Annotated in this window: 51 protein-coding genes and 2 pseudogenes (2 of these 53 cut by a window edge); 36 read left to right on the plus strand and 17 right to left on the minus strand. The window is 69.8% G+C overall.

What is annotated here, in order from left to right:
- Positions 1-25: the 5' end (the start) of a GlxA family transcriptional regulator gene (locus OIE74_RS37415; protein ID WP_329391884.1), read on the minus strand. Its footprint begins 986 nt before the window's first position; only the first 25 of its 1,011 coding nucleotides appear in the window; its start codon is at positions 23-25; its stop codon lies beyond the left edge, outside the window.
- 145 nt (positions 26-170) lie between these two features.
- On the opposite strand from OIE74_RS37415, the gene OIE74_RS37420 reads away from it, so the two are divergent.
- The 8 genes and pseudogenes from OIE74_RS37420 to OIE74_RS37455 all read left to right on the plus strand — a co-directional run bounded on the left by OIE74_RS37420 (position 171) and on the right by OIE74_RS37455 (position 7,413).
- Positions 171-602 (plus strand): Rid family hydrolase, encoded by a 432-nt coding sequence (locus OIE74_RS37420; protein WP_329391887.1) that lies wholly within the window; start codon positions 171-173, stop codon positions 600-602.
- A 49-nt stretch (positions 603-651) separates the two neighbouring features.
- A complete protein-coding gene (locus tag OIE74_RS37425) occupies positions 652-918 on the plus strand; it encodes a hypothetical protein (protein ID WP_329391889.1) in 267 nt (88 codons plus the stop codon).
- Positions 919-1,034: 116 nt separating this feature from the next.
- Positions 1,035-2,492, plus strand: coding sequence for a dihydrolipoyl dehydrogenase family protein (locus tag OIE74_RS37430; protein ID WP_329391891.1), 1,458 nt, complete (start codon positions 1,035-1,037; stop codon positions 2,490-2,492).
- Between the two features lie 8 nt (positions 2,493-2,500).
- A pseudogene (locus OIE74_RS37435) lies at positions 2,501-3,295 on the plus strand (aldo/keto reductase); the annotation flags it as partial.
- A 43-nt stretch (positions 3,296-3,338) separates the two neighbouring features.
- Complete coding sequence (locus OIE74_RS37440; protein WP_329391893.1) at positions 3,339-4,079, plus strand: response regulator transcription factor; 741 nt, start codon at positions 3,339-3,341, stop codon at positions 4,077-4,079.
- A complete protein-coding gene (locus tag OIE74_RS37445) occupies positions 4,066-6,150 on the plus strand; it encodes a sensor histidine kinase (protein ID WP_443076330.1) in 2,085 nt (694 codons plus the stop codon). Before OIE74_RS37440 ends, OIE74_RS37445 begins: the two co-directional genes overlap by 14 nt.
- A gap of 123 nt (positions 6,151-6,273) precedes the next feature.
- Positions 6,274-6,702: a hypothetical protein gene (locus tag OIE74_RS37450; RefSeq protein WP_329391895.1), complete on the plus strand. Its 429-nt coding sequence runs from the start codon at positions 6,274-6,276 to the stop codon at positions 6,700-6,702.
- A gap of 111 nt (positions 6,703-6,813) precedes the next feature.
- A complete protein-coding gene (locus OIE74_RS37455) occupies positions 6,814-7,413 on the plus strand; it encodes a class F sortase (RefSeq protein WP_329391897.1) in 600 nt (199 codons plus the stop codon).
- 58 nt (positions 7,414-7,471) lie between these two features.
- Here the strand turns inward: OIE74_RS37455 and OIE74_RS37460 are convergent, their stop codons facing one another.
- A complete protein-coding gene (locus tag OIE74_RS37460) occupies positions 7,472-8,050 on the minus strand; it encodes a hypothetical protein (protein WP_329391899.1) in 579 nt (192 codons plus the stop codon).
- A 213-nt stretch (positions 8,051-8,263) separates the two neighbouring features.
- On the opposite strand from OIE74_RS37460, the gene OIE74_RS37465 reads away from it, so the two are divergent.
- Positions 8,264-9,133 (plus strand): NAD-dependent epimerase/dehydratase family protein, encoded by an 870-nt coding sequence (locus OIE74_RS37465; RefSeq protein ID WP_329391901.1) that lies wholly within the window; start codon positions 8,264-8,266, stop codon positions 9,131-9,133.
- Positions 9,134-9,159: 26 nt separating this feature from the next.
- Here OIE74_RS37465 and OIE74_RS37470 read toward each other — a convergent pair whose 3' ends face one another.
- The 3 genes from OIE74_RS37470 to OIE74_RS37480 all read right to left on the minus strand — a co-directional run bounded on the left by OIE74_RS37470 (position 9,160) and on the right by OIE74_RS37480 (position 13,191).
- Positions 9,160-10,032 carry a DMT family transporter gene (locus tag OIE74_RS37470; RefSeq protein WP_329391902.1) on the minus strand — a complete coding sequence of 291 codons (873 nt, stop codon included), beginning with the start codon at positions 10,030-10,032 and terminating at the stop codon, positions 9,160-9,162.
- Positions 10,033-10,195: 163 nt separating this feature from the next.
- Positions 10,196-12,259: a neutral/alkaline ceramidase gene (locus tag OIE74_RS37475; protein ID WP_329391904.1), complete on the minus strand. Its 2,064-nt coding sequence runs from the start codon at positions 12,257-12,259 to the stop codon at positions 10,196-10,198.
- A gap of 344 nt (positions 12,260-12,603) precedes the next feature.
- The gene (locus OIE74_RS37480; protein WP_329391906.1) at positions 12,604-13,191 is read right to left on the minus strand and encodes a TetR/AcrR family transcriptional regulator; all 588 of its coding nucleotides are present in this window, start codon (positions 13,189-13,191) and stop codon (positions 12,604-12,606) included.
- Positions 13,192-13,296: 105 nt separating this feature from the next.
- On the opposite strand from OIE74_RS37480, the gene OIE74_RS37485 reads away from it, so the two are divergent.
- The gene (locus tag OIE74_RS37485; protein WP_329391908.1) at positions 13,297-14,316 is read left to right on the plus strand and encodes an NAD-dependent epimerase/dehydratase family protein; all 1,020 of its coding nucleotides are present in this window, start codon (positions 13,297-13,299) and stop codon (positions 14,314-14,316) included.
- A 3-nt stretch (positions 14,317-14,319) separates the two neighbouring features.
- On the opposite strand, the gene OIE74_RS37490 is transcribed toward OIE74_RS37485, so the two are convergent.
- Positions 14,320-14,943, minus strand: coding sequence for a TetR/AcrR family transcriptional regulator (locus OIE74_RS37490; protein WP_329391911.1), 624 nt, complete (start codon positions 14,941-14,943; stop codon positions 14,320-14,322).
- Positions 14,944-15,161: 218 nt separating this feature from the next.
- Between OIE74_RS37490 and OIE74_RS37495 the strand changes: the two genes are divergently transcribed.
- From OIE74_RS37495 to OIE74_RS37505, 3 genes are all read left to right on the plus strand, one after another.
- A complete protein-coding gene (locus OIE74_RS37495; protein WP_329391912.1) occupies positions 15,162-16,262 on the plus strand; it encodes a PP2C family protein-serine/threonine phosphatase in 1,101 nt (366 codons plus the stop codon).
- Positions 16,263-16,392: 130 nt separating this feature from the next.
- On the plus strand, positions 16,393-16,905 hold the full coding sequence (locus tag OIE74_RS37500; protein WP_329391915.1) for an SRPBCC family protein: 513 nt from the start codon (positions 16,393-16,395) through the stop codon (positions 16,903-16,905).
- A 17-nt stretch (positions 16,906-16,922) separates the two neighbouring features.
- A complete protein-coding gene (locus tag OIE74_RS37505) occupies positions 16,923-19,235 on the plus strand; it encodes an FdhF/YdeP family oxidoreductase (RefSeq protein ID WP_329391917.1) in 2,313 nt (770 codons plus the stop codon).
- A 119-nt stretch (positions 19,236-19,354) separates the two neighbouring features.
- On the opposite strand, the pseudogene OIE74_RS38760 reads toward OIE74_RS37505, so the two are convergent.
- The 5 genes and pseudogenes from OIE74_RS38760 to OIE74_RS37525 all read right to left on the minus strand — a co-directional run.
- Positions 19,355-19,462: pseudogene (locus OIE74_RS38760) on the minus strand (IS5/IS1182 family transposase); the annotation flags it as partial.
- A 49-nt stretch (positions 19,463-19,511) separates the two neighbouring features.
- Positions 19,512-19,895 (minus strand): transposase, encoded by a 384-nt coding sequence (locus OIE74_RS37510; protein WP_443076399.1) that lies wholly within the window; start codon positions 19,893-19,895, stop codon positions 19,512-19,514.
- A 272-nt stretch (positions 19,896-20,167) separates the two neighbouring features.
- Entirely contained in the window at positions 20,168-21,511 is a 1,344-nt protein-coding gene (locus OIE74_RS37515) for an MmgE/PrpD family protein (RefSeq protein ID WP_329391921.1), read from the minus strand.
- Between the two features lie 28 nt (positions 21,512-21,539).
- A complete protein-coding gene (locus OIE74_RS37520; protein ID WP_329391925.1) occupies positions 21,540-22,856 on the minus strand; it encodes an anaerobic C4-dicarboxylate transporter family protein in 1,317 nt (438 codons plus the stop codon).
- A gap of 1,147 nt (positions 22,857-24,003) precedes the next feature.
- The gene (locus tag OIE74_RS37525; protein WP_329391928.1) at positions 24,004-25,017 is read right to left on the minus strand and encodes a LacI family DNA-binding transcriptional regulator; all 1,014 of its coding nucleotides are present in this window, start codon (positions 25,015-25,017) and stop codon (positions 24,004-24,006) included.
- A gap of 211 nt (positions 25,018-25,228) precedes the next feature.
- On the opposite strand from OIE74_RS37525, the gene OIE74_RS37530 reads away from it, so the two are divergent.
- The 6 genes from OIE74_RS37530 (at position 25,229) to OIE74_RS37555 (ending at position 30,344) form a co-directional block, all read left to right on the plus strand.
- The gene (locus OIE74_RS37530) at positions 25,229-26,164 is read left to right on the plus strand and encodes an ABC transporter substrate-binding protein (RefSeq protein WP_329391930.1); all 936 of its coding nucleotides are present in this window, start codon (positions 25,229-25,231) and stop codon (positions 26,162-26,164) included.
- Positions 26,165-26,270: 106 nt separating this feature from the next.
- On the plus strand, positions 26,271-27,026 hold the full coding sequence (locus OIE74_RS37535) for an amino acid ABC transporter permease (RefSeq protein WP_329391932.1): 756 nt from the start codon (positions 26,271-26,273) through the stop codon (positions 27,024-27,026).
- Complete coding sequence (locus OIE74_RS37540; protein WP_329391934.1) at positions 27,023-27,823, plus strand: amino acid ABC transporter ATP-binding protein; 801 nt, start codon at positions 27,023-27,025, stop codon at positions 27,821-27,823. The genes OIE74_RS37535 and OIE74_RS37540 overlap by 4 nt, the downstream gene beginning before the upstream one ends.
- Positions 27,820-28,977: an FAD-dependent oxidoreductase gene (locus OIE74_RS37545; protein ID WP_329391936.1), complete on the plus strand. Its 1,158-nt coding sequence runs from the start codon at positions 27,820-27,822 to the stop codon at positions 28,975-28,977. Before OIE74_RS37540 ends, OIE74_RS37545 begins: the two co-directional genes overlap by 4 nt.
- A 48-nt stretch (positions 28,978-29,025) precedes the next feature.
- Positions 29,026-29,439: a Rid family hydrolase gene (locus tag OIE74_RS37550; RefSeq protein WP_329391938.1), complete on the plus strand. Its 414-nt coding sequence runs from the start codon at positions 29,026-29,028 to the stop codon at positions 29,437-29,439.
- Positions 29,440-29,540: 101 nt separating this feature from the next.
- On the plus strand, positions 29,541-30,344 hold the full coding sequence (locus tag OIE74_RS37555; RefSeq protein WP_329391940.1) for an IS481 family transposase: 804 nt from the start codon (positions 29,541-29,543) through the stop codon (positions 30,342-30,344).
- Here OIE74_RS37555 and OIE74_RS37560 read toward each other — a convergent pair.
- Positions 30,341-31,195 (minus strand): alpha/beta fold hydrolase, encoded by an 855-nt coding sequence (locus tag OIE74_RS37560; protein ID WP_329391942.1) that lies wholly within the window; start codon positions 31,193-31,195, stop codon positions 30,341-30,343. The genes OIE74_RS37555 and OIE74_RS37560 overlap by 4 nt on opposite strands.
- Positions 31,196-31,483: 288 nt before the next feature.
- On the opposite strand from OIE74_RS37560, the gene OIE74_RS37565 reads away from it, so the two are divergent.
- From OIE74_RS37565 to OIE74_RS37580, 4 genes are all read left to right on the plus strand, one after another.
- On the plus strand, positions 31,484-32,116 hold the full coding sequence (locus OIE74_RS37565; RefSeq protein ID WP_329391944.1) for a CGNR zinc finger domain-containing protein: 633 nt from the start codon (positions 31,484-31,486) through the stop codon (positions 32,114-32,116).
- A gap of 157 nt (positions 32,117-32,273) precedes the next feature.
- Complete coding sequence (locus OIE74_RS37570) at positions 32,274-32,861, plus strand: SDR family NAD(P)-dependent oxidoreductase (RefSeq protein WP_329391946.1); 588 nt, start codon at positions 32,274-32,276, stop codon at positions 32,859-32,861.
- Positions 32,862-32,953: 92 nt separating this feature from the next.
- Positions 32,954-33,622 carry a DNA-3-methyladenine glycosylase family protein gene (locus tag OIE74_RS37575; protein WP_329391948.1) on the plus strand — a complete coding sequence of 223 codons (669 nt, stop codon included), beginning with the start codon at positions 32,954-32,956 and terminating at the stop codon, positions 33,620-33,622.
- A gap of 27 nt (positions 33,623-33,649) precedes the next feature.
- Entirely contained in the window at positions 33,650-34,438 is a 789-nt protein-coding gene (locus tag OIE74_RS37580; RefSeq protein ID WP_329391951.1) for an SDR family NAD(P)-dependent oxidoreductase, read from the plus strand.
- Between the two features lie 12 nt (positions 34,439-34,450).
- Here the strand turns inward: OIE74_RS37580 and OIE74_RS37585 are convergent, their stop codons facing one another.
- Complete coding sequence (locus OIE74_RS37585; RefSeq protein WP_329391953.1) at positions 34,451-34,879, minus strand: Fur family transcriptional regulator; 429 nt, start codon at positions 34,877-34,879, stop codon at positions 34,451-34,453.
- Positions 34,880-35,088: 209 nt separating this feature from the next.
- On the opposite strand from OIE74_RS37585, the gene katG reads away from it, so the two are divergent.
- Positions 35,089-37,320, plus strand: coding sequence for a catalase/peroxidase HPI (katG, locus tag OIE74_RS37590; protein WP_329391955.1), 2,232 nt, complete (start codon positions 35,089-35,091; stop codon positions 37,318-37,320).
- Between the two features lie 157 nt (positions 37,321-37,477).
- Here the strand turns inward: katG and OIE74_RS37595 are convergent, their stop codons facing one another.
- Together OIE74_RS37595 and OIE74_RS37600 are read right to left on the minus strand one after the other, a co-directional pair.
- On the minus strand, positions 37,478-38,167 hold the full coding sequence (locus OIE74_RS37595; RefSeq protein ID WP_443076331.1) for a recombinase family protein: 690 nt from the start codon (positions 38,165-38,167) through the stop codon (positions 37,478-37,480).
- A 192-nt stretch (positions 38,168-38,359) separates the two neighbouring features.
- Positions 38,360-39,316, minus strand: a complete 957-nt coding sequence (locus OIE74_RS37600) for an AraC family transcriptional regulator (RefSeq protein WP_329391957.1) — start codon at positions 39,314-39,316, stop codon at positions 38,360-38,362.
- A gap of 122 nt (positions 39,317-39,438) precedes the next feature.
- Between OIE74_RS37600 and OIE74_RS37605 the strand changes: the two genes are divergently transcribed.
- Positions 39,439-40,191, plus strand: a complete 753-nt coding sequence (locus OIE74_RS37605) for an SDR family NAD(P)-dependent oxidoreductase (protein WP_329391959.1) — start codon at positions 39,439-39,441, stop codon at positions 40,189-40,191.
- A gap of 393 nt (positions 40,192-40,584) precedes the next feature.
- Here the strand turns inward: OIE74_RS37605 and OIE74_RS37610 are convergent, their stop codons facing one another.
- On the minus strand, positions 40,585-43,620 hold the full coding sequence (locus OIE74_RS37610; RefSeq protein ID WP_329391961.1) for a Tn3 family transposase: 3,036 nt from the start codon (positions 43,618-43,620) through the stop codon (positions 40,585-40,587).
- A 151-nt stretch (positions 43,621-43,771) separates the two neighbouring features.
- Complete coding sequence (locus tag OIE74_RS37615) at positions 43,772-45,025, minus strand: hypothetical protein (RefSeq protein WP_329391963.1); 1,254 nt, start codon at positions 45,023-45,025, stop codon at positions 43,772-43,774.
- A 114-nt stretch (positions 45,026-45,139) separates the two neighbouring features.
- On the opposite strand from OIE74_RS37615, the gene OIE74_RS37620 reads away from it, so the two are divergent.
- The 11 genes from OIE74_RS37620 to OIE74_RS37670 all read left to right on the plus strand — a co-directional run.
- The gene (locus OIE74_RS37620) at positions 45,140-46,123 is read left to right on the plus strand and encodes an ABC transporter substrate-binding protein (RefSeq protein ID WP_329391965.1); all 984 of its coding nucleotides are present in this window, start codon (positions 45,140-45,142) and stop codon (positions 46,121-46,123) included.
- Entirely contained in the window at positions 46,120-47,196 is a 1,077-nt protein-coding gene (locus tag OIE74_RS37625) for a FecCD family ABC transporter permease (RefSeq protein ID WP_329391967.1), read from the plus strand. The genes OIE74_RS37620 and OIE74_RS37625 overlap by 4 nt, the downstream gene beginning before the upstream one ends.
- A complete protein-coding gene (locus OIE74_RS37630; protein ID WP_329391969.1) occupies positions 47,193-48,290 on the plus strand; it encodes a FecCD family ABC transporter permease in 1,098 nt (365 codons plus the stop codon). The genes OIE74_RS37625 and OIE74_RS37630 overlap by 4 nt, the downstream gene beginning before the upstream one ends.
- 68 nt (positions 48,291-48,358) lie before the next feature.
- Positions 48,359-49,192: an ABC transporter ATP-binding protein gene (locus tag OIE74_RS37635; protein ID WP_329391971.1), complete on the plus strand. Its 834-nt coding sequence runs from the start codon at positions 48,359-48,361 to the stop codon at positions 49,190-49,192.
- A gap of 64 nt (positions 49,193-49,256) precedes the next feature.
- Positions 49,257-49,391, plus strand: coding sequence for a streptamidine family RiPP (gene amiA / locus OIE74_RS37640; protein ID WP_329391973.1), 135 nt, complete (start codon positions 49,257-49,259; stop codon positions 49,389-49,391).
- Positions 49,392-49,516: 125 nt separating this feature from the next.
- Positions 49,517-50,392: a hypothetical protein gene (locus OIE74_RS37645; RefSeq protein WP_329391975.1), complete on the plus strand. Its 876-nt coding sequence runs from the start codon at positions 49,517-49,519 to the stop codon at positions 50,390-50,392.
- Positions 50,389-52,047, plus strand: a complete 1,659-nt coding sequence (locus OIE74_RS37650; RefSeq protein ID WP_329391978.1) for a CocE/NonD family hydrolase — start codon at positions 50,389-50,391, stop codon at positions 52,045-52,047. The genes OIE74_RS37645 and OIE74_RS37650 overlap by 4 nt, the downstream gene beginning before the upstream one ends.
- A complete protein-coding gene (locus OIE74_RS37655) occupies positions 52,044-53,411 on the plus strand; it encodes a YcaO-like family protein (RefSeq protein ID WP_329392576.1) in 1,368 nt (455 codons plus the stop codon). The genes OIE74_RS37650 and OIE74_RS37655 overlap by 4 nt, the downstream gene beginning before the upstream one ends.
- 13 nt (positions 53,412-53,424) lie before the next feature.
- Positions 53,425-54,912, plus strand: a complete 1,488-nt coding sequence (locus OIE74_RS37660; RefSeq protein ID WP_329391981.1) for a nitroreductase — start codon at positions 53,425-53,427, stop codon at positions 54,910-54,912.
- Positions 54,909-56,651 (plus strand): ABC transporter ATP-binding protein/permease, encoded by a 1,743-nt coding sequence (locus OIE74_RS37665; RefSeq protein WP_329391983.1) that lies wholly within the window; start codon positions 54,909-54,911, stop codon positions 56,649-56,651. Before OIE74_RS37660 ends, OIE74_RS37665 begins: the two co-directional genes overlap by 4 nt.
- A protein-coding gene (locus OIE74_RS37670) for an ABC transporter ATP-binding protein (RefSeq protein ID WP_443076332.1) crosses the window boundary here: on the plus strand, positions 56,648-57,337 show its 5' end (the start). It continues 1,098 nt past the right edge of the window; 690 of the gene's 1,788 nt are visible here — the first part of the coding sequence; its start codon is at positions 56,648-56,650; its stop codon lies beyond the right edge, outside the window. The genes OIE74_RS37665 and OIE74_RS37670 overlap by 4 nt, the downstream gene beginning before the upstream one ends.

Consider the following 57,337-nt stretch of genomic DNA (forward strand, 5'->3'; position numbering starts at 1 on the left):
GCTCTCCCCTGTCTCCGCGTTCCACGCCCAGGGTAGCCCACGCGCGAGGCGATCAGCCCTGGCGCCCGCCCGGCACGATCCTTGCTGTAAGTGGCACGACCAGGTCTGGCCCGCCCCCACCGCTGCCAATACCGTTCTGAAGGAACTCGCCATTTGATGATCGGAGCGCCATGAGCAACGCGGACAAGGTCGAAAGGTTCGGAGTCCCCTGGGAGGAGAGTTACGGATACGCCCAGGCGGTCAAGCGCGGCGACACCATCTATCTCTCCGGCCAAGTGGCACACAGCGGAAAGAAACTCGTCGCCCCCGCGCCGGTCAATGACGACGGCCAGGTCACCGATTTCACCAACATGGGCAGGCAGTTGCGCCAGTGCTATGCCAACGCGGCGGAGCTGCTGGGGCGTTTCGGCGCATCGCTGGACGACGTGGTCGAAGAAGTCCTCTACGTCGTGGACGCCGACGCGGGCGACGCCGCGGCGGGCCCGGTCCGCAAGGAAGCCTACGGCCGCCCGGACCCCATGGTGGCGAGCACCATGATCGGCACTTCACGGCTGGCCTTCCCGGAGCTGCTGGTCGAGGTGAAGTTCATCGCCCGGGTCTGAGGGGCCGTATGGACCCGGGGTTGTCAGTGGTGGCTGGGATGCTGCACTGATGGACGAGCTGATACGGCGGCGGGTGTACGGCGCCGACCACGATGATCCCGACCCCGGGCCACGCCCCGGCCGCGCGTACCGGGAGCTGTGCGCGGGCCCGTTGGACGGGCTGCTGCTTGATGTGACCGGCTGGACGGACGACGAGCTCGGCGCGGGAGCGTTGCTGGTCACGGAGATCGGAGCGTACGGCGCGGGAGGCCGCGCCGGTTACGGTCCGCGTGCCGGTGATCCGTGGCGATGGGACTGGGAGGGCGACAGCCCGTAACCGCCGGGCTTCCAGGGGATTCGGCGTGGGCGGGCGCGTCCGGGAAAAGCTGCGTGGGGCTCGGAGCGGTGGTTCCGTGGAAATGTTGGCGCGCCCTGTCGGGAATCGAGGGAGCAATGACTGAGACAACCCAGAGCCAAGGCAGTACCACCTACGACGTGGTCGTCCTCGGCGCCGGTCCCATCGGCCAGAACGTCACCGATCGCGCCCGCGCCGCCGGTCTCACCGTGGCCGTCGTGGAGCGTGAACTCGTCGGCGGCGAGTGTTCCTACTGGGCCTGCGTGCCCAGCAAGGCGCTCCTGCGGCCGGTGATCGCGGTCTCCGACACCCGCCGCGTCGACGGTGCGCGGCAGGCCGTCAGCGGCACGATCGACACGGGCCGGGTCTTCGCCCGCCGTAACCGCTACGTCACCGACTGGGACGACTCCGGGCAGGCCGAAGGGGTCAAGTCCATGGGCGCCGACCTCTTCCGCGGCCACGGCCGGATCGACGGCCCCCGCCGCGTCACGGTCACCCGCGACGACGGCGCACACCTCACCCTCACCGCCCGGCACGCGGTCGCCGTCGCCACCGGCAGCCGGCCTGCCCTGCCCGACGTCCCCGGCCTTGAGGAATCCCGGCCCTGGACGAACCGGCAGGGCACGGACTCCAGCGCCGTGCCCGCCCGGCTCGCCATCGTCGGGGGCGGCGGGGTCGGTGTCGAGATGGCCACCCTCTGGCAGGGGCTGGGCTCCCGGGTCACCCTGCTGGCCCGCCGTCGTCTCATCCCCCGTATGGAACCCTTCGCGGGCGAACTGGTCGCGGGTAGCCTCACCGACGCCGGCGTCGACGTACGCACCGGCGTGGAGCTCACCGCGCTGCGCCGGCCGGATCCCCGGGGGCCCGTGACGCTCACCCTCGACGACGGCGGCGAACTGGAGGGCGACGAGGTCATGTTGGCCACCGGCCGCGCGCCCAACACCGACGACATCGGCCTCGACACGGTCGGTCTCACGCCCGGCGCCTGGCTGGACGTGGACACCACGTGCCTGGTCCGTGGCGCCGACGGCGGGTGGCTGTACGCGCTCGGCGACGTCAACCACCGCGCCCTTCTCACCCACCAGGGCAAGTACCAGGGCCGGACCGCGGGCGACGCCATGGGCGCGCGTGCCGCCGGCCGCCCCCTGGACGACGCGCCGTGGGGCGACCACGCCACCACCGCGGACCAACACGCCGTGCCCCAGGTCTTCTTCACCGACCCCGAAGCCGCCGCGGTCGGTCTGACCGCCCAGCAGGCGGCCGACGCCGGTCACCGCGTCAAGGCCGTCGACGTCGACTTCAACGCCGCGCAGGGCGCCAACCTCCATGCCGACGGCTACCAGGGCCACGCCCGGATGGTGGTCGACCTCGACCGGGACGTCCTCCTCGGAGTGACCTTCGTGGGCCCGGGGGTCAGCGAACTGCTCCACTCGGCGACCGTCGCCGTCGCCGCGGAGGTCCCGCTCAAACGGCTGAGGCACGCCATCGCCTGCTTCCCGGCGGTCAGCGAGATCTGGCTCTTCCTCCTCGCGGCCCACCACCGCGAACGCGCCTGAGAAGGCGCCTGGCGACCAAGGTCGGCCGCCCGACCGGCGACGACCCCAACCAGCAGGGCACCTCACGCCGCTGGATCGTCAAGGCCGTCGAGAACTCCCTGCGCCGCCTTCGGACCGACCACATCGACCTCTACCAGATCCACCGGCTCGACCCCACCACCGACGTCGAGGAGACCCTCTCCGCCCTGACGGACCTGATCCGCAGCGGAAAGGTCCGTGCCATCGGAACGTCCACGGCGCCGGCGTCCGACATCGTCGAGGCCCAGTGGGTGGCCGAGCGGCGCGGCCTTGAGCGCTTCCGTACCGAGCAGCCGCCGTACTCCATCCTCAACCGCGGCATCGAGCGCGAGGTACTGCCCGTCACCCAGCGCTACGGCATGGGAACGCTCGTCTGGGGACCGTTCGCCCAGGGGCTTCTCACCGGCCGCGTCCGCAAGAACCAGGAGAACCACCTTCGCCGAGCCGGCCTGATCAAGCACCTCAGCGACGAGCGCCGCATCGACGCGGTCGAACAGCTCATCCCCATCGCCGCTCAGGCGGGCATGCCGATGACCCACCTCGCGATGGCGTTCACCATCGCCCACCCCGGCGTGACCAGCGCGCTCATCGGACCGCGCACCATGAGCCACCTCGACGACCTCCTCGACGGCCTCGACGTCGCTCTCGGCGACGACGTCCTCGACCAGATCGACAGGATCGTCCCGCCCGGCACCGAGATCGGCTCCCTTGACCAGGAGCATGTGTCCCCGGCCCTGCGCGACGCGGCCCTGCGCCGCCGTCCCCTGAGCGAGCGCACCGCCTGACCGCGGGCACCCGGCGGGCGACACTGTCGCTACGATCGCCGATGTGCGCGCAAACATCGTGGTCGCCGAAGACGACGTGAAACAGTCCGAGTTGGTGCGCCGTTACCTGGAGCACGAGGGACACACGGTCACCGTCGTCGGGGACGGCCGTGCGGCCCTTGAAGAGGTACGGCGCGGGGAATCCGACCTGCTCGTCCTCGACGTGATGATGCCCCGCACCGACGGCCTCGACGTGGTACGGATCCTGCGCGCCGAGTCCCGCGACGTGCTGGTGCTGATGCTGACGGCCCGCAGCACCGAGGACGATCTGCTGCTCTGTCTCGATCTGGGCGCGGACGACTACATGACGAAGCCGTTCAGCCCACGGGAGTTGGCGGCCCGGGTACGTACACTGCTGCGCCGCAACCGACGTTCCACCGGTCCCGCCCGCGCTGCCGCGCCGCCCGCCGACGACGAGGCGCTGTCCGTGGGCACGCTCAGGATCGACCAGGCCCGGCACGAGGTGTCGGTCGGGGGAGCGCCGGTCGTCTGCACCCCCGGCGAGTTCCGCATACTCGCCGCCATGGCCATGGAGCCCGAGCGGGTCTTCACCAGACAGCGGCTCCTGGAGGAACTGCATGGCTTCGACAAGTACATCAGTGATCGCACGGTCGACGTGCACATCATGAATCTGCGCAAGAAGATCGAGCACGCGCCGCGGAAACCGACCCGGCTGCTCACGGTGTTCGGCGTCGGCTACAAACTCACGGACCCCGCGAAGAACGCACGCCATGCCCGGCCCTGAACAGCCGCTCTCGCAGCCGCGACCGCAGCGCCGGTGGCGGCGTCTGCGAGCACGTGCCAGGCCGCGCCCGCCGCTTCGCAGGAGTCTGCTCGGCAGACTGCTGACCGTGTCCGTACTGGTGGCCTCGTGCTCGGTCGCCGCCACCGCCTGGCTCGCGGTCCAGACGACCTCCGGGGCGATCCGCCAGGAGCAGGGGCAGGACCTCACCTCCGACGCGAAGATCTACGACACGCTGCTGGGGTACGCGGCAACTCACCCCGGCTGGGCGGGAGTCGAGGACACCGTGCGCGAACTGGCCGCCAAGTCCGAACGCCGGATCGCGCTGACCACCGAGGACCGGCGCCTTCTCTTCGACTCGGCGGGCGATTCCTCCGCCGGTACGGCCTCTGTCCCGCCCCTGCCCGCCCAGGCTTCGGCGGTTGTCGACCCGCTGTCCGTCGACACCGTGCTGGTGCCCGAGGCCGTGCCCGCAGGTGCGGACCGTGTCGATCCACGGGCGGTGGGCCCCTTCCTGCTCCCCGCGGCGGAACGTACCGAACTGCGGGAGACCACCGCCAGGAGCGTCGCGTGCCTGAGCGCGGTGGGCATCGCCGCAGACATGGTCGAGAGCCCGAGCGGGCGGCCCCGTATCGAGTTCGTCAGCAACGACACCGACCGCTCCCTGGAACTCAAGTGCCTGGCAGCCGAGTCGGGCACCACCCCGACCGAGAAGAAGGCCCTCGACGAGCTCGACGAACTGGCCGACGCCTGCCTGAAACGCCAGGGGCGTACGGGCGTGACCCTGAACCTGGACCTGTCCTGGGACCGGGGCCGCGACCAGGCGGGGATCGCCGAGCGGAAACCCGGCACCGGCACCGGCGTTGCCGAAACGCCGGGCGAAACACCGGCCGAACTGTCCGCCGCCGAGAAGATGCTGGCCGACAAGAAGAGGGCGGCCGAGGCCGCCGGCCCTCAGGACCAGGTGGCCGGAGCCCACGACAGCGCGTACGACCGGGCCATCGCCTCCTGCGTCGGCAGTGCCCGCCGCGAGCAGCTCACGGCCTATGTCGCCGCGCCCGCACTGCTGTTCATCGACGGCACCGACGCCGTCGGCGTGCCCGGCTTCGACCTCTCACCGGCCAACACCGCACGCATCGTCGGCGTCACGGCCCTCGTCCTGGCTCTCACCGTGGGTGCCTCGGTGATCGCCGGAGCCCGGCTCGTACGGCCCCTGCACGCTCTCACCGGCGCCGCACAGCGGATGCGGGACGGCCTGGACTCCGCACCGGTTCCGGTCGGCCCGGACAACGAGATCGGACGGCTGGCCGCCGCCTTCAACGACATGGCCGTACACCGCGCCCGGCTCGAAGAACAGCGCAAGGTGATGGTCAGCGATGTCGCCCACGAGTTGCGTACGCCGCTGAGCAACATCCGCGGCTGGCTGGAGGCGGCACAGGACGGACTGGCCGACCCCGACCCGGCGTTCGTCTCCTCCCTCCTGGAAGAGGCGGTGCAGCTCCAGCACATCATCGACGATCTCCAGGACCTGGGGGCGGCGGACGCGGGCGCGCTGCGCCTGCATCCGGAGCCGGTGCACGCCGGCGAACTCCTCGGCCAGGTGGTCGCGGCGTACCAGGGCCCGGCGGAGACCGCCGGGGTCGCGCTCACGGTCGCCCCGGCGGAGCCCGGCGGCCCCGGGCCGTCGCTGTACGCCGACCCCGTTCGGCTGCGCCAGGCCGTCAGCAATCTCGTCTCCAACGCCGTACGTCACACGCCGTCCGGGGGCCGGGTGACGTTGCGTTCGTACGTGACCGGTGCCGGGGACGAGGTGGCGCTGGAGGTGGCCGACACCGGCACGGGCATCCCGGCGGAGGGCGTCGCCCATGTGTTCGACCGCTTCTGGCGGGCGGAGAAGTCCCGCAACCGGAGCACCGGCGGCAGCGGCCTCGGCCTGGCGATCGTGCTCAAGCTCGCGGAGGCGCAGGGCGGTACGGCGGAGGTCGTGAGCACGGAGGGGCAGGGGTCGGTCTTCACCCTGCGGCTGCCGGCCGCGCCCCCGGACGGCCAGGACGCTCGCCCCGCCGCTCCCTGATGCGATCGACATGACGCTCTGACAGCTTCTTCACAGGTGGCCGACAGCCTGGAGCCCTGCCCGGAACCTGACGCGATTCGGCGCCCAGGTACCACCGATTTCGGGCTGGAACTGGAGCTATACATGTCACATCGTCACTACCTGAGTCTCGCCGTCCTGCCGGCCGTCGTGGCCGGCGCGATGTTCGTCCCGGTCTCCACGGCCGTCGCCTCCGAAGCGGCCCAGAGGCCGTTCACGTCGGCGGCCGACGAGCCGCCCACCGACGCGAAGAAGGCGGCGGAGGACAAGGCCCTGGCGGAGAAGAAGGCCCAGGCCGCGAAGGAGGGCGGGCCGCGGGAACTCACCGCCGACGAGAAGGCGAAGCAGGATGCCGCGAAGAGGGCCTCGGCCGGCGAGAAGCCCGCCCCGAGGGGCGGCGTGGCCGCAGGCGAGGCCCCGGCCGCGGACAGCGGAACGACCACCCTCGTCGGCTCGGCCGCCGGAGCGCTGCTGCTCGCGGGCGCCGGCACCTTCGTGGTGCGCCGCCGCTCCGCCGGACGGCGCCAAGTCTGACCAGGCACGACAGTGGCGCCGTCCTTCGCCGGGCGGCGCCATCTCGCAAGTACCGAGGGTCCGTTCCGACGACAGGCCCCCAGTCCCACCGGTCCTGTTCTGGAGCCCCCTGTGTCCCCTGCCCGCGTCGCCCGCCTCACCACCGTCGTACCCGCGGTCCTTGCCGTGCTGCTGACCGGCTGCTCGTCCGTACCCGGCACGGCCTCCGAGGACTCGGCCGCCCGCACCGGATCCGCTTCTCCCCGTACTCCGGCGGCGGTTGGACGGCCCGCGGCTCCGGTGGAGGTAGAGATCCCCTCCATCGGCGTGCGGAGTTCACTGATGGAGCTGGGTCTCAACACCGACGGTACGGTCGAAGTGCCGCCGCCCGACAAGGGCATGACCGCCGGCTGGTACACCGGCGGTGCCGCGCCCGGTGAGGCCGGCGCCGCCGTCATCATCGGCCACAACGACACCCGGTTCGGCAGGGCCGTCTTCCACGACCTCAAGAAGGTCACCAAAGGCGCGGACATCGTGGTCGGCAACAGCCTCGGGGAGTCCGCGCGGTTCACCGTCACGGGCTCCGAGAGCGTCAGCAAGGATTCCTTCCCCACCGACAAGGTCTACGGCCCGACACGGGAGCACGCCCTGCGACTGATCACCTGTGACGGTGAGTTCGACGCCGAGGGCCACCCGGTGAACAACCTGATCGTCTACGCGACGCTGGACTGACGCCGCGATCACGGGACATGGCGATCGCGGAAGGGACCGGGCCGGCCGGAATGCCGCGTCAGCCGGACACGATGTGCACGATCGCCGTACCGTTCTCGCCCGTCGCCACCTGGATCACCACGGCGTCGGGCTGCATGTCCGGCCGTTCGGCCGCACCGAGTCCGCCGCAGGAGTTTCCGCTGCCGTTGGGGCGCAGGACCGTGATGCAGCCCTGCCCCGGGCCGGTAGCCCCGCCCTTCGACCGGCCGTTGCCCGACTTGATCGTGTACTCGATCTTGTTCTTGCCGATCTCGGTCACGGACAGTGTCGCCGAACCGCTCTGCCCCTTGAACGGGAACGTCACCGGCTCGCTCACCGCGATCTCGCAGTTGCCGTCCTCGCACGCCCCGACGTCACTCCCGTCCGCCGCCGACACCGACGGCCGCGCGGAAGTGGGCCGGGCGGAAGGGGACTTCGAGGTCCCGGGCTCGGCCGAGGGAGCCGTGTCGGCCCCACCCGTCCCGCCCGCCCCATCGGTCTTGTCGGAGCCGCTGCACCCGGCCACGGCCAGAGCTGCCAGCGCGGCGAGCGCGATGCCCGCTCGCCACCGGTTCGTACGCCGTCCTCGCGGCGTGCGTACGGAAGTCGTCGCGGTCATGATCTTTCCCCCGTGTTCCGGTGTGCTGTGGTTCCGTGCCCGGCGGTCAGCCTCCAGCGTTCCCTGTCGCCGGCGTCGTCACGCACCGGACCCGCGAACGGAGGAACCAGCCCGGTGCCCCGACGCCCTCCCCGAGTGGCGTGACCTCCACGACCGGCTCAGCCTTGAGGACCGGCGGATCTCCCGCCACCATCCGAAAGGACCGTGAGGACGATGAAGGTCTTCATCACAGGCGGCTCCGGCTACCTCGGCCGCCCCACCATCCGGGCCCTGACCCGGCACGGCATCGAGGTGACGGCGCTCGCGCGCAGCGAGCACTCCGCGCGCACCGTGTCGGACCTGGGCGCCACCCCGGTCGCGGGGTCATTGAGCGACACCGACATCCTCCGGCGGGCGGCCGGTGAGGCCGACGGGGTGATCCAACTGGGGGTGGAGTACACCGAGGACACCGCCGGCATCGACCGCGCCGCGGCGGAGGCACTCCAGGACGGTGCGGGCAGCCGCCCGTACGTGCACACCGGCGGGGCGTGGGTGTACGGCGACACCGACGGGACCGGGGACGAGAACACCCCGATGAACCCGCCGCCCGTCACCGCCTGGCGGCTGGAGAACGAGAAGCGCGTGCTCGCCCGTGCCGAGACCGGGGGACGCCCCGTGGTGGTGATGCCAGGACTGGTCTACGGCTGTCACGGCGGGCTGTCGCAGGCGTACTTCGTCGAGCCGGGGCGGGCCGCCGGCGCCGTGCCTTCCATCGGGGACGGCTCCAACCACTGGGCCATCGTCCATGTGGACGACATCGCCGAGCTGTACGTCCTGGCGCTGAACGCCCCTGCGGGTTCCGTCTACATCGGTGCCGGCGGCCAGAACCCTCTGCTGGCGGACATCGTCCAGGCTCTCAGCCGGGCCGCCGGAGTCCCGGGGAAGATCGAGCCGCTGACCCTTGAGGAGGCCGTTCGGCGGATGGGTCCGATCGCGGAGGCGTTCGCGCTCGACCAGCAGCTCTCCGGCGACAGGGCCCGCCGTGAACTCGGCTGGGTGCCCACGCGTCTCGACGCTCTGACCGACATCGCCCAGGGCACCTGAACGCCCCGGGCGCTGCCCGGCATCCGTCAGCGCGTGCGGCGTTTGCGCGGCGAGGCGCCCGACGCCAGGGGAGAGCGCGCCAGTTCGACGCAGCCGGCCGTGATGAGGGCGACCGCGACGAGTTCGGGCAGCAGCCACCAGCCCGTACGTACGCTCTCGCCGAACAGCGTCACCCCGTAGGTGATGCTGATCAGCGCGTCGCCCAGCGTCAGCATCGGCTGCGAAGCGACGAGGGAGCCTGCCTGGAGCGCGTTCTGGAGGAGGTAGAGCGCACCGATTCCGGCGGCGCCGGTGGCGTACAGCTGCCAGGAAGTGAAGAACGCCTGGATCCCGTCTCCTTGGTCGAGGCTGGCCACGGCGTCCTTGAGCAGCGCGGCGGTCAGGGCGTACGCGCAGGCCGCCGCGAGTCCCAGCAGCGCGGCACGCGCGTTACCCCGCGTCCGGAGCGCCGTGGCGATCACCACCGCTTCGAAGGCCCCGGTGATGATCAGGGCCGGGACCCAGGAGAGACCCTCCACGGTCTCGGTGCCGCCGGTGGGGGCGGACGCACCGAGGCCGAGCACCAGGCCGATGGTCACCGCGGCCACGCCCGACCAGGCGCTGGGCGCCAGCCGGGAACGGAAGGCGTAACTCGCGATCAGCAGGGTCAGGGGCAGCTCGATGACGAAGATCGGCTGTACGACGGCGATGGGGCCGGTCGCGAGCGCCACCCCCTGGCAGACAGCGGCCACGATCACCAGCGCGATACCGGCTAGCCACACCCGCTGGGTGAGCAGATGCTTGATCAGCGACAGGCGCATGGCCTCGGAGTCGGGCAGGGTGGAGGCGGCGCGCCGCTGGAGCACGGCGGCGCAGGCGTTGCTGATCGATGTCAGCACGGCGAAGAGGACACTGATCACCGGCCCATCATGCGGGCGGCGGGCACCGGGGGGTGCTGTCAGCACGGGGGATACGTCCGTGCGGGGGCCGAACGAGTGAACGGCGACGCGCCTGCGGACAGCGGGCGCCGCCACCGCGGGGCCGGCAGCGCGCGTCCGCCGCCGGCCCCGCGCCGACCAGCCCTCAGTTGACGGTGAACGTGGGGGACGTCCCCGTGAACGGCGTGATCTTCCCAAGGAGGTTCTTCGAGTCGCCGTGGTGCACGATCCGATACGTCCCGGGAGCGGTGTCCGCGCCGATGTCCCAGGTGACGGTGGCTTTCGACGTGCCGGTGAGACCGTTGAGGCGCGTCCACCGGTACCTCGTCCGCCAGTCACCGTCGTCCAGCGTCCGTACCCACCTGCCGTCGACCAGCCGCTGCACCTCCAGGAAGGTGCCGCCCCGGCGGACGTTGTTCTTCGGGTGCCCGGTGGCGAACTCGACCGTCGCGGTCCGGCCGCGCGCGTACGAGGCGTCCGGCGGGGTCAGCACCTCACCGAACGCGGTGCCGGGAGGCGGGTTGTCGTACACCACACCGGTCTGGAAGTTGAACTGCCGCCCCGACTCGTCCGGCGGCGCCGTACCCCGGTCGAGCTCGGTGCCCTCGCGCAGGGACGCCGCGACCCGCGCGTACTCCTGCTGATAGGCGGGCAGCGTGTAGCGGCCGTAGAGGGTGGAGCCGCCCTCGTACTGCTGGCTGTCGTACTCCTCCGGTGTCGTCACGTACTGGCTGTAGGAGTTGGCGTACCCCTGGAGCAGCACCCGGTCGAGCGGGACACCGAGCTGCTCCGCCACCGTGCGGCGGACACGGAGCCCGGAGGTGATGGTGAACTCGCCCGGGGCGGCGACGAGATGGAGCTCGCCGATCTTCATGATCTGCAGGGGCAAAATCTTCGGGGTGACCGGATACACGTTGCTCAGCAGGCCCGTGGGGACCAGGCTCGCCTTCGGGTACTGGCACGTCGCCAGCCACGAGGGGGTGTCGATGTGCAGCGCGTCGATGATGGAGGCGATCGGGGTGCGGGTGCCCTCGTTGAAGCCGGGGATCGCCGGGCCGTCCTCGACACTGCCCGCGAGAGTGGACGCGCCCACGACGGCGGGACAGGTGCGGTGCTCCTGCCCGTCCGGGGTGTAGGCCCCGTTCACCGTCACGTTCTCCATGTCGACGTACGCGAGCCGGGAGTCGACACCGCCGCTGACCGGCTTCGCGTCCTGGTAGATCGTGCGGGCCTTGTCGAGCTGGCGCTCGCCGATGACGCGCGCGTTCTCGAACTCGTCCTCGGTCGGGCCGGATCCCGGCTTCAGGTTGAGGTTGGGGGACATGTCGCCGGCGTTGGTGTTGGGGAAGGCGGCGACGAACCCGGGTGTGTTGTCGAGATAGCGCACACCTTCCAGGTCGTGTTCCCAGGAGTAGGAGGCGTAGCCCTTGTTGTCGGGGCTGATGAGTGTGTTCTTGTTGGTGATCGAGGTGTTGTGTGTGGCGAACCAGCTGATCGCCCCGGCCTCCTTGCCGCCCTGCCGGAACCGCAGCACGGTCATGGCGGGGTCGACGGCTCCGGGGAACGCCGCCCGGTCGGCCGCCGGATTGCGGTCGAAGGCGGTACGGGAACGGTTGACGCTGGCGTTGGTGAGCGTGCCGGTGCCCAGGCTGATGGTGCCCGGCTTCAGGTCCTCGTGGGCCTTGACGACGGACTCGACGATGCCGTCGACGATGGCCCGGTAGGTGCCGCTCTGGAAGCCGAGAACGGAGAGGTTGTACGCGACGTCGTGGGAGTAGCCGCCCGGTCCCGAGTGGGTGTGGGTGGCGGACAGCAGCACGTTCTCGTCGCCGTACAGGCTGCCGTAGCGCTCCTTGAGGCGTGAGACAACGCCCTGTTGGACGGACTGGAAGACCATCGCCAGGTCGGCGTTGACGTACACCACGCGCTTCCCGGTCGCCGGGTCGGCGACGACGAACGCGCGTGAGCGCTGGCGCTGGTGGATGCCCGAGGTCTTCTGGTCGAAGCTCGAATACCCCATCATTCCGGTCTCGGCGGCCTCACCGGTGACGTCGGCGATCCCGCGCCCGACGAGGTAGTCCCCGTCGCTCGCCGCGTCGCCGGCGGCGACGGCCGGGTCAGGCGCGGTGAACGAGGCGGCGCCCAGGCCCGCGACGACGGCAAGGACGGCGAGTCTGCTTCGGATACGACGGGGGGTGGGGGGTGACATGAGACCTCCTGCGCGGGGAGTACGACGGGACGCCCGACCCGGAAAGGCCGGCCGGGAACGGTGCCCCGACGGTAGAGGCGGACACCCTGCCGCGCATAGATCTCTACCGGCCAGTACACGGGCCGCCGTTCTCCGCACGGGAGCGTGAAGCGCAACCGTCATGAGCGGTGCGGCGTTGTGCAGTTCGAAGCGTCCAGTACCGCGACCAGGGGGGTCTCGCGATGTACGACCGGCCGTTCCGTACGCTGCCCGAGGACGCTCGGCAGTCCGCGGCCGGGATCGCCGAGGCGGTCCACGCGGTCGTGTACGGGGCCGACGCCCGCGCCCGGGCGACGGCCCCGGGCTCAGCCGGACGGCGGCGTCGGCGCGGTCCGGAGGCCGTCGGTGATGAGCGTGAGGATCCGGGCCGAGCGTGTCCCGCCGTCGCGCGCCGGGTCGATGCGCCAGAGCACGCTGAGCTGGAGCAGCACGTCCTCCGGGTCGAGCCCCGGCTTCAGGGAGCCGTCGGCGGCGCCCGCGTCGAGCAGAACGGCGATGGCGGCGAGGAAGGGCTCGTAGTGCTCGTCGTCCAGACCGCCGTTCGTCGCCGCGTGGACGACTTCGGCGACGCCGTACTTGAGCCTGCCGTAACGGGCCACCTCGCCGAACCAGCGTCGCAGGGCCTCCAGCGGCGGATACGACGCGACGAGCGCGGGCGCCAGGTCGATGAGCTCCTGGATGTCGTGGTCGTACAGCTCCATGACCAGCGCTTCCCTGGTGGGGAAGTGGCGGTAGAGCGTGCCGATGCCGACCCCCGCCGCCTTCGCGATCGCGGTCAGCGACGCCCCGCCTGACCCGGCGAGGGCCTCGCGTGCGGCGGTGAGGATCCGGTCCCGGTTACCGAGCGCGTCCTTCCGCGTCTTTCTGGGTCGCGGTGCCTCTGTGTCAGTCATCCGTCCCGTCCGAGTTGAATACCGGAGACCCCTCCGTTATGTTGGACCCGTATCGGAGGGGTCTCCGCTTCATCTTGTCACACGGTCCGCACCATGGAGGAAGTCATGGCTGAGACAGTTCTGGTCACCGGCGGCAGCGGATACATCGCAGGCTGGTGCGTCACCGAGCTTCTGCGGCGCGGCTACGACGTCCGTACCACCGTGCGCGGCACGCACCGCGAGAAGACCGTCACCGAGGCGGTGTCGAGCGCCGTCGACCCGGCGGGACGGCTGACGTTCGCCGTCGCCGACCTCACCGCCGACGACGGCTGGGAGGACGCCCTCCGCGACGTCACCTACGTCCTGCACGTCGCCTCCCCCCTCGGCGCGAACACGGACGCCTCGGCCGATCTGATCACCCCGGCCCGGGACGGCGCGCTGCGGGTCCTGCGCGCGGCGACCGACGCGGGCGTCAAGCGCGTCGTGATGACCTCGGCCGCCAACGCCGCCAGCCCCTCGTCCTACGCCACCGCCGGCGTGACCGACGAGACCCTCTGGACCGACCCGGACGACCCGACCCTCATCCCGTACCGCCGTTCGAAGACCGTCGCCGAGCGCGCCGCGTGGGATTTCATGGACCGCTGTGACGGGCCCACCGAACTGGTCACCGTCCTGCCCGGCGCGGTGTTCGGCCCCGTCCTCACGACCGACAACATCGGCTCCGTCGGCATCATCGCGCGCATGCTCACCGGAAAGATGCCCGGAGTGCCCCGGATCGGCCTGGAGATCGTCGACGTCCGCGACCTTGTGGACGTTCACGTCCGGGCGATGACCGCACCGGAGGCGGCGGGCCAACGCTTCCTGGCCACGGGGGAGTTCACCTGGATGGTGGAGATGGCACGTACCCTCCGCGAGGGACTCGGCGATGACGGCCGCAAGGTGCCCACCCGTCAGATCCCGGATTTCGCGGTCCGTCTCGCCGCCCGGTTCCGCGACCCGTCGCTGCGCGAGATCACCCCCGCGCTCGGACGTCGCAACCGCCACAGCACGGACAAGGCGCGCCGCGTACTCGGCTGGCAGTCACGGCCCACACGGCAGACGCTGCTCGACTGCGCCAACAGCCTGATCGCCCATCACGCCGTCTGATTCCTACCTCAAGGCCGCCCCCTGGCCGCTGGAATCGCGTGGTGCCGGTGGGAGCGGCGCCTGCCGGGGGCGTGCCTCGAACGCCTCGATGACGTACGCGGCGAACCGCCGGGAAGCCGCGACCTGGGCTTCGCCGGTCGAGGCATGGATCCCCTTGTTGGCCATCAGCATCAGGATGAGGTCGTCCAGCACGAAGTCGGCACGCAGACGCCCCGCCGCTTTCGCTCGCCGCGCCAGCTCGGCCACAGCCCTGACCGTGTACTCCCGGCCGCCGACGACATCGGTGGCGGCAGGGAACGCCGACAGGAACGCCTCGGTGAAGCCCCTGTCCCGTGCGTGCAGCTCACAGATCTTCTCGATCACCAGGCACAGCCCCTCCCACGGGTCCGGTGCGGCGGCCCCCTCGTCGACGATGGTGCGGCACGCCCGCAGCTGGTCGGCGAAGGCGGCGGCGATCAGGTCCTGTCTGGTCGGGAAGCGGCGGTACACGGTCGCGGGTCCCACCCCGGCGCGCCGGGCGATCTTCCGCGTCGGCACGTTCAGGCCCTCGGCCGACAGCAGTTCCCGCGCCGCGCCGAGGATGCGCTCGCGGTTGTCCAGCGCGTCGGCGCGCAGAGTCTGAGGCATTCGTCCGCCATCACTCTCACCTCGCTCAACCGGACGCATGCGTCCGCTTACGGATCCAGCCTAGAACCCGGTGGCGCGCTTCGGGCTCGCGCGCTCGGTCCGTGCCCGGCGAGACGGTTCGGCCGCGTCGGGGAATGGTGTATGCAGGAGATATGCGTAGCTGGTCCGGATTCACGGCTTTCAGGCCCCCGCCGATCGCTGGTGGGGCCCTGATTCTCGTGCCGCTGACCATCGTCATCGCGGTGCCCTTGATCGATCTCTGGCTGCCCCGGAACCTCCACGTCGCCCCGCTGCTCGTCGTGGCGCCTACTATCACCGCGGCATTCGCCGGGCCCCGGCTCGTGGCGGCCATCGGGGGCCTGGCAGTGCTGTCGCAGATCGTCGCGGGCCTGGAGAAACAGGCTCTGGGCGATGAGCGCGTCGTGCTGGAAGTCGTCTCGCTGGTCGTCGTCTCGGCGCTCGTCACCCTCTTCTGCTATCTGCGCGAACGACATCAGGCGCAGTTGACCAGGGCACAACTGGTCTCCGAAACAACCCAGTTGGCTTTGCTGCGGCCACTGCCGCCGCATGCGGGACCGCTCAGCATCGCGAGCGAGTACCGCTCGGCGGAGCCGGACAGCCGCCTCGGGGGAGACCTGTTCGCGGTCACCCGCACCGAGCACTCGACCCGCTTCCTCATCGGAGACGTCCGGGGCAAGGGGCTCACCTCCCTCAACGGCACCTCGATCATGCTCGGCGCCTTCCGCGCCACCGCCCACCGGCAGGCACCTCTGCCGGAGCTGGCCGCCTATCTGGAAGGCAGCGTCCACTGGGGTCTCGGGGAACTCGACCACGCGCAGGACGAGAGCGGCGAATGGTTCGTCACGGCGCTGGTGGCCGACATCCCGGACGACGAGCAGGCGGTCCACGTGGTCAACATGGGCCACCCTCCGCCGCTGATGATCCATGAGGCCGCCGCGACGCCGCTCCTCGTACGCAGACCGGCGCCGCCCCTGGGACTCGGCGGACTCGGGGAGGCGTCCTACGTGGAGGAGATTTTCCCCTTCCGCCGTGGTGACTTTCTGCTGCTCTACACCGACGGGGTCTCGGAGGCGCGCGACAGCGAGGGCGACTTCTACCCCCTCGCCGAACGCGCGGCGGTGGCCGGCCGCTCGGCCGTGTGGTCGGACGGCGGCCCCTCCGCGATGCTCCAGCACCTCTTTGGCGACCTGCTGTCGTACGCGGGCGGCGAGCTGGGAGACGACATGGCGATGATCGCGGTCGCCTGGGGCGTACCCGAAAACCCCGCGGGCGCCGCGCGGGCCCCGGGCCGAGCCTGAAGTCCGCACCATCAGCGCATTTCGGGGGGCGGACCCGGACGCGTTTCCCTAGGCTCTCTGACTGTCGGGCTTTCGGTCCGGCTTTTGTCGGTCGACCGCCACCATCCGGCGCGGAGGGATCGGGACATTCATGAGCACCATCGAAGTTTCCTCCGACGTGGACGTTCCGGTCCGCGTGGCCTACAACCAGTGGACGCAATTCGAAAGCTTTCCCCGCTTCATGGACGGCGTGGAACGGATCGACCGGCCGCGGTCCACGATGACCCACTGGGTGACCCGACTGGGGCCGATGACCCACGAGTTCGACGCGGAGATCGTGGAGCAGCGCCCTGACGACCGGGTCAGCTGGCGAAGCATGGGGCGGCCCCGCCATTCGGGCACGGTGACGTTCCTCCGGCTGGCCGAGGACCGCGTGCGGGTGACGCTGCGGATCGACTTCGCGCCGCGCGGATTCGTCGAGCGCTCCGGTGACGTGCTCGGCGTCGTGCGCCGCCGGGTGCACAACGACCTGAAATCCTTCAAGGAATATATCGAGGGCCAGGGGCGCGAGACCGGAGAATGGCGCGGCGCGATCAGCGGCAGCCATGTCCGGCCGAATTCAGGACAGAAGAATCCGCACGTCCCCAACTGGCCGACAGGCTGAGGCGAAAGGCTATCCGGGTGAAGAGGCGACCGGCCAGGGAATCGGGCGAGAACGAACCTGAGATCACTCCGCCCCAGAAATGGGCGGCGGGCGTTCCCGCCGTTGCTCACGCGTTCAACTACTCACTCGCGGAGGCCTCCGCCCGGCACACCGCCCTGACGCTGCTGAACCTCAACCAGGTCCGGGGCTTCGACTGTCCCGGCTGCGCCTGGCCGGACCCCGAGCCGGGGAGCCGGAAGCGTAACGAGTACTGCGAGAACGGCGCCAAGCACGTCAACGACGAGGCGACCACACGGCGCGTCACCCCCGAGTTCTTCCGTCGTCACTCGGTGACCGAACTGGGCGCCAGATCGGACCTGTGGCTCAACCAGCAGGGGCGGCTCACCGAACCCGTGGTGAAGCGGCCGGGCTCCGAGCACTACGAGCCGATCAGCTGGCACGAGGCGCTGGGGCTGATCGCCGGCGAGCTACGGAGCCTGGACTCGCCCGACGAGGCCGTCTTCTACACCTCGGGACGGGCGAGCAACGAGGCGGCGTTCGTCCTCCAGCTGTTCGCCCGCGCCTTCGGGACCAACAATCTCCCCGACTGTTCCAACATGTGTCACGAGTCGAGCGGCGCCGCCCTGTACGAGACGCTGGGCACCGGCAAGGGCAGTGTGAGCCTGTCGGACATCCACCACGCCGATCTGATCCTCATCCTGGGCCAGAACCCCGGCAGCAATCACCCCCGGATGCTCACCGCACTGGAGCAGACCAAGCTCAGGGGCGGCCGTATCGTCGCGATCAACCCCCTGCCGGAGGCGGGCCTGCTGCGGTTCAAGAATCCGCAGAAACCGCGCGGTGTGCTGGGCCGGGGAACCGTGATCGCCGACGAGTTCCTGCAGATCCGCCTCGGTGGCGACCTCGCCCTCTTCCAGGCGCTGAATCTGCTCCTGCTGGAGGCGGAGGACGCCAGGCCCGGCGCCGTGCTCGACCGGGCCTTCATTGACTCGCACACCAAGGACTTCTCCGACTTCGCCGAGCACATCCGCTCGACCGTCTCCTGGCCGGACGTCCTCGGCGCCACCGGACTGAGCCGTGCCGGGATCGAGCGGCTGCGGGACGCCGTCCTCGGGAGCGAACGCGTCGTCGTCTGCTGGGCGATGGGACTCACCCAGCAGAAGCACGCCGTGGCCACCATCCGGGAGATCGTGAACTTCCTGCTGCTGCGCGGCAACATCGGCAGGCCCGGGGCCGGGCCGTGTCCCGTGCGTGGCCACAGCAACGTACAGGGCGACCGGACCATGGGGATCTGGGAGAAGATGCCCGAGCCGTTCATGGAAGCCCTCGGCCGCGAGTTCTCGTTCGAACCGCCCGCCGCGCACGGGCTGGACACGGTGGACGCCATCAGGGCGATGCGCGACGGGCGGGTAAAGTTCTTCCTCGGCCTCGCGGGCAACTTCGTACGGGCCACTCCCGACAGCCCGGTCACCGAACAGGCGCTGCGCCGCTGCCGTCTCACGGCTCAGATCTCGACCAAGCTGAACCGTACGCACACGGTCTGCGGCGACACGGCGCTGATCCTTCCCACGCTCGGGCGGAGCGAGAAGGACATCCAGGCGGGCGGCGAGCAGTTCATCACCGTCGAGGACTCGATGAGCCAGGTCCACAGCTCCCACGGACGTCTGGAGCCCGCCTCCAAACAGCTGCTCAGCGAGGTGGCGATTCTCAGCAGGCTGGCCCGTATGACGCTCGGGGACCGGGTCGCCGTGCCCTGGGAGGAGTTCGAGGGGGACTACGGAACGATCCGGGACCGGATCGCCCGGGTGGTACCGGGATTCGACAACTACAACGCGCGGGCGATCCGGCCCGGTGGCTTCCTGCTGCCGAACCCGGTGAACGAAGGGGTCTTCCCCACCGCCGCCGGGAAGGCGCTCTTCACCCGGAACGCGTTCGAGATGCTGGACGCGCCCGAGGGCCATCTCGTACTGCAGACGCTGCGCTCGCACGACCAGTGGAACACCGTCCCGTACACCATGGACGACCGCTACCGCGGCATCCACGGCACGCGCCGCATCGTGATGGTCAACCAGACCGACCTGGACACGCTCGGCCTGCGCGACGGTGACCAGGTCGACCTGGTCACCGTCTGGCACGACGACATCGAGCGCCGCGCCGAGGGCTTCCGCGTGGTCGCCTACCCGACCGCCGTCGGCTGCGCCGCCGCGTACTACCCGGAGACCAATGTGCTGGTGCCACTGGACAGCGTGGCCGACGTCAGCAACACGCCGACGTCGAAGGGCGTCGTGATCCGCCTGGAGCAGGCACGTGAAGGGGCGACGGTCCAGTGAACCGGGACCCGGGTTCCGGGCGGGCCGGCTAGGCCGTTTCGTTTGGATCATTGGGCTGACCGCAGGAAGGTGCCTGCGATGTGGGGTCCGGCCGGGTAGATCGTGGCGGTTTTCTCTTAGCGGGTGGCAATGCCGTGCCATTGCTTCAGGCGGTTGATGCATCGCTCGACGGTGTTGCGTTGTTCGTATGCCTCGCGGTCGAAGGCTTGTCGGCCAGAACCGTGTCCGGCCTGGTCCGGGGCCGCCCGCGTGGGCGAGGGACGCGGAGTTGGGCCATCACGTCCGGAAAGGCGGGTGCGTCGCCGGCCTGTCCGGCGGTGAGAACGAAGGCCAAGGGGCCGGCAGTGGGCGTCGGACGCGAGAGGGGTGAGCGCGCACGATCGTCGAGTCCACCGAGACGGCCCAGTTCAGGTCCTCGTCAGCATCGGCCTGGGCCATGAGCGCGGTGAACACCCCTTCCCAGGTGCCGTCCACGGCCCACATCAGCAGCCGGCTGCAGACGCCCCGCCGGTTGCCGTACCGCTCCGGCAGGTACACCCACTGCGAGCCGGTCCGGAACATGAACGCGACCGCGTCGATCACCTGTCGACGGTCACGCCACCGTCCACCCCGCTTCCGCGACCGGTCCGGAAGTAACGGCTCGATCCCCGCCCACTTCACGTCAGTCAACGACAACCCAGACCAACGATCAGATGATCCGAACGAAACGACCTAGGTCACACCGCCCTGGCATCTACGTAGTACGTCGCCAACAGACCGTCCTTGGGCACGCGAAACTTGCGCAAGCACATCACCTTGGCCACGTCTCGGTGCCCTGGCTGTCGGAGGCGCTGAGTGTGGTCGCCACCGGGCCCAGGGCCCGCTCACTGGGCCCGGCTTCGATCAAGTCACCGCATGCACTTGGCATCTCCTGATCGAGCACGCAACGCAGGTCACATCCGGGTCAGATCTGAGAGGTTCTCGATGTCCTCGATTCGCATCAGCCCGTTCAGCAGGCGGTCGGCGCGCTCGCTACCCAGTCGCGGCGCCGCGAGTGTGAGGAACTTTTGGTGCACCTCGTCCTCGCTGAGCGGGTTGCGGGTGTTTCCCTTCGCGAAGTCCCGCGTCAGCTGGATCGTACCTCCGTCCTGGAGAGTGATGTTGATCCTTACTGGTGCGTCCGCTGTGAAGTCCCTACGTGCGAATTCCGTGTCCACGTACGTTCGTACGCGTTGCATCAGGGGGCGGACGGAGGGGTGCTGGAGGTACGCCTCGTCGTTGAAGACTTCGAGGGTGGCGCCTCGGAAGATCAGAGCGGAGGCGACGGCGTACTGCATGGAGAACTTGGTTTCGGCTGCGCTGGACGGCATCGGGTAGACCAGTTCCTTGTAGGACCAAGGGCTCTGTCCGACGTCGATCGTGACGATGTTCTCAGGGTCGAGGTTGGCTACCTCGTCGGATTCCAGGAGTGCGTCGATGGCCGGAGCCATGCTCGAGCAGCAGGCATATCGCTTGGTGTGTATGCCCGGATCGAGAATGCTCCAGGTTTCGTCCGGGGAGTAGGTAACGGTCTCGGGCGCAAGGCCGCCGAATAGCTGCAGGTAGCCGTCGACACCCTCGATGATCGTGGAGGACGGATGCATGCCGACCTCGGCGAGTTCGGCGCTCAGGATGCCTGCCCGAGCAGCCATGCCGCAGTGGTAGGCCTTGACAGGCGACCCGAAGTTGCCTCGGAGCCCACTCGCTTCGGAGGCCGCGATGCCGAGCGCTGCGGCAACTTGTGCTGTGGGCAGCTGCGCGGCGATGCCGGCGGCAACGCTTGCGCCGAGCGCTCCGAATACCCCGGTGGTGTGCCAGCCCTGGTCACTGGTGTAGGGCAGACATCGCCTGCCGATCCGAAACATGATTTCACCGGCGAGGAGATAGGCGCGCAGAGCGTCTTGCCCGGATCGACCACGGGATTCTGCGACCGCGAATGCCGCCGGCGCCACAGGCGCGGTGGGATGGGCGATGATCGAAAAGTCGTCGTGGTCATACGCGTGCGCCGCAGTGCCGTTGTGAAGGGCGGCATACTCTGGTGTTGCCCGGAGCGATGTGCCCAGCACAGCTGAGTCACCGGTCCGGTTTTTCACCGCCGCGAGTGTCGTGATGCGTTGGGTGTCAGGATGCTGGCTTCCGGCGATCGCCACCCCGAAGTAGTCGACCAGCGCCATTTTCGCTGCTTTGACTGCTGTGTCGGGGATCTGGGTGAGTTCCTTGGTGGCCAGGTCATCGCAGATGTCAGTCAGGTACGACATGATGACTCCTTTCTCGCGTGGCGTTGGGCTACAGCAGGATTCCGGCCAGACTGAAGGAGATGGTCAGCAGAATCGTCATGTTGATCGCGCCGGGCACGAGGAATGGGTGGTTGACGACGAACTTGCCCACGCGGGTGGAGCCGGTGTCGTCGATGCCGAGTGATCCGAGCACCGTCGCGTAGGTCGGCAGGATGAACATCCCGGCGACGGCCGGGAAGGCGCCAACGGCAGAGGATGCGGGTACGAGCGTGAGCGCCAGTGGCATGAGCGCACGGGTGGTGACCGCCTGTGAGAACAGCAGGGTACAGGCGATGATCAAGATGAGCGCAAGCAGCCATGGGTGAGCTGTGAGCGTGCTGCCGGCGTTCTCCAGGACAAGGTCCTTGTTCGCTGAGATGAAGGTGTTCCCCATCCAGGCCAGGCCTAGGGTGCAGATGTAGGTGCTGCCCCCGGAACGGAATGTCGAGGTGTGCAGGATCTTTTCGACGTCGGCCTTCGCAAACACGACAATGGCGGCCGAGACGAAGAGCATGGCGGCGACAATCACCTGATCCCGTTCCATGACAGGCTCGGAGACCAGGCCGACCACATCGCTGACGAGCACCGAGTAGACCACCACGCCGATCAGCGCGAGGCCAAACAGGAGAACAGATCGCCTGGCCTCCTTGGTCGGTGCGTAGTCGGGAGAGATCGCCGAACTTGTGTCGAGAGATGCCTTGCGCTCGGCCCAGCCGGCCATGCTGGACAGCGTCGCCGTGCCGCGCGCCTTGTCGACCTGCAGCATGATGAACGCGGTGACCATGATCGCGATGAAGGTCGAGGGCATCGTGATCATGAGAATCTGCAGGTAATCGATGCCGGTATTGGTCTCATCGAGCAGCGAACCGAAATACACCACAGCCGCACTCACAGGTGACGCACAAACGGCGACCATCGAGCTGATGGAAGCGAGCGACAGTGGTCGAGCCGGCCGGATGCCGTTCTCTTGAGCGACTTCCTTGATCACCGGGAGTACCGCGAACGAGGACATGGCGGTGCCCGACGTGCACGAGAGCAACCAGGTGACACCGGGGGCCAGATAGCTGATGCGCCGTGGGTACCGACGCAGCAGCTTGCCAGTGAGATGGACGAGGTAGTCCATGCCTCCAGCGGCATGCATGGTTGATGCCGCCGTGATGACGGCCATCATGATGACAATGACATCCAACGGCATGTCGCCGGGCTTCACGCCCAGGATCGCCAGGAGGATGACGCCGAGTCCGCCGGCGAAGCCGAGTCCGATCCCGCCAAGGCGGGCTCCGATAGCGATCGCGCCTAGGAAGACTATTAGTTCGATCCATACCATTTGCGTATCCCTTCATCGACCGGCCGGCAGCGGTCAGTCGTCCTGCTCGTCGGGGCGGATGCAGGCGGCTCGCAGATCTCCGGTCCTCGCCGACAATCCGACCTAGTCCGTGGTGTGTTCGCCCGTCCGGGCCAGTGCACCCGGATCCCGCGCCAGGTCCGAGACCCACCGCCTCGCTCGGGATGGATTCATCCCGGACAGTGTGAGCCCGGACTCACAAGTTCGGAGCACTGTAAAGTTCACACGCGGCCAACGCAAGGCTTCTCCCGAGAACTTGAGGTCGGCATGACCGGCAGCGTGCTGGTGAAGCCGCCACCGGGGCCAATGCGGTGCACCAAGCAGGAGCGCCGGAGGGCGCTGTGATCCGAGCCTCAGCCGGGTCATGGCCGTGCTAGCTACGAGACCGAGCAGCGCGTGCTTGCAGCGGTGTACGAGCTCGGCTGGCGTTCAATACCGCCGCCCGGGCAAGGGCAACTGGCCGATCCGGATCGTCAGGCATCGTTGTCCGCGGCACCGCAAACCCCTGTGGTCGGTGGCGTGCCAGGGCACCGTCGACGGTGCGCTCGAGAGCGGCAAGGCAACGCTGATCGCTGGGGCGGGCTTCCCTGTCGCGAAGGAGCACTCGGCCATTGCGTGTGGAAGCGTACGGCGTCGACGGGAGCCGGTGTGGGCCTCGTCGTAGGATGCCGCACCCTCCCTACGGCAGGTCAGGTTGCTGGCATCGTGTACTGCGGAGTGGGTAACTGCCACCGCGCTCATCAAGCGCTGGTGATCGACCAGTTGCACACGCTGTGCCTCGCCCGCGACTTTGCTGCATTGCCCCCCTCACTGTCACGGAGAGTACTGCAACGCCGCCCAGGTCACAGGACTTCATCGTCAAGACAGGGCCCGACCCGAAGTCACCGCACCCGAGCCGACGGAAAGACCCCTAGGGTCTGTCGTTTGGATCTTGCCGGGCTCGCGGTCCCTGGCACGCACGCCCTCCCCCGTAGCCCCCGAGGGGGCACGGGAGGTGCCCCCTCCGTTGTCGTGGTCGCCATGGCTCCGCCATGTCTCCCTCCTCCGCCTTGCGACCACACGCACCAGAGCCCACTCCCTGATCCGGCCTGATCCAAACGACAGACCCTAGTTGTCCGGTGCATGGCACTCATGTCCTGGCAAGGTTCACGCTAGGTCGCAGTATCAGACGGGCCGTGAACACGCGCTCTTCGCTGGCACGCTCAGGTTCCATGGCGAGTTCGGCGGCATACCGGCCCATCTCGTAGTTGGGCTCCACGATGACGGTGAGTGGCGGATCCATGAGCCGGACCCAGGCGAGGTCGTCGTACATCGCCAACGAGACGTCGTCGGGCACGCGGAGCTTGCGCGATCGCACCACCTCGACCATGGTCTCGGCGACCTGGCTGTCGGAGGCGATGAGTGCGGTCGGCGGATGAGGATCGTCGAGCAGCGAGTGGTACGCGGCTGCGATGGCGTCGCTATTGCGCTCGGGAAACCGCACGAGGTCGACAGGTGGGGCGAGGGCCGCAGCCGTGAACGGAGCAAGGAGGCCTTCGATCTTGTCCTGGATGATCGACGCTGGAAGATCGGCGCCGAGGGTGTAACGAGTCGCCGGGAGTGCTAGCGAGGAGACGAAGCCGATCCTCCGGTGGCCCCGTTCCAGCAGCGCCGCGGCGAGATCCGAGCTGGCAGACCGCATGTCGGACTCCACGACGGGGGCGTCGATGCCGGAAACCCGGCGCTCCCAGAGTACGAGAGGCATGCCGAAGGCGGAGACCCGCTCCAGGTGGGCGGCGTCGTGCCGGTCGGCGGCGGACACGATGAGTCCGTCAACCTGCTTGCCGAGGAGCAGGTCGATGGCCTTGCGCTCCTGTGTGACGTCGAACCCCGAGCCGGCGAAGAGCACCGTGAGTCCTTGGGAGCGTGCGGCGTCGACCATGCCCTGGAAGGCGACCGGCCATACGGGGTTCGTAATGCCGCGAGCGACGATCCCCAGGGAACCCGAGCGTCCCGTGTTCATTGTCTTCGCGGCCGCGTTGGCTGAATAGCCAAGGTTGCGGGCAGCGGCGAGCACCTTCTCGCGCGTCTCGGCGTTGACCCTGCCGTAACCCCCCAAGGCCCGGGTAGCGGTCGCCTTCGATACACCTGCCAGCTGAGCCACGTCTGCCGCTGTGGGCGCTCTGGCCGGGGTTTCCCTTGACAACCCGCCCCCTTCTTCTGCCGCCGACTGTTGCGCACTTCGCCCTCGAAGCATAACCTGTTTAGGCGTTGTGAGTCCGGACTCACAACCTGACTGTGAGTCCGGACTCCCCCCGCTATCCCGCAATATCCACTCGGCTCAACGATGAGCTGCTCAGGAAAAGGGCACGCCCATGCGGCACGGCAACACCCTCCCCTCCCTGGTCCTGCTCACGACAGGAGCCCTCGCACTCGTGGGCTGTAGCTCGAGTGCGGCTCCGGCACGAAAGGACGCCGCGAATGCGGTCAAGCTGGGCATCCCCGTCGAGCTGGTCACCACGACGGCAGACGGCGCCGTCATCAAGTTGCTGCCAGCCGACACCGGACAGAAGCTCGTTTTCGGGATGAACCTGACCAGCCCTCCGTCGCGGTTCAAGGACGACAAGGGCAAGCAGGTCGGATTCAACGTGGACATCGCTCGGCTCATCGCCAAGAAGCTCGGCAAGGACATCAAGATCGAGGACACGACGTTCGAGGCGATCATCCCCGGCCTCCAGTCGGGTCGCTTCGACCTGACCGTGTCGAGCATGTCGCGCACCGATGAGCGCCTCGAGCAGATGGACATGATCGAGTACATGGGCGCGGGCGAGGGTGCGCTGTTCAAGAAGGGCAACCCCGACGACATCCAGGCCAGCGCCAAGACGAGCTTGTGCGGGCTGCGCGTCGCAGCTATGAGCGGCTCGTACCAGGAGCAGACCTCGCTGCCGGAGACGAGCAAGAAGTGCGCTGAAGCCGACAAGAATCCGGTCAAGGCGACCGCGTTCCCGAGCAATAACGAAAGCATCCTCGCCGTCTCCTCGGGCCGGGTCGACGCGGCGATCGCCGATACCCCCGTCGTGCAGTACGCGCAGACACAGAACAAGGCGACCTTCGAGTCCTTGATCTTCGACGGTACGAAGAGCCACAACAACGTCGGCCTCCCGAAGGGCTCGCCGCTCACCCCGGCCGTCGCCGCGGCCCTCCAGAAGCTGATGGACGAGGGCAGCTACCAGAAGGTGTTCGACAAGTGGGGCATCGGCAACCTCGCGCTGACTGTGGCCAGCACCAAGCAGACCCCGGTGGGGCAGTGATATGAAGGTCCCAACCCTTCCCTCGCATGCCCCGCCCCCCGCGTCGGGCATCCCGACGCGGACGCGCCCCCACATCCCGAAACTGCTCCGGACCTTCCAGGTCGTTGTGACGATCGTGGCTCTGCTCATCATTACGAGCCTGGTCACCAACCCCAACTTCCAGTGGGAGGTCGTCGGCCAGTACCTGTTCGATCCCACGATCCTCACGGGCGTCTGGGTCACCGTCTGGATCACCTTCGCGTGCATGGGCATCGCGGTAGTAGTCGGGCTCATCCTCGCTTTCATGGGGAAGTCGAAGAGCCGCTTCGTGACGGGTGCCGCAGAGGTCTACATCGCGTTCTTCCGAGGAACCCCGCTGCTGGTCCAGCTCATCTTCTGGTACAACATCGCCGCCCTGTACCCGGACTTCACACTCGGGATTCCGTTCGGTCCCCAGTTCGCGGAGCTTGACCTCAACGCGATCATCGTCCCGATCGCCGCCGCGATCATCGGCCTCGCCCTCAACGAAGCCGCCTACATGGCGGAGATCGTGCGCGGGGGACTGAACAGCATTCAGCGTGGCCAGATGGAGGCTGCAGCCGCCCTTGGCCTCGACGGGTGGACCCGGGCGCGCCGGGTGGTCATCCCGCAGTTGCTCCCGATCGTCATCCCTCCGACATGGAACCAGCTGATCGCGATGCTCAAGAACACGTCGCTGATCTCGGTGATCGGGGCGACCGAGCTGCTTTACAGCGCCCAGTCCATCTATGCACGCAATTACCAGACCATCCCGCTGTTGATCGTGGTGAGCATCTGGTACCTCGCGCTCTCCATCACCCTGACCGTCGCTCAGCGCGGCATCGAGAAGGCGGTGAAGCGATGAGCGACACGACGTATCCCACCAAGCAGGTCGGCCGTATCGAGCTGACCGACGTCGTCAAGCGATTCCACGGCAACGAGGTGCTGCACGGCATCTCGATGACCGTCGAGCGCGGCGAGGTTGTCGCAGTCATCGGGCCGAGCGGCTCTGGCAAGTCGACCCTGCTCCGCTGTATCAACACGCTCGAGCGCGTCGACGAAGGCTCGGTCAAGGTCAACGGCAGCGAGATCGGCAGACGCCTCACTCCTGATGGCGGCTACTTCGTCGAGTTGTCGCCCGGCGAGCTGGCGCACCAGCGCACCTCCATCGGGATGGTGTTCCAGCAGTTCAACCTGTTTCCGAATCTGACCGTGCTTGAGAACGTGACGCTCGCGCTGCGCACCGTACTGAAGATGACGAAGGCAGAGGCCGACCGCATCGCCTTCGAACGTCTCGCCGAGGTGTCGATGGACGGCTTCGCCAAGCGCTACCCCCGTACCCTCTCGGGCGGCCAGCAGCAGCGGGTCGCGATTGCCAGGGCGCTCGCAGCCAGCCCCAGCGTGATGCTCTTCGACGAGCCCACCAGTGCGCTCGATCCCGAGCTTGTCGGCGAGGTGATCGAAGTGCTCAAGCAGCTGGCGAGTCGCGAGATGACGATGCTTGTCGCCACTCACGAGATGGCATTCGCCCGCGACGCGTGTACCCGCACCGTCTTCATGGAGGAGGGCTCCGTCGTGGAGGACGGCCCATCCAATCAGGTGTTCAGAGCCCCCTCCAGCCCACGCACCACGAAGTTCCTCGAAAGGATCCTCACCCGTTGAAAAGCTACGACTACGTCATCGTCGGCGCAGGAAGCATCGGATCGCAGGTCTTCCATCACCTTGCTGCCTCTCGATCTGGATCTGTGCTCGCCCTTGAGCAGTTCACCCCGGCCTACTCCCGGACAGCTGTCGGAGGAGACACCCGGCTGTTCCGCCTCGCGTACTCGGAAGGGCTCGCCTACCAGCCGATCCTCAACGAGGCTCTCGCGCAGTGGAACGCGCTCAACGAGGCCAGCGGGCGCTCGGTCTATGAGCGCACCGGGTGCCTCTACATTGGCCCTGGCGACAGCGCCTACATGACAAGCCTGCGCGAGAACACCGCAGCCGCCGGGGTCGACTGCATCCCGTTGGACACCGACGACGTCCGCCGGAAGTACCCGCAGCACCGGCTCCACGACGATGACACGGTCCTCTACGACCCCGCAGCCGGCTTCCTCCGCACCGACCTCGCCGTGCAGACCGCGATGGCGATCGGGCGCGCGCATGGCGGAGAGGTCGGGCAGTACCGGCGGATCCTGCGGATCTCGCGCATCGCCAGCGGCGGTTTTGTGGTCTCTACCGACCACGAGGCCTTCCACGCTGGTGACGTCATCATCGCTGCCGGCGCATGGAGCGGGCCGTTCTTGTCCGAGCCCCTCGCTGACCTCGTCGAGGTACGCCGCATCGCGCTGACCTGGTTCGGCACCACGAAGCCCGAGCTGTTCCTGCCCTCCGCCTTCCCGGTCTTCAAGCGCGTCACTCCCGGGATCGACATCTTCGGTGCGCCGTCCATCGACGGCACCCAAATTAAGGTGGCGCTCGCTGAGAGCTGGCCCACAGCGTCTGCGGACGCAATTGACCAGTCTCTGCAGCCTGACGAACGTGCCCGAGTGACGAGGGCCGTCGAGGCCGGCCTCGACTTTGTCGCCCCCGGCATTGTGCGATGTGACGCATTCCCCGAACTCTTCACTGCAGATCACGTGCCGCTCATAGGCCGCGACCCCGGCACGGGCGCGTACCTCGCGCTCGGATTCTCCGGCAAGGGTTTCAAGATGTCGGCCGGGGTCGGCTCGCTCGTCGCGAAGGACATCCTCAAGCCAGGATCCGCTCCACTGGGCTTTGCCTCCCCGCAGCGATTCCTCAGCCCTGCCGTCGAAGCATCCGTCAGCGTCTGACCCAATACCACCACCCCGACAAGATTCCGCACCAATATAGGGAGAACCATGAAGCGCCAACTGGTCAGGACCGCGAGCCGTTACGAGGTCAGCGAGAGCTTCGTACGGGCTCAAGCCATCGGCGATTGGGTGTTTGTGTCGAACACCTCCGGCCGCAACTACGAGAAGCAGCAGATGTCCGACACCGTGGAGGGCCAGACGAACCAGGTGCTTGACAACATCTCGCGGGCTCTCGAGGCCGTCGGCTCGTCCCTCAAGGATGTTGTCCGCCGCGTCGTCACCATCCCGAACCCCGAGCACGCACCCGAGGTCATGCGGATCGTCGGCGAACGTTTCCGTAACACGTCAGCGACGAACACTGTGCTCTGCAGCCCCCTCGGCGCCAGCGAGTACCTCGTCGAGATCGAGGTCACTGCCTACCGAGGCATCAGTCAGGCCGAGACGGAGACCATCAACATCTAGGTGTATTGATCACGAGCGTTGTTGACACTGGTCGGGCTTGATCATGGCGAAGACCTCCGGTGTGGTGGAGCTGTCTAGGACCGCACCACTCGGAGGTCTTCGTGTCCCACCGTAATGCCCGGCTGACTGTTTTCGGGAGGCGGTTGCTGGTCGAGCGCGTTTGTTCGGGCCGTCCGGTTGCTCATGTGGCGGCCGAGACGGGTGTCTCGCGGCCCACGGCTCACAAGTGGGTACGGCGGTGGCGGGAGGAGGGCGACGCCGGACTGCACGACCGGTCCAGCCGCCCGCACAGGACGCCGCACCGCACGCGGGCCGTCGTCGAGGCCCGCGTCTGCGACCTGCGGCACTCCCGCAAGCTCGGCCCCGCCCGCATCGGCCCGGTCCTGGGCCTGCCCGCCTCGACCGTCCACCGGATCCTGACCCGTCACGGCCTCAACCGCCTGGCATGGCTCGACCGCCCGACCGGGACCGTGATCCGGCGCTACGAACGCGAGCGGCCCGGCGAACTCATCCACGCGGACGAGAAGGTCACGACCTGCGCCGGTTTCCTCACCCGCGCGGCCGCGTTCTTCCACGCCCACGGCATCACCCGCATCGAACGCGTCCTCACCGACAACGCATGGGCCTACCGCAAAGGCCTCGCCTGGAAAGCCACCCCGGCCGAGCTGGGAGCGACGGGAAAACCGACCCGCCCCTACCGGCCCCAGACCAACGGCAAAGTCGAACGCTTCAACCGCACCCTGCTCGACGAATGGGCCTACCTGCAGCCCTACACCACCAACGAGCAGCGAACCGCAGCCCTCGACACCTTCCTGCACACCTACAACTACCATCGCGGCCACACCGCACTCGGAGGCAAGCCACCCATCACCCGCGTCAACAACCCTGCGAGTCAATACACCTAGCTGGTGAGGAAGTCGCGAATCGCCGTCGCGATCTCGGCGGCGTGCGTCTCCAGGGCGAAGTGGCCGGTGTCGGCAAGGCGGACCTCGGCGTCGGGGAGGTCACGCTTGAAGGCTTCGGCCCCGGCGGGCAGGAAGAACGGATCGTTCCTGCCCCACATCGCCAGGAACCGCGGCCTGTTCGTCCGGAAGTACTCGTGGAACGCGGGGTACAGGGCGACGTTGCTCGCGTAGTCCAGGAACAGGTCGAGCTGGATCTCGTGCGCGCCGTCGCGTGCGAGGTAGTGGTTGTCCAGGCCGTATCCGTCCGGACTGACCCGCGTCGTGTCGGGGACGCCGTGCTCGTACTGCCAGACCGTCGTCTCCGGCTGTACGAGCGTCCGGATCGCTTCCCGGTTGGCCGGCGACGGGTCCTTCCAGTACGCCCGCACGGGGTTCCAGTTCTCGCTGAGCCCCTCCTCGTACGCGTTGCCGTTCTGCGACACGATCGCGGTGATCCGCTCGGGGTGCCGGGTGGCGATGCGGAATCCGACGGGCGCGCCGTAGTCGAAGACGTACAGCGCGAACCGGTCCAGGCCCAGCACCTCGGTCAGGCCGTCGATCACGTCGGTGAGGTGCTCGAAGGTGTAGTCGAAGTCGTTCCGCGCGGGCATGTCCGACCTGCCGAAGCCGGGCAGATCGGGAGCCACGATATGGAACCGGTCGGCGAGCAGCGGGATCAGGTCGCGGAACATGTGGCTCGACGACGGGAAGCCGTGCAGCAGAAGCAATGTGGGCGCGTCGGGTGCCCCGGCCTCCCGGTAGAAGACCTTCAGGCCGTCCACGTCGGCCGTGCGGTATGCGATGTCGGTCATGACGTTCACCTTTCTCGGGGAGGCGGACGACGGCCCCCGGCCGTCTCCGTTTCAGGACTGCTCCATGTAACTGCTCAATTGCCAGCGGGCAGGTTATTGGCCCCACGTGTTTCCCTGACGTTTGTCGGGGATCCTGCGGTCGGCGTAGTCCCGAGTGATAACTGGTCTGCCGCCATCGGTGAGGTTAGGAACTCTGGATGTAACTTGTCAACGTGGCTCAAGGGGGTTACGCTCTCGTTCGAGAGTTGACGCCACGCGCTCGCGCGCGACAGGAAAAGGGGTGGCCGCATGGCCCAGGACGCTCCGGCGCTGTTCCTGGCCGACACGCTCGGCCTGGACTTCCTCAACTCCGTCGCCACGGATGTCGACACACCGATCGACTGGATCGAGGACGGTGACGGCCTGCTGGCGTGGCTGGAGCAGGCGGAGTTGGTGTCGCCCGGGACGCTCGCATCCCTGCGCGAGCGAGCCCTGCCCGGCGAGTTCGACGGCGTCGCCGCCCAGGCGCGTGGCCTGCGCGAGGAGTTCCGCGCCTTCGTACGCGAACGCAGGGGCACACCCCTGGGTGCGGAGGATGTGGCCGAACTCGCGTCACTGAACCGGCTGCTCGCGCGGGACGAGGGATTCCTTCAACTCGCCGTTGCGGAAGGCACCGGCGCCGGCGGTCTTGAGCTGCGGACGGTGCGCCGCTGGCGCTCGCCGGAGTCGCTGCTGCTGCCCATCGGGGAGGCGCTCGCGAGATTCCTCAGCGAGGAGGACTTCTCGTACGTCAAGGCGTGCGAGGGTCCGGCATGCACGCTCATGTTCGTCGACCACACCCGGGGACGCGCCCGCCGGTGGTGCAGCATGGCGCTCTGCGGCAACCGCGCGAAGCAGGCCGCGCACCGCGACAGGGTCAGGAAGAGCCGGGACTTGGCTTAGTTCATACGAGGAGTGCCACCGCGGCTCACTCGTACGGCGCCGCCCGGGGCGATTTCCCGCCGCCCCCGCCACTGTGGCCGGCCGCCCACACGGACAGCACCGTCAGGGCCTCGTCCGACGGTGAGCCGGGGTCGGCGAGGAACGTGAGCAGCGTCTGGTGAACAACGCCGGTTACGGTCTCTTCGGCGCCGTCGAGCAGATCGACGCCGACAAGGCGCGGGCGCTCTTCGACACCAACGTGCTCGGCAATCTCACGGTCCTGCGCGCCACACTGCCGGCGCTGCGCGCGTCCCGTGGCCGGATCGTGCAGATCTCCTCGGTCAACGGCCGGCTCGCGTGGGCCTCATCGGGTCTGTACTCGGCATCCAAGGCCGCCGTGGAACTGGCCGGCGAAGCACTCGCCCATGAACTCGCCCCCACGGGAGCGAAGGTGACCATCGTCGAACCCGGCCTCTTCGCCACCGAGTTCGCCACCAGCCTCGACGTCGTACCCCCGAGCGACGCGTACGCGCCGACGGTCGGGCAGTTCCTCGCGCACTTCTCCCAGTTGCCCGCCTCGGCGTTCGGCAACGCCGAGTCGGTGGCGGACACGATCATGGCCGTCACGGCGATGGAGGAGCCGCCCCTGCGGCTCGGCGTCGGAACGGACTCCGTCGAGGGCATCCGGGAGTCGCTGCGCTCCCGCGCCGCCGAGCTCGACCTCTGGGCGTCCTTCTCGCCCGAGCCGGCCGACCAGCCGGCCTGACGGGCCCGGCCCTCGGGGGGCGTACGCGAGACACCCCCGAGGGGCCGCGTTCCCGGCGCGCGGCGGCACCCGTACAGCTTTACGTTGGATGTATGACCAGGCAGACGGTCAGGAGACCGGAGGAGTATCTGCGCCGCGCGGACCCGGCACTGGGCTCGGTCATCGACGAGATCGAGCACAGGGGCGGCCCCCGCCCCTCTCTGCCACCGCGTCCGTCGCTGTCGAACGATCCGCAGATGCCGACGGATTGCTACGGCGTCCTCATCAGGGGGATCGCCAGCCAGAACATCTCCGCCTTCGCCTCGCGCGCGATCTACCGCAAACTCATCGAGCGCTTCGACGGCCGGCCCCCCACACCGCGCCAGATCCTGGACGACGATCCCGACGCCCTGCGGGTCGCCGCGGGCCTGTCCCACGCGAAGACGGACTCCCTGCGCTCGCTCGCGGAGCACATCCTCTCCGGCGAGCTCGAACTCGACCGTCTGCACGACCTCCCCGACGACGACGTCGTCCGCGAGCTCAGCGCCGTGAAGGGCATCGGGGCGTGGACGGCGCATATGTTCATGATCTGGCATCTGCACCGGCCCGACGTCCTGCCCGTCGGTGACCTGGGGATCCGTCAAGCGGTCAGAAGGCTCCACCACCTGCCCGGACTTCCGGCACCGGCGGACGTGAAGCGCCTCGCGGAGCCGTGGCGCCCCTACCGGACACTCGCGTGCCTCTATCTGTGGCGCCTTGAGGAGTCGGAACCCCAAGTCTGACGTGATCGCCAGGTAGGAGGTACAGCGATGGACATGGAGATGGGTGGCAAGACCGCCGTGGTGACCGGCGCCGGCAAGGGGATCGGGCTGGCCGTCACACGCGCTCTCACCGGCGCCGGAGCGCACGTCGTCGGGGGATCGCGATCGCTGAGTGACGGGTTCGGAGAACTGGTCGAAGCGGGCAGGGCCACCTTCGTACAGGGCGACCTGACCCAGCCGTCCGGGCCGGCCGCCCTGGTCGAGGCGGCGGTCGCACGCGGAGGCGTCGACATCCTGTTCAACGGCGTCGGCGCGGTGACTCCGCGCCCCGACGGATTCCTCAGCGTCACCGAGGACGACTGGAACAGATCGTGGGCGCTGGGCTTCATGTCGGCGGTGCGTACGACGCGGGCGGCGGTCCCGGCCATGGTCGAACGGGGCGGCGGGGTGATCGTGATGATGGGTTCCGTGAACGCGTTCCTGCCGGACCCGCTGGTGCTGGACTACTCGGCGGTCAAGGCGGCCCTGACGAACCTCGCCAAGGGCCTGTCGAAGGAGTTGGGCCCGAAGGGCATCCGCGTGGTCTCCGTCAGCCCCGGCCCGGTGGCCACCGACCTGTGGCTCGGCGAGAGCGGCATGGCGAAGACGATGTCGCGCGCCACCGGCACACCGGCCGAGGACGTCGCGGCCTCCGCCGTGGAGGACACACCTCTCGGCCGTTTCACCACCCCCGAGCAGGTCGCCGACCTGGTCACCTTCCTGGCGGGCGAACGGGCCGCCAACATCACGGGCGCGGACGTCACGATCGACGCCGGCATGATCACCACGATGCGCTGACGGCGCAGGGCCTCACACGCCTCGCCGTGTCTCACCGCAGGACGGGCAGAGCCCGCGGTACGTGACCTCGACCCCGGAGACCGTGAAGCCGAAACGTTCCGCCGCGGGGAGGCCGGCCAGCGGATCGCCGCCCGGGTGGACGTCGCGGACCGTACCGCAGTCGGAACACACCAAGTGCTGGTGCGGATGGCGGGCGTTGGGGTCGTAGCGCATCGCGCGGCCCGCGGTGGAGACCTCTATGACCTCACCGAGGGAGACCAGTTCGCCCAGGGTGTTGTAGACCGTCGCCCGGGAGATCTCGGGCAGCAGCCGCGCCGCGAGCGCGTGCACCTCGTCGGCCGTCAGATGCACGTGGTCACCGTCGAGCACCTGCGCGACGACGCGGCGCTGGGAGGTCAACCGCCAGCCACGCCCTCGCAGTCGCTCCAGCAGGTCGCTCATATCGGTTCACCTGTTCAGTGTCGGCGGGATCCCGAGACGTGTACGGGGATGCCCAGTTGGCCGGATTTTTACCGGATGTACTTTTAGTTCACTTCTTGACTTGGACTCTGTCCATCGTAGGATCGGTTCCGGTCAACAGCCAAGAAACAGCGTGTGACGGCTCCCGGCCGCACCGAGCACCGTGATCCGCCAGGTCCAGAAGGATTCCCATGTCTGAGAACCATGATGCAATCGTCGTAGACGCGAAGTCGGAGGGTGAGGGCGGCTGCCCGGTCGCACACGGACGTGCCCCTCATCCGACCCAGGGCGGCGGAAACCACGGGTGGTGGCCGGAGCGGCTCAACCTGAAGATCCTCGCCAAGAACCCCGCCGTGGCCAACCCCCTCGGTGAGGAGTTCGACTACGCCGAGGCGTTCAAGACCCTCGACCTGCCGGCCGTGAAGCAGGACATCGCGCAGGCGCTGACGACCTCGCAGGACTGGTGGCCCGCCGACTTCGGCCACTACGGCCCCTTCATCATCCGGATGGCGTGGCACAGCGCGGGCACGTACCGGATAAGCGACGGCCGCGGCGGCGCCGGCGCCGGCCAGCAGCGCTTCGCCCCCCTCAACAGCTGGCCGGACAACGGCAACCTGGACAAGGCCCGCCGCCTGCTGTGGCCGGTGAAGAAGAAGTACGGCCAGAGCCTCTCGTGGGCCGACCTCATGATCCTCGCCGGCAACGTCGCCCTGGAGACCATGGGCTTCGAGACCTTCGGCTTCGCCGGCGGTCGCGCGGACGTCTGGGAGCCCGAGGAGGACGTGTACTGGGGCCCCGAGACCACCTGGCTCGGCGACGAGCGCTACACCGGCGACCGTGACCTGGAAAGCCCTCTCGGCGCGGTCCAGATGGGCCTCATCTACGTCAACCCGGAGGGCCCGAACGGCACTCCGGACCCGCTCGCCTCGGCGCGCGACATCCGTGAGACGTTCCGGCGCATGGCGATGAACGACGAGGAGACCGTCGCCCTCATCGCGGGCGGCCACACCTTCGGCAAGACCCACGGCGCGGGCCCGGCGGACAGCGTCGGCGCCGACCCCGAGGGCGCCCCGATCGAGCAGCAGGGCTTCGGCTGGAAGAACAGCCACGGCACCGGCAAGGGCGGCGACACGATCACCAGCGGCCTTGAGGGCATCTGGACCAACACTCCGATCACCTGGGACAACAGCTTCCTGGAGATCCTCTACGGCTACGAGTGGGAGCTGTTCAAGAGCCCGGCGGGCGCCAACCAGTGGCGGCCCAAGGACGGCGGCGGGGCCGGCACCGTACCGGACGCGCACGACGCGTCGAAGACCCACGCGCCGACCATGCTGACGAGCGACCTGGCGCTGCGCGTCGACCCGGCGTACGACGAGATCGCGCGGCGTTTCCACGCCGACCCCGACCAGTTCGCCGACGCCTTCGCCCGCGCCTGGTTCAAGCTGACCCACCGTGACATGGGCCCGGTCGTGCGCTATCTCGGCTCCGAGGTCCCCGCCGAGACGCTGGTGTGGCAGGACCCGCTGCCCGCCGTGACGCACGAGCTCGTGGACGCCGCCGACATCGCCTCCCTCAAGGAGCAGGTCCTCGCCTCGGGCCTGCCGGTGTCCCAGCTCGTGTCCGCCGCCTGGGCGTCCGCCTCGTCCTTCCGCGGCAGCGACAAGCGCGGCGGCGCCAACGGCGCGCGTATCCGTCTCGAACCGCAGCGCGGCTGGGAGGCCAACGACCCCGACCGGCTGGCGACGGTGCTGGGCACCCTCGAAGGCATCCAGGAGTCGTTCAACTCCGCCCAGGGCGGCGGCAAGCGGATCTCCCTCGCCGACCTGATCGTGCTCGCCGGTGCCGCGGCCGTCGAGAAGGCGGCCAAGACCGCCGGCTTCGACGTCGAGGTCCCCTTCACGCCGGGCCGCGCGGACGCGACGCAGGAGCAGACGGACGTGGAGTCGTTCGCGGCGCTGGAGCCGGCCGCCGACGGATTCCGCAACTACCTCGGGAAGGGCAACCGGCTGCCCGCCGAGTTCCTGCTGCTCGACCGGGCGAACCTGCTGACCCTGAGCGCTCCCGAGCTGACGGTCCTCGTGGGCGGTCTCCGCGTCCTGGGTGCCACTTACCAGGAGTCGTCGCTCGGTGTCCTCACCGACACCCCCGGGTCGCTGACCAACGACTTCTTCGTCAACCTGCTCGCCCTGGGCACGGAGTGGACGGCGACGTCCGAGGACGCGAACACCTTCGAGGCGCGCGACACCGCCACCGGCGAGGTCAAGTGGACCGGCAGCCGCGCCGACCTCGTCTTCGGGTCCAACTCCGAGCTGCGCGCGGTCGCGGAGGTCTACGCGAGCGACGACGCGAAGGAGAAGTTCGTGAACGACTTCGTCGCGGCCTGGCACAAGGTGTCGGACCTGGACCGGTTCGACCTCGTCTGATCGGCTTGCCGATCGGCTTCCGGGTCGGTCACTTCGGGCCTGCCTGGCGTCACGACGGCCGGGTCGCCCCGCGCACACCGCGCGGGGCGACCCGGCCGTCGGCCGTCCAACTCGGGGTGCCGGTAAGAATGCTGTCACCAGCCGCAAACGGCAGTGATCAGTCCTCGGACCTGGTGGGTTGGGGCAGTTCCGGCGTGCTCGTCGCCTCAGCGAGTGCGAGGCGACCGCCCTTCAGCTCGGGCACGTAGTTGTAGATCGTGTTCCTGGAGACGCCGAGGAGCTTTGCGATCGAGGTGACGGTGTTCTCCGGGCGGGCGAGCAGGTCGCGGGCGTGACGTACTTGTTCCTCCGTCATCGCCGGCGGGCGGCCGAGTCGGGCGCCGCGGGCGCGGGCGGCGTCCAGGCCCTCGTTGGTGCCCTGCACGATGAGTTCGCGGATGAACTCCGCGAGCGCCGCGAACACGTGGAAGACCAGGCGCCCGCCGGGCGTGGTCGTGTCGAGTGCCTCGTGCAGCGAGGTGAAGCCGACGCCGCGCTTGCGCAGGCCGGACACGATCGCGATGAGGTCCTGGATGGAACGGCCGAGCCGGTCCAGTGACGGGACGACGAGGGTGTCGCCCTCGCGCAGGTAGTCGAGGGCCTTCCACAGTTTCTCGCGTTCGGCGTTCTTGCCGGACTTCTTGTCGGAGAAGATTTGGATGCAGCCCGCTGTGTTGAGTGCGTGGATCTGCCGGTCGAGCAACTGCCCCTTGGTGGACACGCGTGCGTATCCCACGAGGCTGCCGGTCCGTACGGCCGGAACGGGAGCGAGGAGATCGGCGGTGTCGTCGTCCTGGGGTGGCTGCACCCGCCAGATCGTACAGAAAACGGTGCTCCTCAAGTTCTTGAGCACATCGACTTTCTGACACCGTTTTATGGGCATGATCCGGCGCCGATCCGGCCGTGCACCACCGCTTACCGATCTTGCTCATCAATCGGTCGATAGGTGAGCGCCGCGCGAACGAGCCCTGTGTTCGCGAACATGCGCGACGCCTTTCGGTCACCCGTGCGCTTGTACGACCTTCGGGTTGTCGGTCCCAGTGCTACTGATCCGGAATTGTTTGGGTGAGGAGCCGACCACGCGACGGAATGCGCTGCTGAACGCGCTCTCGGATTTGTAGCCGATCATGAACGCGAGTTCGGAGATCGTTCGCGTGCCATGGCTCAGGGCGTCGCGGGCGAGGCTCATTCTCCACTGGATCAAATAGTCCAGCGGGGTGGTTCCGACCCGGCCCTTGAAGGATGAGGCGAACGCGGAACGTGACATGTGGCTGATACCGGCAAGCTCTTTGAGTGTCCAGGGGTGTGCTGCGTCGGTGTGCATGGCGCGAAGGGCTGCACCGATACCGTCGTCGTTGAGCGCTCCCAGCCAGCCGGTGGGCTGATCGGCCTGTTCGGCGTGGGCGCGCAGCATGTGGACGAACAGGACCTGTGCGAGGTGGTTCAGGACGAGAGAGCTGCCGGCGGCGGCGGTCCTGGTCTCGGAGACCAGGAGCTCGCTGAGATGTGCCAGGAGCTTGCCGCGGGGATCTGCGGCACGGACAAGCACGAGCAGCGGTAGGACTTGGGTCAGGACTGGGGTCTTCGTGTCCTCGAACGAGAAGTGCCCGCCGCAGAGGTACGTGTCTTCCTCGGCCTCCGGGCCGATGCGTACGACACCGTCCTTGGCGCTCCCCCACACCGGCTTCGCGGGGCGCGATGGTGCGGTGAGTGTGCTGGCCGGGACGTAAGGCGGGGGGTTGCCCAGCAGGTAGAAGTCGCCCTCTTCCAGCAGTACGGGCTTGTGCCCGTCAAGGGTCAGCCAGCATGCGCCGCGCGCGACGACACCAAGCTTGACATGCGAGGACTGATCGAAGCGCAGCGCCCACGGCCCTGCCGCATGAAGACCGGGGTCGATCACGGTGCGGGGGCGCAGAAGACCGATGGCGTCGGCGATCGGATCGCTGGAGCCGAGCACGCCCACCTCCCTTCTGGACGATACGTAAAGAAACAAGGACTACACATGATGCACCGTACCGGGGTGTTCCTGAAGTATGGCTATCGAAGCAGGTCAACACAGAGGGATATGGAGACACTCGCATGGGACAGCTTGAGGGCAGGACGGCTGTGGTCACCGGCGGCAGCACCGGAATCGGTCTGGCCACCGCCGCACGTCTGGCAGACGAGGGCGCGCACGTGTTCATCACAGGCCGGCGCAAGACCGAGTTGGACGCCGCTATCGAGACCATCGGAGCATCCAGGGCCACCGCGGTGGCCGGCGACATCTCCGAGGCAGCCGACCTGGACCGGCTCTACGACGCGGTCCGGGCCCGGGGACAGGGACTGGACGTGCTCGTCGCGAACGCAGCGGTCGGTACGTTCGTCACGCTGGAACAGACCACCGAAGACCACTTCGACCAGACCTTCGGAGTCAACGTCCGGGGCACTGTGTTCACCGTGCAGAAGGCGCTCCCGCTGCTCAATGACGGCGCCTCGGTCATCCTGACCTCCTCCACAGCCGCCGACAACGGCGTGGAGGCGTTCGGTGCGTACGCGGCGTCCAAGGCCGCCGTCCGGTCATTCGCGCGGACATGGTCCAACGAACTCAAAGGCCGGGGCATCAGGGTCAACGCAGTGTCGCCGGGTGGGGTGGAAACTCCCGGACTCGCCAACATTCTCGGCGGCGAGGAGACACTGTCCGCTGTCAAGGAGAATGTCGCCGCGACCGTGGCCAAGGGCCGCATAGGGAGTCCTGAGGAGGTCGCCGCAGTGGTGGCGTTCCTAGCTTCCGGACAGAGCAGCTACATCGTCGGCGCGAACATCTACGTCGACGGCGGGCAGAACCAGATCTGAGAACTTGATTTCGATTCTTGCTGATCGGTGAGAAACGCCAAGCCTCTGAGCTGCTTCTTCTTCGTTCTTCACGCTCTTGACGCGCGGCGGCGGGGGCTGGGAGGCAGGAAGGGGGGACGGACGGGGTCGGGCGGGGCGGTGCCGGACGCCTGCCTGAGCTAGGTGATCTGTGAGGAACGGTGGTCGCCAATGACTCCGAGATGATGCGCTGGTGCCGGATCAGTCGGTCGTCCACGCGCCTGATCCGCAGTTCGACGGGAAGCCGTGGCTGACCGCATGTTCGCGCGAGTACCTGGCTGAGCTGGTCGAACAGTGCAAACGGCGCCCGTTCGTAGACGCCGAGCTGGTGGCCCGTGTCACCGGCACCGCGTCGGTGGCGGGACTGGACAGCCCTTACGCGTCCGCACCTTCCTCGGCCGGCTCCTCATCGCCCGCTGTACGAGGGCTGGGCACCTTGACCGCGGTGAGGTTGAGGCGGGCGGCCATGTCGAGGGTGACCTCGCCGTACGGGCGCACATGGGACCAGAACAGGGGGGTCAGGCCGCGCCGGTCGGCGGGCGTGAGGAGGTCCGCCCACTCCGGCTCGTTCAAGACGTCCTGGAGCATCAGGGTGTTCACGTAGACCAGGGCCGATTGCAGAATCCGCAGGCACAGCACGAACATCTCCTGCTCGTCGCGCCGGTTCGAGGCGATCTCCCCGCCCTTGCCGTAGGCGATCACGGAGTTCGCACCGTTGGAGGACTCCATCACGTTCAGGCCCTCCTCGATCTCCCGCTGTAGGTCCCTCAGCCGCAGGTAGCGGGCCACGAAGATGGTCTTCTGCGCGCGGCCGACCTCCAGCATCGCCGCGTAGGTGGGGTGGGAGGCGTTGCGGGTGAAGCGCCGCAGGATCGCCTCGGTGGACGCGGTCCTGGTTCGGATCGCGGTCGCGTACTTGATCATCTGGTCGTACTGCTGGGTGATGAGTTCCCAGCGGATCGGGCGGGTCAGCGCCGGGGTCAGCTGCGGGTAGGCATCCGCCTCGCCGGCCACCGGCCGGTACAGCTTCACCTTGTTGATCCGCTTGATACGCGGCAGCAGGTCGAAGTTCAGCAGCCGCGTGATGCCGAACCCGATTTCCGACTGGCCATGCGAATCGGTGTAGTTGGCTTCCACGTCCATGGTGGTGCCGTGCCGCATCGCGCCTTCGATCATCGCGGCCACCTCGGAGGCGGTGCAGTTGATCAGCTGGGAGTGAATGGCCAGGGACTTCTTCCCGACGTGCCAGTAGATGAGCACTCCGCGGCCGCCGTAGCGCGAGTGCCACTCCGTGAAGAGGTTCTGGTCGTAGGCACGGACATGGGTGGAGTCGGAGGCGACCGCGGTCGAGCCCTGACCCCACAACTCGGTGCTGCGGGCGGCGAAGGTGGCGTTCGCGATCTGGACGGCGATGGCGCGGGCTGCCTCCGCCGACAGGTAGCGGCGGCGTACGTAGCGCAGTTCGTCCTCGGTGTGGCCGTGGCCGCCGGACGCCACGGCCTTGATCCCGGTGTTCGTACCGTACGCGTAGATGACCAGCAGCAGCCGTTCGGCCAGCACCTCCGGCGAGAGGCTGCCGCCGCCGGAGACAGAGGTGACCGCGTCCAGGCAGCCGGTCCGCAGCACCGCTTCCTTCAGCATGTCGACGAGCGGCACGATGCCCCGCCGCCTCTGTACCTCGGCCTTGATCCTGCGCAGGTTGCGCGGCTCGGGCTGGGCCTCTGCCGCCGTCAGCCGGATCGCCCCGGACTTCCGCTCGGCGATGTCCAGCCAGGACAGCTTCGGCATCCCGTCGTTGAGCAGGGTCAGCTCGGCCGTCATCTGCTCGCGCAGCTCGTCGACGAACACCGCGGCGTCCAGCGGCTTGCGCAGCTCCCGGTAGTTCTCCGCCCGCCTCGCCTCGAAGTCCTGCGGCAGGTCCTCGTCCGGGTTGCGCCACTTGTCGGCGCCGACCACCCAGATCTCCTTGCACTTGAGCTGATCGCGCAGGGCCTGGAAGGCGACGACCTCGTAGACCATGCGCACCACGGGGCGCCGGCCCCGCTTGTCGGCACGGTGGACGACCTCCGCCCAGTCCCCGCCCATCGCCTTGTGGACCGGCACGGTCTCGCCCAGTGGGTAGTACGTCGTGTTCCCCGCGTTCGCGTACCGCGCCACCAATGCCAGGGCCTCGATCACCGGCCGGTGGGCGTGATTGCTGGAACGGAACTCCAGCACGTCCAGCAGCTTGATCAGCCCGCGCCGGTAGTGGTTGGTGTACGACGCCTTCAAAGTGGTCTGCACCGTGCGCCGGTAGACCGGCCCCCGGGTCTTGAACTCGTGCACCAGCTCCCGCAGCGTCGCCTCGCCCCCGGACACCGCCGGGAACACGACCTGACGGACCGTCCCCTCCGGGGCGCCGAGCGACGCCTCGGCGAGCTTGAAGAGGATGTTCTCCTTGCCCGACACCTTCTTGAACGCGTTGATCAGCTGCTCGGTGACCTTCTTCTCCGCCCGCGCCCCGATCCGGTGCACCGTGGAGATCAGCAGCTCCACCAGAGTGTCGGTGATCTCCCGCTCCCGCTCGTGCAGCAGCGCGGCCAGCAAGGTGACCCGCAGCGCCACCGGATGTGTCCGCAGATGGGAAGGCGACTCCACCGCGGCCCGCGCCCGCCAGCCGGCCACGACCTTCGGCGCGACGTCGACGAACAAATCTGGTGGCAGGCCGATCGACCGCACCGCCAGGAGCTTGTCGATCTCGGTGAGTATCGTTTCCAGGCTCACGTTGCCCGGCGCTTCCTTGACCTTCGCCATCACCGGCGGCGCGTCCTCACCCTCCGTACCGCCGCCCGCGGGTCCGTCGTCGTCCTGGTCGGCACCGGCCGCAAGAGCCACGATCCGCTCGATGCTCTCCACGGTCAGCCGAGAGGAGATCAGGGCCGTCAGCGACTCCTCGGCCGCCCGCAGAGCGGCCCCCACGATCCGGTCGCACCGGCCCGACGTGGGCGGCTCGATGCTCTCCTCGCGACAGCGGGCCAACAGTTCCACCCGGACCTGCTCGGGCCTGCGTTCCTTGTGCGCGACGTGCTCGGCCAGATACGCCGTCAGCTTCTCCGCGTCCGCGACGCTGCACTCACGGAAGCCGAGGTGCTCCCGGACCTGCGCACGGTGGTACTCGACCGTACGACCCGTCCAGTCGTAGGACTCCAGCTCCGAGGCGGGAACCTGTACCTGCCGGGCGACGAACTCCACGGCCTCACCCGGCAGCTCTGCCCGGTTCCGGGGAAACCGGCCGTACTGCGTATAGAACTTCAGCAGCACGGCGAAGCCCAGCCGTGTCGCCCCCCGCTTGCCGGACACAAGCGCCTGCTCGTCCTTCAACAGCGTCCAGTGCTCGACGAGTTCATCCAGGTCCAGCGGAGTACGGGCCACGATCGCCGATCGTCCTCGCAGAGCTTCACCCACCGCAGCCGTACAGCCCAGGACTCACCCACACGGGTGACGCCCTCCCAAGATCACCGCCGTTTGCGGCTGGTGACAGCATTCTTACCGGCACCCCAACTCGTCGGCGATACGGGGCCGTTCACCGGCCGACCGTGTCCATGTGTGCCCCGTCGCCAGGTGTGAGCAGCGCGAGATGGCCCCCGTCGTCGAGCGGTGTCGGCACGGTGAGAGTGGTCAGCCGGACCGCCCGGTCCGCGTCGAAGAGGTGGATCTCGCCGTGCCCGCCCCGCGAGACGGCCACCAGCGGGCCTCCCGGCGAGCCGGCGATCGCCCGGCGCTGGACCCCGTCCCACGGCGTACCGCCCCGGCGTGGGGCCCCCGCCATCTCCGGCAGCGGGAGCCGTGCCGTGACGTGCGGACGCCCGCCGGGTCCGGTCGGCGCCGCGAGCAGGACGAGTTCGTCACCGTCCGGGTGGACACGGGCGTACGCGATGTGGCGGGCGGTCACCGCCAGCCGGAAGACGAGGCCGGGGCCCAGTTCCAGCCGGCCCGTACTCCCGGTGTCGAGCTGGTGCCACCACGCGTCGTTGGTCCACTCCGGCCACTTCCCGGGATCGGCCGGCCCGCCCCGTACGCAGGACCACAGGGTCCGCCGGACCGGATCGAGCCGCAGATAGAAACCTCGTCCGCCGCTCCGGCCGTCGGCCCCCCAGGGCAGCGGCGGCTCCGTGATGAGCCTGTCGCCTTCCCTGCGGGCGCGGTGCACGCCTGAGCCGGCCGCGGCGAACAGCCGTCCGGTGAGCGGGTCCAGAGCGTCCCCGTGCGCGTCGTGGTCCGGCAGGGGTATGCGCTGGAGAGCCCCGGCAGGAGGACAGGCGGGAGCGGCGGCCATCAGGTCGCTGTGCCGGTGAACCGTCAGCTCGCCCGGTTCCCGGTGGCGCAGGACGACCAGCGGCCCCCCGCCGCCGACGACGGTGACGCCCGGCTCGCCGACCCGCGTGCGTACGCGCACGGCGTCGGCGTGCCCCGGTGCCCCGAGGACGACAGCCGTCAGCAGGTCTGACCAAGCCTCCCAGTTGCGCCCGAGACCCGTGGTGACGGCGAGATGCCGCCCGGCCGGGTCGGCCGACAGGTGTTCCGCCGGTACGGCGACCGGCACCGCGGTCTCGACCAGGGGCCGTCCCGCGTCGGGACCGTAGGGATCGAGTACGAGCAACTCACCGGCCCGGTCGTCCACGAACGCGGTCCGGTCACCGCGCAGTGCGAGGAACCCGGCGTGCTCGGCGAGGTGCCGACCGTTCAGAGCCGCACGTTCCGTGCCGTCGGGGAGGTCCAACAGGGCTGTTCGGCCCGCTACTTGGTCGGCGACCAGCAGGCGTGGGGGCAGGGTCACGGCGATCTCCGGTTCCGGGGTCAGTTGTCGGGCACGTTATTGGTAATGATTATCATGACGAGACTGACAGTGGAATCGACGGCAGAACCGACGACAGAACTGAGGAACCCACCCATGCCACGCACCGTGCTGAAAGCCCGCCGATGGGTCGCCACCGCCGTCCTGGGAGGTCTGCTGGTCGGCTGCGGCTCCGCGGACCCGGCCGACGACTCCGAAGGTGAAGGGGGGAGAGGCGCCACTTCGCGTACCAGCGTCGAGGTACGGCCCATCGAGGCCGCGAGAGAGATCACCGATGCCAGGAATATCACCGTCTCCCTGGCGAAGCCCCCGGAGAAGGTCGTCTGCCTGGTGGCGCTCTGCGACGACATCCTCGCGGAGCTGGGCATGACCCCGGCCGCCACCAACTCCGCACTGCTCGCGCATCCGAAGTTCCTGGGCAAGGAGCAAGCGGCGAAGATACCGGTGGTGCCGGGCGGTTTCCTCAGCCCTGAGGCCGAGGCGATCCTGTCCTACGAACCGGACCTGGTGATCGGCCTTGAGGACACCCACGGCAAGCTCGCGCCCGCGCTGAAGGGCGCCACCACCTTCTGGCCGGTACAGCCGGGCACCTGGCAGGACAGCGTCGGCTATCTGCGCGACCTGGCCGCGCTGACCGGGCGCACCGCGCAGGGGGAGAAGGCGGAGCGGACGTTCCGTACCCGCTTGGCCGAGGCCGAGAAGCACCGGAGCGACGCAACCGCACTGATCATCTTCGGCAGCGACGAGAACTTCGGCGTCGCGACCCCGGAGACCGATGTCGCGGCCGGGCTGTTCCCGAAGATCTCCCACTACCCCTGGAAGAGCCGGGGAGTTGACGGCACGTACAGCCTGGAGGAGATCCTCGCGCGCGACGTCGACGTACTGTTCGTGGAGACTCTCTCCTTCGGCGCCCCCGACGGCAAGCTGTCCGACAAGCTCGCCAAGAACCCCCTCTGGTCCCAGATTCCAGCCGTCAAGAACGGCAAGGTCATCGAGGTCGACTCCGAGGTGTGGGCCAAGGGGCGCGGCACCCGCTCCCTGGGCCTGGTCCTCGACGAGGCGACGGCCGCGCTCCGGTGACGCACCGGCCTGTCGCGGTTGTCTGTCTGCTGACGGCGGCCCTCGCCGGATCAGTGAGCGCGCTGTGCCTGGGGACGCCGTACGTGGCACCCGACCGGCTCGCACAGACCTTGGGCTCAGATGGTCTTGAGGGCGTCGTCGTCGGCCAACTGCGTTTCCCACGGCTGGTGTTGGCGGTTGTCGCCGGGGCCTGTCTGGGCGCCGCGGGACTTGTGCTCCAGGAGGCGCTGCGCAATCCGCTCGCCGTCCCGGAGATGCTCGGAGTCTCCTCAGGCGCGGCGCTCGGTGTGGCGGCTCCGCTGGTGCTCACCCTGTCCGTTCCGCTCGCCGTGCAGCCGTTCCTCGCGCTGGGCGGGGCGGCGCTCGGCGGGGTGCTCACCCTGGTCGCCGCGGGATTCGGACGCAGCCCCTCGGCGGTGCTGCTCACCGGGGCCGCTGTCGCCGCAGCGCTTCAGGCGGGGCTGCTGGTGCTCATGGTGCTGGCCGACCAACTCGATCTCCAGCTCATCTACCGCTATCTGCTGGGCAGTCTCTCCGGCAGGACCTGGGACGACGTCACAGGTCTCTGGCCGTGGCTCGTGGTGGCGGTACCGGCACTCGTGCTCTGCGTGCCGGTGCTCGGAGTGCTGCGCCTCGGGGACGACGACGCCCGCGCGCTGGGCGTACGGGTCGGCCGCGCCAGGGTTGCCGCGCTGGCCATCGCCGTTGTCCTGATCGCCCCGGTCGTGGCCGTCTGCGGACCGGTGGCCTGGGTCGGCTTCCTCGCACCCCAACTGGCCAGGCGGCTGCGGCCGGACGGCGACGCGGGGCGGCTGCTCGTCCGGTCGGCGGCGTGCGGTGCCGTCGTGGTGCTCTGCGCCGACCAGCCGGCGCGCCTCGCCCTCGCTCCGGTGGAGACCCCGGTGGGCGCCTGGACCGCGCTGGTCGGCGTGCCCGTGGGGGTCGCGCTGCTGAAGCTGCGGGGGCGGGGAGTCCGTACCGGGGTCCGCATGGCACCTGCCGGGCGGTACGGGGCGGCGGCCGGTCCGGTACGGGACGGCCCACCGCCCCTTCTGCGGAAGGCCGAACGATGAGCGCGCCACCGCCACTGCCGTGGTCCCCGTCCCCGCCGCCGGTCGTCGCGGACCGGACGAGCGGGCGTGCCCTACGCGCCGTACGCGGCGGGCCGGCCAGGATCGCGGTCCTCGCGCTGCTCGTCGTCGTGGTCGGCTGCGCCGACCTGGTCGCCGGGCGTGCCCTCTCCCTCGCCGATGTCCGGGACGTCCTGCTCGGCGGCGGCGACCCCATGGCCCGGCACATCGTGCTCCAACTCCGCGTGCCCCGGCTGCTGGTGGCCCTGGTCGCGGGCGCGAGCCTGGGGCTGGCGGGGCTCGTACTCCAGTCGGCGCTGCGCAATCCGCTGGCCGGGCCCGAGGTCACCGGTGTCACCCCGGGCGCGGTGCTCGGCGCCGTGACAGCCACCGGGCTCGGCCTCGCCGGCTGGGAGTCCCCGACGGCGGTGGTCGTCGCGGCGTGTCTCGGCGGCTTCGCCGGAACGGGACTGCTCTGGCTGCTCGCCGGGCGGGAGAAGGGCGATCCCGAACAGACCGCGGTGTACGGCGTGCTCGTCTCCGCCGTGCTCGCCGGATGCACCGCCATGGTGCTGCTGGTCGCGCCGGGGGAGCTGGGCAGTGTCGTCCAGTGGCTGATCGGTTCCACGGAGGGACGGGTCTGGCAGCACTGGCACCTGCTGTGGCCCTGGGCCCTGGCGTGGGCGGCGGCGGCCTGGCTGCTCGCCGGGCCGCTGACGCTGCTGCGCTGCGGCGACGAACAGGCCGCAGCGGCCGGGCTCGACACCGGCCGGGGCCGGGCGGCGGCCCTGGTCTGCGCGGTGGCGCTGACGGCCGGCGCGGTCTCCGCGGTGGGCGCGCTCGGCTTCGTCGGGCTGCTGGTGCCGCATCTGGCGCTGGCGCTCTTCGGCGCCGATCTGCGGATCGCGCTCCCCGGCGCGGCGCTGCTCGGGGCGGTCGTGGTGTGCGGGGCCGACGCCGCGGCGCAGGCGCTGTCCCGGTCGCTGACCGAGGTGCTCGACACGGACCGGCTCACGGTTCCGGTGGGCGCGTTGACCACATGCGCCGGCGCGGTGCTGCTGCTGATCGTGGCCCGCCGGCGTACGGACGAGCGATGAACGGCCGGCGCGATCCCTCGCGAGGGACGCCGGGGACACGCCGCGCGAGAGGGCAAGAAGGCGACACGATGACTGAGGATCCCGGTTCCGTCCGGGCCGAGAGCCTGAGCTTCGGGTATCCGGGGCGCGATGTCCTGCGCGGCGTCGACCTGCGTATCGGGGCCGGCGAGCTGGTGGCCCTGATCGGGCTGAACGGCTGCGGCAAGAGCACCTTCCTGAAACTCGCCGCCGGGCTGCTCGCCCCGACCGGGGGGCGCGTACTGCTGGAAGGGGACGAGGCGGCCCGGCTGACCAGACGGGCCGCCGCCCGCCGCGTGGCGCTGCTGCATCAATCGGCCCCGGCCGTACCGGGACTGACGGTACGTCAGATGGTTCGGCAGGGGCGTTACGCCGCGCGGGGGCCGCTCGGGATGCTCCGGGACGGCGACGACGAGGTGACTGTCCGGGCGCTCGCCGATGTCGGGGTCACCGCCTGGGCCGACCGCCCGGTGGACGCCCTGTCCGGGGGCGAGCGCCAACGGGTGCGGCTGGCCATGGCGTTGGCCCAGGACACCCGGGTTCTCTTCCTCGACGAGCCCACCACCTATCTGGACCTGCGGCACCAACTGGAAGTGCTCCAGACGGTGGTGCGGCTGCGCGAGGAGCGCGGGCTGACGGTGGTGATGGTGCTCCACGACCTCAACCACGCGGCCCGCTTCGCGGACCGGATCGTCGCCCTGCGCGAGGGCCGGGTGGCCGCCGACGGCACGCCGCACGAGGTGGTCGACCCCACGCTGCTCGCCGAAGTGCTCGGTGTCCGGGGCCGGGTGGGCCTCGACGACGAGGGCGGCTGGCCGGTCTGTTACCCAGATCACCCTGTCGAGCTCTCCCAGCTATTGCGGAATGAAAATCATATTCATTAGTGTCGGTGGTGCGGCGAGCAGGACAGCCGCAACCGCCAATCGAAACCAATGGAGGCAGCAACTCATGGAGCACAACAAGGTGTTCAGCCCGATCGCCGACCAGGGCCAGCTCGCCCACCTCTCCGCGACCCACTCGAACGCCCTCGTCGAGAACCCCTTCGACGACACCGTCGAGGCCGCCACCGCGGACGAGAAGTAGTACAACCCCTGCTGGCAACAGCAGGTTCGTAAGCAGCGCGACGGGCCCGCCCGGCTCCGTTCCGGGCGGGCCCGTCCCGTTCATGACCACGCCCAACTGACAGCGATCCATTCCCGGAGGTTCCCGTGACCCGCAGTCGACTCGCTCCCGGCACCGGGATCGTCAGCGTCCCCGGTGCCGGCCTCGTACTCCGCACCGCTGACGGGGAGTTCCTGCGCGTCGACACCGGTCACGCCGACGCCGAGGCGCTGACGGACCGGCTGGTCACGGGGGAGGGCGGGCACGGTACGCGGACGCAGGCCGAACTCGCCCCGCTGGTCGGGGCGTTCGAGGAGGCGGGCTACGCCCTTCCGGCAACGGCGGGACCGCCGCCACGTCCGCTGCTCGGACGCACGGTGCTCGTCCTGGGCGACCCCGTTCTCACCGCGCCGCTCGCGCGCTTCGCCGCAGCCGAGGGCGCCGACGTCCACGCGGCGGAACCGGAACAGGTCACCCGGCTCGTGGCGGGCCCCGCGCCCGACACCCCGACCGCGGTGGTCTGGTGCCTCGACTCGCCTGTTCCGGCCGGGCTTTGGGACGAGGCCGACCGACTGCCCGGACTGGGCGTCGGCTGGCTGCGCTGTCACCGGGAGGGCGCCCACAGCTGGATCGAACCCGCCGCCTCCGCCCCCGGGGACGTCACCTCCGCCCACGTACGCCTGCGCAGGCTCGCCGCCACCCCCGCCCACCGTGAACTCGCCGCCTACTGGGCCGGCCACCGCACCCCGGACACCGGCCCGCACCCCACCGAGGCTGCGGCGGCGCTGATCGCCGCGCTGCTCACCGCCGACCTCGCCGGCTGGGCGGCCGGAGAACGGCACCCTGCCTCCCGCCTGCCCACCCGGCGCAGACTGCGGCGACTGGACCTGAGGGACCTGACCCTCACCGAGCACTCCGTCCTGCCCGTTCCCGAGGTCGCTCCGATGCCCGTCCCCACCGGGCGGACGGGCAGCCGGCCATGACCCTCCGGACCCTGTACGTCACGGCGCCGGACGGCATCCGGCTGGCGACCGACGTGTGTCTGCCGCCAACGCCTTCTCCACACCCCGCTGTTGTGATCAGAACCCCTTACGGCCGCACCGCCCACCGTGCCGAGCTGCGCGGCTGGGCGGCGCGCGGATTCGCCGCCGTCGCCCAGGACGTGCGGGGCCGGCACGACTCGGAGGGGGAGTGGCACCCGTATCGGAGCCATGAGGAGGAGGACGGCGCTGCGACCATCGCCTGGGTACGGCGCCAGGCGTGGAGCGACGGTCAGGTGGTCGCGGCCGGAGCCTCGTACGCCGCCTACTGCGGGCTCGTGACCGCCGTGACCGCTGTTCCGCACGGCGAAGGTCACGGTGATGGCGCGCCGGATGCCGTGATCGCGGCCGTCCCCGCCCTCGGTCTCGCCGAGACGGCCCGCGAGGCCACCGGGCCCGAGCGGCTCCGGGCGCGGGCCGGCTGGTGGGCGGCGCACGGCGACCGGCGCGACTCGGACCCCGACGCCCTGGAGAAGGCCCTGGCCAGGGACCCCCGCATCCTTGAACACCTCCCGGTCGTCGGACTGGGGGAGCGGCTGGACCGCGAACTCCCTTCCTGGAGCGGGGTGTGGGACGACTGCCGGCGCGGCTGGCTTGTCCTGCGCGGTTCGGCCGCCCGGATTCCGCTCCTCGCGGTCGGCGGCACCCGTGATCCCTTCGCCGAGGACACGGTGGCGCTGTGGCGGGGCTGGGGCGGCCCGTCCCGGCTGCTGCTCGGACCGTGGGGCCACCGGCTCACCGGGGGAGCCGCGCCGGTCGCCGGGCTTGCCGCGGGTGGCCGGATCAACCTCGGTGCTCTGTACGTACGGTGGGCGAAGGCGGCTCTCGCGGATCGGCTCGACCACACCCGACGCGGTGTCATCGCGCTGGGTGACAGCGGCCGTTGGTGCCGTGTGCCGGGATCGGACGACGGGCCGGTTCGTGAAACAGCGGTCGTGGCCGGGCAGTTGGCGAGCACCGCGCGCAGAGCGCCGGCCTCCCCGCGACCCACTGCCTTGGTCTTCGGCAGCCCCACCGGCCTGCGGCTGCTGCACGGCGCGGAGTTCACCGCCGACCCGGACCGACCTGTCCGCTCCGACGGTCTCACCGTCCGGGTGCCAACTGACCTGAATCACCCTGACCCGGATCGCCCTGACCCGGATCGCCCTGATAGTGCCGACCGCTGCGTGCTGCTCTCGCCCCCGCTGCCCTGCCCGCTCGATCTGGCCGGGCACGCCGAGGCGAGAGTCCGGGCTGTCACCGACGCGCTCTGCGCCGACTGGGCCGTGCGGGTCGTCGCCCTCGATCCGGGCGGCCGCGCCGACCCGCTCGCCTTCGGCATCGTCCGGCGCACCGACCCGCCCGGCGAAACCGTCGACATCACCGTGCCGCTCGGCACCCTGGGCCGCCGTCTCGACGCCGGGACCAGACTCCGCGTCGAGATCGCCGGGCACCACTTCCCCGCCCACGCCCGCAACCCGCACACGGGCGAGGACCCGGTGACCGCCACCCGCCTCGCGCGGTCCCGCAGGACCGTACTGACCCGGGGCAGCGCCCTCCTCCTGCCCGTCACCGCCCGACGCGAATACGTCGAGCCCGTACCGGAGACATGCCGTTGACCACCTCCCTGCCGATCGACGCCCTCGTCGATCCCGTCTGCGGCCTCATCCGTGACGTGGCACCCGTCGAGCACCCGGACGGCGCGCCGCCGCGCTACGTCGCCATGACCGCCAATGTCGCCGACGCCCGCCGGCTCGGCGCCTGGCCGGCCGACCGCGTCTCTCTCGGCACCACGTTCGGTGACCCCGACGGCGCCCGGATCGCCGCCGTCGCCGAGGCCGTTGAGCGCTACTGCGGCAACCGACTCCCGCCGCCCGGCCACCCGGAAGCGCCCCGGCGCGCCACCGCCGCCCAACTGGTCTCCGAGGGACTGCGCCTGTACGGGCCCGGTGAACTGCCCTCGTACGCCTCCTGGCAGTACGGCCGCGACGGATTCCCGTACGCCCCGCTCCGGGCCGGAACACCCGCACTGTGGACGCCGGGTACCGAGGACGGGCGGGAGTGCTGGGCGCCCGTCGCCCTGACCCACCTCAACTGGCGGCAGGGCGAGCTGCGTTCACTCCCGCGCACCCACCACCTCAACTACGCGGGGATAGCCACCGGCCAGGGATACGACGACGCCGTCGAGCGCGGGCTCCTCGAAGTCGTGGAGCGCGACGCCCTGGAGCTGTGGTGGCATCTCGACGGTCCCACCCGTGGCATCGACCCGGCGACCGTGCCCGGCCTCGCCGAGGACCTGGCGGGCGCGGACCTGGAGGTCCACATCGTGGAGATGCCCTCCGAGTTCGCCCCCTGCATGGCTGCCCTCGTCCACGATCCCGGGCGGGGCATCCACGCCGCCGGATTCGCCTGCCGCTACGACCCGGCGGAAGCGGCCCGCAAGGCGGTCCTGGAGGCCGTGCACACCTGGGTGTTCACGCAGGGCGCGGTGGACGCCGACGGCTGGGTGTTCCAGGCCGTGGAGGCCGGCATGCTCGCCCGCGGCCTCTACCTCGGCCACCGGGCCGACCGGCGCTATCTCGACGACTGCGGACCGCAGTTCGCCGCCGTACGCGACCTCGGCGCCCATGTGCAGGTCTGGCTGGACGACCGGATGGCGCCCCTGGCCCGGCGGTTCACCGCACCCGCTCTCGGCACGGTCCCCGTCACCGACCGCGCCCGGGGGAGCCGTGCGGCACTGGACACCGCCCTCGCGGCCGGGGGACACCGGGTGATGACCTTCGACCTCACCACCGAAGACGTCGCCGAGACCTCGCTGCGCGTGGCCCGCGTCCTGGTCTCCGGTCTGATCCCCAACGCCCCCGCCGCCTTCGGCTACTTCGGATCGCCCCGCTTCGCCGAGGCCGCGCTCGGCAGAGGCTGGCGGACCCAACCACCCACCGAGCCGGCGGACTTCACGCTCGCTCCGCCACCACACATGTGAAGGCACCCCGCCCATGACTCACGCTTCCGTATCCGCCACCGCCGGAGAGACCCTGCGTCGGGCGCTCGCCCTCGCCAGGTCCGCCCGTGTGCCCTCCCGTGCCGCCCTGGCGCCGCGCCGGTCCTTCCCCTGGGCCGGTGAGCCGTCGTCTCGCGCCGCGCCACTGGGTGTGCCGGAGAGTCCGGGTGGATACGGCGGACCGGGGCAGACGTCCTCGGCCGGCGAACGGGTCGACCTGGACCGCCTGTTGAGGCTCTCGCTTGCGGTGCCCGGCGGCAGCGGTGCGGGCCGGCTGCGCCCCGTACCGTCCGCCGGCGCCCTGCACCCCGTCCGGGCCCACCTGCTGGTGGGAGAGGGCTGCTCGCTGCCGCCCGGGCGGTACGCCTACGATCCGCACACCCACCGGATCCACCGCCGTGGCCCGGCCCCGGCGTCCGCTTCAGCCGACGGGCCGAGAGGAGTTGTCGCCGTACTCACGGTCGACGCCGTCGACACGCTCACCCACTACGGCCACCGGGCCTGGCCCCTGCTCCTTCTGGACGCCGGCCACGCGGTGGCGGCCCTGGTGCTCGCGGCGTCCGAAACCGATACGGCGGTCTGCCTGGACGCGGACGGTGCTGCCCTCGCGGCGGCGGCCGGACTCCCGCGGGCGGGTGAGTGGACGGCGCTCTGGCCGGGGACCGAACCTGAACAGCCCCTGGCCGCCGTCCACTTCACCCCCCACGGGACCGCCCGCCCCGACGACCCGCTGTCCCTCTGGGCGTCGCTGCCGCTCGCCGCCGCCCCCTCCCCGGTCGCGGGCCCAGCACCGCCCGGCGCGCTCACCGAAACGCGGCAGCTGCTCGAACTCCTCGGCGCGGGCGAACAGACCAGAAGCACCTGGCAGCCGGTAACCCGCCCCGCGCCCGTCACCGACCGCGTGCTGGCCGGGCGCCGGAGCGCCGACCCGGCCGATCTCACGCAGCCGGTCCCCGAGGACCTGCTGGCCCGGATCCTCACCACGGCCGTCGGCGCGTGGCCAGGCGGACCCGCGTGGAGCGCGGCCGTCGGCGCCCCCAAGCCCGCGCTGCTCACCCTCACCCCCCGGGACACCGCCCGCGCCCGGACACCTGCCTGCCCACGGCCGCGCCCCGCCGTGCCACCCGCACCGGCCCTGAGCGTCCTGGCCGCCGGAGAGGCGCGGCCCACCCTCGCCCACTGGGCGGCCGGACAGCGCTGGATCGCGGATGCCGGGGCCGTACTCCTGGCCCACGGCTGTCCCTCCGACGCCTCCGCGTCCCGGATCGGACTCGACCACCTCGCCGCCGGATACGCCGCCGGAATCGCCCATGTCCACGCCGTGGCCGAGGGGTTGCCGGCACGACCCGTCGGCTCCTGGCAACAGGCCGACCTCGGAGCCGCGCTCGGCGAGGCCCCCGGCCGCGAATGGATCGTGCACGCCCTCGCCCTCGGCGGCCCGCCCGCCCCGAACTCTCCGTCCTACGAGGAAGAACGCCCATGATGCTCCACCCCGAACTCCTACGGGCCTCGCGCGGCGCGGCCCGGCCGCTCGCGCTCGCCACCGCCCTGCTCGCCGCCGTCACACTCACCCATCTCGCGCAAGCGGTCCTGCTCGCCGTCGTACTGTCCCGGATCGCCCGCGGCGACCTGGACGGACTGCCCGTGCTGCTCGGAGGGGTGTTCGCCGTCGTTCTCGTACGGGCCGTCCTGGCCAGGGCGCAGCGTCTGACGGCCGTGACGGCGGGGGCGGCCGTCCGGGTCCGGCTCCGTGACGACCTGCTGGCACGCCTCGGGCGCCTGGGTCCGACCGCGGTCACCGGCGCGCGGGCGGGCGCGGTCAGGGCGACCGTCGTGGACGGTGTGGAGGGCGTGGACTCCTATGTGTCGCGCTACCTCCCGCAGTTGGTCATCACGTGCACCGTGCCCTTTGTGCTGCTCGGCGTCGTCGCCCACGTGGAGCCGCTCGCCGTGCCGGCCCTCGCCCCCGCGCTGTTGCTCGCGCTGTTCGGACCGCGCTGGTGGGACCGGCTCCTGGCGCGCCGGGGCAGGGAACACTGGGACACCTACGAGGCGTTGGCGGCCGACTACCTGGAAGCGTTGCAGGGGATGGCGACGCTGCGCGCCACCGGAGCGGTCGGACGAACGCGGGAACGGCTGGAGCGGCGTTCGGCGGCGCTGCACCGTGCCACCGTGGCCAAGCTGCGCGTCTCGCTGGTCGACACCGGCCTCACCGATCTCGCGGTCCAGGGCGGCACGGCAGCGGCGGTCCTGGTCGCGTGCGCCTCCGCGACCACCGGGCGTACCACCAGCGTCGGAACGTACCTCCTCCTGCTGCTGGCATCGGAGTGCTTCCGGCCGGTCCGTGACCTCTCCCGCGAATGGCACGCGGGCTATCTCGGCGTCTCCGCGGCCGACGGCATCGCCGCGCTGCGCACCGGCGAAGCCAAGGTGGCCGATCACGGTACGGCTCCCGCGACGTGGGATACGGCCCCCCAAGTCACCTTCCACGACGTCCACTTCACACACCCCGGCACGGAGCTGCCCGCCCTCGACGGGGTCAGCTTCACCGTCGCCGCCGGGCGCACCACGGCCATCGTGGGACCTTCCGGGGCGGGCAAGTCGACTCTCCTCAGCCTGCTGCTGCGCCAACGCGACCCCGACAGCGGGCAGATCACCGTCGGCGGGGCGCCCACCGCCGCGTACGCGCTCGACTCCCTGCGCCGGGGCATCGCCGTGGTGTCCCAGGAGACGTATCTCTTCCACAGTTCGGTGGCGGACAACCTGCGCCTGGCCAGGCCCTCCGCGACGGACGCCGAACTGCGCGCGGCGGCACGGACGGCGGGCATCCACGAGGAGATCGCCCGTCTGCCGGACGGTTACGACACACTCGTCGGTGAACGCGGCGCCACACTCTCGGGCGGGCAGCGCCAACGTCTCGCGCTCGCACGGGCGTTGCTCGCCGACGCGCCGGTCCTGGTCCTGGACGAGGCGACGAGCGCGGTCGACCGGCGCGGCGAGGCCCGGATCGTGAGGGAACTCCTGACGGCGAGCCGTGGACGTACCTGCCTCGTCGTCGCCCACCGGCTCGACGCCGTACGCCACGCCGACCACATCGTCGTCCTCGACGCGGGCCGTGTCGTCGCGGCAGGCGATCACCGGAGCCTGCTGGCGAGCGGAGGCGTCTACGCCTCGCTCGTCGCCGCGGGCAGCGGCGCCGTCCGGGAGGAACAGGCCGCGTGAAACAACCGACCCAGCAGCGACCCGACGAATCCCGCGCGGCCGGACACGACGGCCGGCGGCCCGGTGCCCTGCGCTCCCTGCTGCCTGTTCTCGGCGCGCACCGTGCCATGCTGGTACGCACCTGTCTGGCCGCCCTGACCGGCCAGGCGACGCTGGTCGCCCTGGTCACCCTCGGCGCGTACGCCGTGGGCACAGCGGTGACCGAGCACCGGCCCCCGTCCACCGTCACGGTCATCGCGCTCATCGGGCTCGTCCTGGTCAGAGGGGTCTCCACCTGGTGGGAGATGGACCTCTCGCACGACCTCGCCTACCGGGTCCTCGCCGAACTGCGGGTCCGCGTCTTCGACGGGCTCGCCCGCAGCGCGCCCGCCCGGATCGCGGGCCGCCGAAGCGGCGATCTCGCGGCGACCGCCCTCGGTGACGTGGAAGCCCTTGAATTCTTCTACGCCCACGCCATCGCCCAACTCCTCGCCTCCGGGCTGGTGTTCGGCGCGGCGGCGGTGGTGCTCGCCACGCTGGACCCCTGGCTGCTCGCCGCCGTGCTGCCGGCCGCGCTGCTGCTCGCCCTGGCACCCGTCCTGGACGGACGCGGCCGTGCCGTACGGGGAGCCCGCACCCGGGCCGCGCTCGCCGAGCTCTCCGCCGAGACGGTCGAGACGGTCGACGGCCTGCGCGAGCTGCTGATG

The sequence above is a fragment of the Streptomyces sp. NBC_01716 genome (genome assembly GCF_036248275.1).
Classification (GTDB): domain Bacteria; phylum Actinomycetota; class Actinomycetes; order Streptomycetales; family Streptomycetaceae; genus Streptomyces.

Bases quoted from the DNA above. Each gene is read 5' to 3' on its own strand.
- OIE74_RS37665 (WP_329391983.1), top strand. From the start codon at position 54,909: ATGATGCTCCACCCCGAACTCCTACGGGCCTCGCGCGGCGCGGCCCGG.
- OIE74_RS37540 (WP_329391934.1), top strand. From the start codon at position 27,023: ATGAGCGACACGACGTATCCCACCAAGCAGGTCGGCCGTATCGAGCTG.
- OIE74_RS37605 (WP_329391959.1), top strand. From the start codon at position 39,439: ATGGGACAGCTTGAGGGCAGGACGGCTGTGGTCACCGGCGGCAGCACC.
- OIE74_RS37650 (WP_329391978.1), top strand. From the start codon at position 50,389: ATGACCCTCCGGACCCTGTACGTCACGGCGCCGGACGGCATCCGGCTG.
- OIE74_RS37550 (WP_329391938.1), top strand. From the start codon at position 29,026: ATGAAGCGCCAACTGGTCAGGACCGCGAGCCGTTACGAGGTCAGCGAG.
- OIE74_RS37500 (WP_329391915.1), top strand. From the start codon at position 16,393: ATGAGCACCATCGAAGTTTCCTCCGACGTGGACGTTCCGGTCCGCGTG.
- OIE74_RS37450 (WP_329391895.1), top strand. From the start codon at position 6,274: ATGTCACATCGTCACTACCTGAGTCTCGCCGTCCTGCCGGCCGTCGTG.
- OIE74_RS37585 (WP_329391953.1), bottom strand. From the start codon at position 34,879: ATGAGCGACCTGCTGGAGCGACTGCGAGGGCGTGGCTGGCGGTTGACC.
- OIE74_RS37620 (WP_329391965.1), top strand. From the start codon at position 45,140: ATGCCACGCACCGTGCTGAAAGCCCGCCGATGGGTCGCCACCGCCGTC.
- OIE74_RS37490 (WP_329391911.1), bottom strand. From the start codon at position 14,943: ATGCCTCAGACTCTGCGCGCCGACGCGCTGGACAACCGCGAGCGCATC.
- OIE74_RS37630 (WP_329391969.1), top strand. From the start codon at position 47,193: ATGAGCGCGCCACCGCCACTGCCGTGGTCCCCGTCCCCGCCGCCGGTC.
- OIE74_RS37425 (WP_329391889.1), top strand. From the start codon at position 652: ATGGACGAGCTGATACGGCGGCGGGTGTACGGCGCCGACCACGATGAT.
- katG (WP_329391955.1), top strand. From the start codon at position 35,089: ATGTCTGAGAACCATGATGCAATCGTCGTAGACGCGAAGTCGGAGGGT.
- OIE74_RS37520 (WP_329391925.1), bottom strand. From the start codon at position 22,856: ATGGTATGGATCGAACTAATAGTCTTCCTAGGCGCGATCGCTATCGGA.
- OIE74_RS37445 (WP_443076330.1), top strand. From the start codon at position 4,066: ATGCCCGGCCCTGAACAGCCGCTCTCGCAGCCGCGACCGCAGCGCCGG.
- OIE74_RS37575 (WP_329391948.1), top strand. From the start codon at position 32,954: ATGACCAGGCAGACGGTCAGGAGACCGGAGGAGTATCTGCGCCGCGCG.
- OIE74_RS37465 (WP_329391901.1), top strand. From the start codon at position 8,264: ATGAAGGTCTTCATCACAGGCGGCTCCGGCTACCTCGGCCGCCCCACC.
- OIE74_RS37580 (WP_329391951.1), top strand. From the start codon at position 33,650: ATGGACATGGAGATGGGTGGCAAGACCGCCGTGGTGACCGGCGCCGGC.
- OIE74_RS37475 (WP_329391904.1), bottom strand. From the start codon at position 12,259: ATGTCACCCCCCACCCCCCGTCGTATCCGAAGCAGACTCGCCGTCCTT.
- OIE74_RS37635 (WP_329391971.1), top strand. From the start codon at position 48,359: ATGACTGAGGATCCCGGTTCCGTCCGGGCCGAGAGCCTGAGCTTCGGG.
- OIE74_RS37460 (WP_329391899.1), bottom strand. From the start codon at position 8,050: ATGACCGCGACGACTTCCGTACGCACGCCGCGAGGACGGCGTACGAAC.
- OIE74_RS37565 (WP_329391944.1), top strand. From the start codon at position 31,484: ATGGCCCAGGACGCTCCGGCGCTGTTCCTGGCCGACACGCTCGGCCTG.
- OIE74_RS37420 (WP_329391887.1), top strand. From the start codon at position 171: ATGAGCAACGCGGACAAGGTCGAAAGGTTCGGAGTCCCCTGGGAGGAG.
- OIE74_RS37430 (WP_329391891.1), top strand. From the start codon at position 1,035: ATGACTGAGACAACCCAGAGCCAAGGCAGTACCACCTACGACGTGGTC.
- amiA (WP_329391973.1), top strand. From the start codon at position 49,257: ATGGAGCACAACAAGGTGTTCAGCCCGATCGCCGACCAGGGCCAGCTC.
- OIE74_RS37480 (WP_329391906.1), bottom strand. From the start codon at position 13,191: ATGACTGACACAGAGGCACCGCGACCCAGAAAGACGCGGAAGGACGCG.
- OIE74_RS37515 (WP_329391921.1), bottom strand. From the start codon at position 21,511: ATGTCGTACCTGACTGACATCTGCGATGACCTGGCCACCAAGGAACTC.
- OIE74_RS37530 (WP_329391930.1), top strand. From the start codon at position 25,229: ATGCGGCACGGCAACACCCTCCCCTCCCTGGTCCTGCTCACGACAGGA.
- OIE74_RS37560 (WP_329391942.1), bottom strand. From the start codon at position 31,195: ATGACCGACATCGCATACCGCACGGCCGACGTGGACGGCCTGAAGGTC.
- OIE74_RS37485 (WP_329391908.1), top strand. From the start codon at position 13,297: ATGGCTGAGACAGTTCTGGTCACCGGCGGCAGCGGATACATCGCAGGC.
- OIE74_RS37660 (WP_329391981.1), top strand. From the start codon at position 53,425: ATGACTCACGCTTCCGTATCCGCCACCGCCGGAGAGACCCTGCGTCGG.